General features: G+C 64.3%; 49 protein-coding genes, 1 other RNA gene and 1 pseudogene (1 of these 51 only partly in view). 40 read left to right on the forward strand and 11 right to left on the reverse strand.

Features of this window, described 5'->3' with window-relative positions:
* Positions 1-183 precede the first annotated feature (183 nt).
* Positions 184-489: an HPF/RaiA family ribosome-associated protein gene (locus tag HMPREF3036_RS08230; protein ID WP_005435907.1), complete on the reverse strand. Its 306-nt coding sequence runs from the start codon at positions 487-489 to the stop codon at positions 184-186.
* 233 nt (positions 490-722) lie between these two features.
* Between HMPREF3036_RS08230 and HMPREF3036_RS08235 the strand changes: the two genes are divergently transcribed.
* The 6 genes from HMPREF3036_RS08235 to erpA all read left to right on the forward strand — a co-directional run bounded on the left by HMPREF3036_RS08235 (position 723) and on the right by erpA (position 6,662).
* Complete coding sequence (locus tag HMPREF3036_RS08235; protein ID WP_005435908.1) at positions 723-1,391, forward strand: hypothetical protein; 669 nt, start codon at positions 723-725, stop codon at positions 1,389-1,391.
* 211 nt (positions 1,392-1,602) lie between these two features.
* Positions 1,603-3,093, forward strand: a complete 1,491-nt coding sequence (glpK, locus tag HMPREF3036_RS08240; protein ID WP_062333516.1) for a glycerol kinase GlpK — start codon at positions 1,603-1,605, stop codon at positions 3,091-3,093.
* Between the two features lie 2 nt (positions 3,094-3,095).
* Positions 3,096-4,772 carry a glycerol-3-phosphate dehydrogenase/oxidase gene (locus HMPREF3036_RS08245; RefSeq protein ID WP_062333519.1) on the forward strand — a complete coding sequence of 559 codons (1,677 nt, stop codon included), beginning with the start codon at positions 3,096-3,098 and terminating at the stop codon, positions 4,770-4,772.
* 409 nt (positions 4,773-5,181) lie between these two features.
* Complete coding sequence (gene rplM / locus HMPREF3036_RS08250; RefSeq protein WP_005435911.1) at positions 5,182-5,610, forward strand: 50S ribosomal protein L13; 429 nt, start codon at positions 5,182-5,184, stop codon at positions 5,608-5,610.
* 19 nt (positions 5,611-5,629) lie between these two features.
* Entirely contained in the window at positions 5,630-6,022 is a 393-nt protein-coding gene (rpsI, locus tag HMPREF3036_RS08255) for a 30S ribosomal protein S9 (RefSeq protein WP_005435912.1), read from the forward strand.
* Positions 6,023-6,284: 262 nt separating this feature from the next.
* Positions 6,285-6,662 (forward strand): iron-sulfur cluster insertion protein ErpA, encoded by a 378-nt coding sequence (gene erpA / locus HMPREF3036_RS08260; protein ID WP_038007333.1) that lies wholly within the window; start codon positions 6,285-6,287, stop codon positions 6,660-6,662.
* A gap of 94 nt (positions 6,663-6,756) precedes the next feature.
* Here the strand turns inward: erpA and HMPREF3036_RS08265 are convergent, their stop codons facing one another.
* Together HMPREF3036_RS08265 and HMPREF3036_RS08270 are read right to left on the reverse strand one after the other, a co-directional pair.
* Entirely contained in the window at positions 6,757-7,860 is a 1,104-nt protein-coding gene (locus HMPREF3036_RS08265) for an anhydro-N-acetylmuramic acid kinase (protein ID WP_005435914.1), read from the reverse strand.
* An 80-nt stretch (positions 7,861-7,940) separates the two neighbouring features.
* Positions 7,941-9,464: a M23 family metallopeptidase gene (locus HMPREF3036_RS08270; protein ID WP_062333522.1), complete on the reverse strand. Its 1,524-nt coding sequence runs from the start codon at positions 9,462-9,464 to the stop codon at positions 7,941-7,943.
* A gap of 224 nt (positions 9,465-9,688) precedes the next feature.
* Here HMPREF3036_RS08270 and tyrS point away from each other — a divergent pair, with 224 nt between their 5' ends.
* From tyrS to HMPREF3036_RS08340, 14 genes and pseudogenes are all read left to right on the forward strand, one after another.
* The gene (gene tyrS, locus HMPREF3036_RS08275; protein WP_005435916.1) at positions 9,689-10,948 is read left to right on the forward strand and encodes a tyrosine--tRNA ligase; all 1,260 of its coding nucleotides are present in this window, start codon (positions 9,689-9,691) and stop codon (positions 10,946-10,948) included.
* A 10-nt stretch (positions 10,949-10,958) separates the two neighbouring features.
* Positions 10,959-11,420, forward strand: coding sequence for a D-aminoacyl-tRNA deacylase (dtd, locus tag HMPREF3036_RS08280; RefSeq protein ID WP_062333525.1), 462 nt, complete (start codon positions 10,959-10,961; stop codon positions 11,418-11,420).
* 96 nt (positions 11,421-11,516) lie between these two features.
* Positions 11,517-12,119, forward strand: coding sequence for a YbhB/YbcL family Raf kinase inhibitor-like protein (locus HMPREF3036_RS08285; RefSeq protein ID WP_005435919.1), 603 nt, complete (start codon positions 11,517-11,519; stop codon positions 12,117-12,119).
* Positions 12,120-12,196: 77 nt separating this feature from the next.
* A complete protein-coding gene (glyA, locus tag HMPREF3036_RS08290) occupies positions 12,197-13,459 on the forward strand; it encodes a serine hydroxymethyltransferase (protein ID WP_062333528.1) in 1,263 nt (420 codons plus the stop codon).
* Positions 13,460-13,681: 222 nt separating this feature from the next.
* Positions 13,682-14,137: pseudogene (nrdR, locus tag HMPREF3036_RS08295) on the forward strand (transcriptional regulator NrdR); the annotation flags it as partial.
* A 149-nt stretch (positions 14,138-14,286) separates the two neighbouring features.
* A complete protein-coding gene (ribD, locus tag HMPREF3036_RS08300; protein ID WP_005435924.1) occupies positions 14,287-15,405 on the forward strand; it encodes a bifunctional diaminohydroxyphosphoribosylaminopyrimidine deaminase/5-amino-6-(5-phosphoribosylamino)uracil reductase RibD in 1,119 nt (372 codons plus the stop codon).
* A gap of 6 nt (positions 15,406-15,411) precedes the next feature.
* Positions 15,412-16,032, forward strand: coding sequence for a riboflavin synthase (locus HMPREF3036_RS08305; protein ID WP_005435935.1), 621 nt, complete (start codon positions 15,412-15,414; stop codon positions 16,030-16,032).
* Between the two features lie 245 nt (positions 16,033-16,277).
* Positions 16,278-16,781: a 6,7-dimethyl-8-ribityllumazine synthase gene (gene ribH / locus HMPREF3036_RS08310; protein WP_005435937.1), complete on the forward strand. Its 504-nt coding sequence runs from the start codon at positions 16,278-16,280 to the stop codon at positions 16,779-16,781.
* 26 nt (positions 16,782-16,807) lie between these two features.
* Positions 16,808-17,317 carry a transcription antitermination factor NusB gene (gene nusB / locus HMPREF3036_RS08315; protein WP_005435938.1) on the forward strand — a complete coding sequence of 170 codons (510 nt, stop codon included), beginning with the start codon at positions 16,808-16,810 and terminating at the stop codon, positions 17,315-17,317.
* A gap of 96 nt (positions 17,318-17,413) precedes the next feature.
* A complete protein-coding gene (gene thiL / locus HMPREF3036_RS08320) occupies positions 17,414-18,409 on the forward strand; it encodes a thiamine-phosphate kinase (RefSeq protein ID WP_005435940.1) in 996 nt (331 codons plus the stop codon).
* 75 nt (positions 18,410-18,484) lie between these two features.
* Positions 18,485-19,003, forward strand: a complete 519-nt coding sequence (locus HMPREF3036_RS08325) for a phosphatidylglycerophosphatase A family protein (RefSeq protein ID WP_005435941.1) — start codon at positions 18,485-18,487, stop codon at positions 19,001-19,003.
* A 5-nt stretch (positions 19,004-19,008) separates the two neighbouring features.
* Positions 19,009-19,548, forward strand: coding sequence for a CinA family protein (locus HMPREF3036_RS08330; RefSeq protein ID WP_005435944.1), 540 nt, complete (start codon positions 19,009-19,011; stop codon positions 19,546-19,548).
* A gap of 82 nt (positions 19,549-19,630) precedes the next feature.
* A complete protein-coding gene (locus tag HMPREF3036_RS08335) occupies positions 19,631-20,953 on the forward strand; it encodes a hemolysin family protein (RefSeq protein WP_005435948.1) in 1,323 nt (440 codons plus the stop codon).
* Positions 20,954-20,977: 24 nt separating this feature from the next.
* Positions 20,978-22,153, forward strand: coding sequence for a hypothetical protein (locus tag HMPREF3036_RS08340; protein WP_062333533.1), 1,176 nt, complete (start codon positions 20,978-20,980; stop codon positions 22,151-22,153).
* 74 nt (positions 22,154-22,227) lie between these two features.
* Here HMPREF3036_RS08340 and pyrF read toward each other — a convergent pair whose 3' ends face one another.
* Positions 22,228-23,040: an orotidine-5'-phosphate decarboxylase gene (gene pyrF, locus HMPREF3036_RS08345; protein WP_062333536.1), complete on the reverse strand. Its 813-nt coding sequence runs from the start codon at positions 23,038-23,040 to the stop codon at positions 22,228-22,230.
* A gap of 153 nt (positions 23,041-23,193) precedes the next feature.
* On the opposite strand from pyrF, the gene HMPREF3036_RS08350 reads away from it, so the two are divergent.
* A complete protein-coding gene (locus HMPREF3036_RS08350; RefSeq protein ID WP_062333539.1) occupies positions 23,194-23,784 on the forward strand; it encodes a hypothetical protein in 591 nt (196 codons plus the stop codon).
* A gap of 123 nt (positions 23,785-23,907) precedes the next feature.
* Here the strand turns inward: HMPREF3036_RS08350 and groL are convergent, their stop codons facing one another.
* A complete protein-coding gene (gene groL / locus HMPREF3036_RS08355; RefSeq protein ID WP_062333542.1) occupies positions 23,908-25,545 on the reverse strand; it encodes a chaperonin GroEL in 1,638 nt (545 codons plus the stop codon).
* 61 nt (positions 25,546-25,606) lie between these two features.
* The gene (locus tag HMPREF3036_RS08360; protein WP_005435963.1) at positions 25,607-25,894 is read right to left on the reverse strand and encodes a co-chaperone GroES; all 288 of its coding nucleotides are present in this window, start codon (positions 25,892-25,894) and stop codon (positions 25,607-25,609) included.
* A gap of 358 nt (positions 25,895-26,252) precedes the next feature.
* On the opposite strand from HMPREF3036_RS08360, the gene HMPREF3036_RS08365 reads away from it, so the two are divergent.
* The gene (locus HMPREF3036_RS08365; protein WP_051009056.1) at positions 26,253-27,689 is read left to right on the forward strand and encodes a D-alanyl-D-alanine carboxypeptidase/D-alanyl-D-alanine-endopeptidase; all 1,437 of its coding nucleotides are present in this window, start codon (positions 26,253-26,255) and stop codon (positions 27,687-27,689) included.
* A gap of 117 nt (positions 27,690-27,806) precedes the next feature.
* On the opposite strand, the gene HMPREF3036_RS08370 is transcribed toward HMPREF3036_RS08365, so the two are convergent.
* From HMPREF3036_RS08370 to HMPREF3036_RS08380, 3 genes are all read right to left on the reverse strand, one after another.
* A complete protein-coding gene (locus tag HMPREF3036_RS08370; protein WP_062333545.1) occupies positions 27,807-29,957 on the reverse strand; it encodes a protein-disulfide reductase DsbD family protein in 2,151 nt (716 codons plus the stop codon).
* Between the two features lie 24 nt (positions 29,958-29,981).
* Positions 29,982-31,265 (reverse strand): glutamate-1-semialdehyde 2,1-aminomutase, encoded by a 1,284-nt coding sequence (gene hemL / locus HMPREF3036_RS08375; protein ID WP_005435970.1) that lies wholly within the window; start codon positions 31,263-31,265, stop codon positions 29,982-29,984.
* Between the two features lie 183 nt (positions 31,266-31,448).
* Entirely contained in the window at positions 31,449-32,603 is a 1,155-nt protein-coding gene (locus HMPREF3036_RS08380) for an outer membrane beta-barrel protein (protein WP_005435971.1), read from the reverse strand.
* Positions 32,604-32,809: 206 nt separating this feature from the next.
* On the opposite strand from HMPREF3036_RS08380, the gene rnpB reads away from it, so the two are divergent.
* Positions 32,810-33,117: RNase P RNA component class A (rnpB, locus tag HMPREF3036_RS08385), an RNA gene on the forward strand.
* Positions 33,118-33,188: 71 nt separating this feature from the next.
* On the opposite strand, the gene HMPREF3036_RS08390 is transcribed toward rnpB, so the two are convergent.
* On the reverse strand, positions 33,189-35,318 hold the full coding sequence (locus HMPREF3036_RS08390; protein ID WP_062333548.1) for an acetate--CoA ligase family protein: 2,130 nt from the start codon (positions 35,316-35,318) through the stop codon (positions 33,189-33,191).
* Positions 35,319-35,644: 326 nt separating this feature from the next.
* Here HMPREF3036_RS08390 and mraZ point away from each other — a divergent pair, with 326 nt between their 5' ends.
* The 16 genes from mraZ (at position 35,645) to lpxC (ending at position 54,057) form a co-directional block, all read left to right on the forward strand.
* Entirely contained in the window at positions 35,645-36,067 is a 423-nt protein-coding gene (mraZ, locus tag HMPREF3036_RS08395) for a division/cell wall cluster transcriptional repressor MraZ (RefSeq protein WP_038007339.1), read from the forward strand.
* 61 nt (positions 36,068-36,128) lie between these two features.
* Positions 36,129-37,100, forward strand: a complete 972-nt coding sequence (gene rsmH, locus HMPREF3036_RS08400; RefSeq protein ID WP_062333551.1) for a 16S rRNA (cytosine(1402)-N(4))-methyltransferase RsmH — start codon at positions 36,129-36,131, stop codon at positions 37,098-37,100.
* The gene (locus HMPREF3036_RS08405; RefSeq protein WP_005435976.1) at positions 37,088-37,471 is read left to right on the forward strand and encodes a hypothetical protein; all 384 of its coding nucleotides are present in this window, start codon (positions 37,088-37,090) and stop codon (positions 37,469-37,471) included. Before rsmH ends, HMPREF3036_RS08405 begins: the two co-directional genes overlap by 13 nt.
* Positions 37,468-39,303, forward strand: a complete 1,836-nt coding sequence (locus HMPREF3036_RS08410) for a peptidoglycan D,D-transpeptidase FtsI family protein (protein WP_062333554.1) — start codon at positions 37,468-37,470, stop codon at positions 39,301-39,303. Before HMPREF3036_RS08405 ends, HMPREF3036_RS08410 begins: the two co-directional genes overlap by 4 nt.
* A 23-nt stretch (positions 39,304-39,326) precedes the next feature.
* Positions 39,327-40,838, forward strand: a complete 1,512-nt coding sequence (locus tag HMPREF3036_RS08415) for a UDP-N-acetylmuramoyl-L-alanyl-D-glutamate--2,6-diaminopimelate ligase (RefSeq protein ID WP_062333557.1) — start codon at positions 39,327-39,329, stop codon at positions 40,836-40,838.
* Between the two features lie 2 nt (positions 40,839-40,840).
* Positions 40,841-42,193 carry a UDP-N-acetylmuramoyl-tripeptide--D-alanyl-D-alanine ligase gene (gene murF, locus HMPREF3036_RS08420; RefSeq protein ID WP_062333560.1) on the forward strand — a complete coding sequence of 451 codons (1,353 nt, stop codon included), beginning with the start codon at positions 40,841-40,843 and terminating at the stop codon, positions 42,191-42,193.
* A 49-nt stretch (positions 42,194-42,242) separates the two neighbouring features.
* The gene (gene mraY / locus HMPREF3036_RS08425; protein ID WP_005435985.1) at positions 42,243-43,397 is read left to right on the forward strand and encodes a phospho-N-acetylmuramoyl-pentapeptide-transferase; all 1,155 of its coding nucleotides are present in this window, start codon (positions 42,243-42,245) and stop codon (positions 43,395-43,397) included.
* A 42-nt stretch (positions 43,398-43,439) separates the two neighbouring features.
* Positions 43,440-44,882, forward strand: coding sequence for a UDP-N-acetylmuramoyl-L-alanine--D-glutamate ligase (gene murD, locus HMPREF3036_RS08430; protein ID WP_005435988.1), 1,443 nt, complete (start codon positions 43,440-43,442; stop codon positions 44,880-44,882).
* Positions 44,876-46,081: a putative lipid II flippase FtsW gene (gene ftsW / locus HMPREF3036_RS08435; RefSeq protein WP_005435989.1), complete on the forward strand. Its 1,206-nt coding sequence runs from the start codon at positions 44,876-44,878 to the stop codon at positions 46,079-46,081. Before murD ends, ftsW begins: the two co-directional genes overlap by 7 nt.
* Positions 46,078-47,190 carry an undecaprenyldiphospho-muramoylpentapeptide beta-N-acetylglucosaminyltransferase gene (gene murG / locus HMPREF3036_RS08440; RefSeq protein ID WP_005435990.1) on the forward strand — a complete coding sequence of 371 codons (1,113 nt, stop codon included), beginning with the start codon at positions 46,078-46,080 and terminating at the stop codon, positions 47,188-47,190. Before ftsW ends, murG begins: the two co-directional genes overlap by 4 nt.
* Positions 47,191-47,238: 48 nt before the next feature.
* Complete coding sequence (gene murC / locus HMPREF3036_RS08445) at positions 47,239-48,639, forward strand: UDP-N-acetylmuramate--L-alanine ligase (protein ID WP_005435991.1); 1,401 nt, start codon at positions 47,239-47,241, stop codon at positions 48,637-48,639.
* Positions 48,640-48,691: 52 nt separating this feature from the next.
* Positions 48,692-49,624: a D-alanine--D-alanine ligase gene (locus HMPREF3036_RS08450; protein ID WP_005435992.1), complete on the forward strand. Its 933-nt coding sequence runs from the start codon at positions 48,692-48,694 to the stop codon at positions 49,622-49,624.
* Between the two features lie 34 nt (positions 49,625-49,658).
* Complete coding sequence (locus HMPREF3036_RS08455) at positions 49,659-50,600, forward strand: cell division protein FtsQ/DivIB (RefSeq protein ID WP_005435993.1); 942 nt, start codon at positions 49,659-49,661, stop codon at positions 50,598-50,600.
* The gene (gene ftsA, locus HMPREF3036_RS08460; protein WP_062333564.1) at positions 50,584-51,816 is read left to right on the forward strand and encodes a cell division protein FtsA; all 1,233 of its coding nucleotides are present in this window, start codon (positions 50,584-50,586) and stop codon (positions 51,814-51,816) included. Before HMPREF3036_RS08455 ends, ftsA begins: the two co-directional genes overlap by 17 nt.
* 92 nt (positions 51,817-51,908) lie before the next feature.
* The gene (gene ftsZ, locus HMPREF3036_RS08465; protein ID WP_005436000.1) at positions 51,909-53,054 is read left to right on the forward strand and encodes a cell division protein FtsZ; all 1,146 of its coding nucleotides are present in this window, start codon (positions 51,909-51,911) and stop codon (positions 53,052-53,054) included.
* Between the two features lie 82 nt (positions 53,055-53,136).
* Positions 53,137-54,057 (forward strand): UDP-3-O-acyl-N-acetylglucosamine deacetylase, encoded by a 921-nt coding sequence (gene lpxC, locus HMPREF3036_RS08470; RefSeq protein ID WP_005436004.1) that lies wholly within the window; start codon positions 53,137-53,139, stop codon positions 54,055-54,057.
* Here the strand turns inward: lpxC and HMPREF3036_RS08475 are convergent.
* Positions 54,042-55,181 (reverse strand): hypothetical protein, encoded by a 1,140-nt coding sequence (locus HMPREF3036_RS08475; RefSeq protein WP_062333567.1) that lies wholly within the window; start codon positions 55,179-55,181, stop codon positions 54,042-54,044. The genes lpxC and HMPREF3036_RS08475 overlap by 16 nt on opposite strands.
* Positions 55,182-55,439: 258 nt before the next feature.
* Here HMPREF3036_RS08475 and secA point away from each other — a divergent pair, with 258 nt between their 5' ends.
* Positions 55,440-56,424 carry the beginning of a preprotein translocase subunit SecA gene (gene secA / locus HMPREF3036_RS08480; protein ID WP_005436007.1) on the forward strand. The gene runs 1,712 nt beyond the window's last position, so only the first 985 of its 2,697 coding nucleotides appear in the window; its start codon is at positions 55,440-55,442; its stop codon lies off the right edge, out of view.

The following is a 56,424-nucleotide window of genomic DNA, read 5'->3' on the forward strand; positions in this document are numbered from 1 at the left end:
CGGTACCGGGGTTCGAATCCCCGTGGGGACGCCAATTTCAAAGCCCGTCAGGTTAGCGCCTGTCGGGCTTTTGGCTTTTATGTGCGGTGCTGTCCGCACGAACATAAAAAAAGCGCCGGCATGCTTGTCCGGCGCTTTCGGGGACCCCGTCCGACCATTCAGGTACGGACGTAGGTCATTCCATTAGTGATTGCGGCGCTTTTCGGCCTCTTCCTTAACCGAGCGGCGAACCGTGTCAAACGCTTCGTTGAGCGCTGCCATCACATCCATGTTCGTGCGGTTCACGATGAGTTCCTGACCCGATGCCATCAGGTCGATGCGAATCGTGAAGGCGCCCATGGTCTGGTGACCTTCCTGGCTGACGGTCACTTTGCAGGCACCGAGCTGGTTGTCGAAGCGACGGAGCGCTTCAACCTTTTCGGTCACCGCAGTTTCGACAGCGGGCGAACGATTGATGCCGTGGAAGACGATCTGCAGAGATTGGGGCATATAACACCTCTCTTTTTGTTGTGGCTTTTTGATGGGACAACGCTCTTGTCCGTACTCCAAGTCTATATCCAATCCTTGCGCTTTGCACAAATTCCACTGGTTATCACTTAGAATGTGGCGATACGCTGTCGGGCAAGACGCCGCAGTCGTCGCCGGACAGTTAATCACAGCCTGAACCGCTACTCCCGCAAGGAAAGGGAGGCGGCAGGCCCCTTTGAAGAGATATGAGCAAAATGGATCGCAAACCTTGGCAGAACAACGGCCCGCATAGGGCTCCCTTTGGTTCCGACCGCCGCGAGGGCGGCCGCAGCGACCGTCGCGAAGGCGGCGAGCGCGGTTTCGGCCGTCGTGAATTCGGTGATCGCCGCGAATTCGGCGGTGAACGCCGCGGTTTTGGTGAACGCCGTGAGTTCGGTGACCGTCGTGAATTCGGCGGCGATCGCGGTGAACGTCGTCCGTTCGTGGCCGGCGAGCGTCGTGAGTTCAACGGTGAGCGCCGTGGCTTCGGCGATCGTCGCAAGTCCTTCGGCGGCGGCCAGCGTCGTCGCGAAGACTTCGGCGTTCGTTCCGGTCCGCGTGCCCGCGCGCTTGAAACCCGCCGCTTCTCCGAGCGCTCCGACTTCGCCAAGAACGCCGTCGTGAAACTTGACGCCGACATCGCCGACTACTTCAAGAGCGCCGAGGACGTCAACAAGGCCCTCCGCCTGGTGATCGAGCTCGGCAGGCTTGCCAAGAAGCCCGAGGTCAAGACGGAAGCTGAAAAGGTCGAGCAGGCCGAGGCTCCCGCCGTCGCCGCCGAAGAAGCCATGTTCACGGAAGACGTCTTCGAGGACGAGGACGTGGAGGCTGTCGCCGAAGCTGAGGAAACGGCTGAAGCCAAGTCCGAGGACAAGGCCGAATAAGGCTCTCTGACGGGTGACGCAGGTCACTTGAAAGCTTCGCTCCCGCAGGGAAAGCGGAGCTTTTTTCGTCTCTGGCGGATGGTGGTGGTCCACTCCCCTGCCATCGGGAATCTCCCCTAGGCAGGCACGGCCTTTTTAGTTAAACTTTCAAGGCTCAAAATCCGAAAACCACCCCCGTGCGTGCGCCGGGGCTGCGAGACCGGCCGCTTACATGAAATACATTCTTGCTCTTGATCAGGGGACCACGAGTTCCCGCGCCATTCTGCTGAATCACCGCGCCCAGATCGTTTCCCTGGAGCAGCTTGAGTTCCCGCAGCATTATCCGCAGCCCGGCTGGGTCGAGCACGACGCCATGGACATCTGGCGCACGCAGCTCGCCTGCGCCCAGAACTGCCTGAGAAAGGCGGGCGTCTCGGCCTCCGAGGTCAGCGCCATCGGCGTGACGAACCAGCGCGAGACGACGGTCGTCTGGGACAGGACGACGGGGCTGCCGATTGCCCCTGCCATCGTCTGGCAGGACCGCCGTACGGCTCCCTACTGCACGGAGCTGCAGAGAAGGGGCTTTGAAGTGCTCGTGCGTGAAAAGACGGGCCTTCGCATCGATCCGTACTTCTCCGCCACCAAGATCCGCTGGATTCTCGACAGGGTGTCCGGAGCGCGTGCGCGCGCAGAACGCGGCGAACTCGCCTTCGGCACGATCGACACGTGGCTCATCTGGAAGCTCACGGGCGGCCGCGTCTTCGTGACCGACATCACGAACGCCTCCCGCACGATGCTCTGCAATCTCGAAACCTGCAGGTGGGATGACGAACTTCTCGACATCTTCGGCATTCCCGCCTCGATGCTTCCCGAAATCGTGCCCAGCTCATGCGTGGTCGGCGAGGCGCTGCCCGAAATGCTCGGTGCCGCGATTCCCGTGGCGGGCATTGCGGGTGACCAGCAGGCCGCGACCTTCGGTCAGACGTGCTTTGAGGCCGGCTGCGCAAAGAACACCTACGGCACGGGCGGCTTCCTTCTGATGAACGTGGGAAGCGAGCCCCGCATGAGCCAGCACCGCCTGATCGGCACGGCCGCCTGGCAGCTCTGCTGCGAACGCACGCAGTATGCGCTTGAGGGCTCCGTCTTCATTGCCGGCGCCGTCGTGCAGTGGCTCAGGGACGGCCTGCAGTTCTTCAATTCCGCCGAGGAGATCGAGTCGCTCGCCAAGAGCGTGCCCGACAACGGCGGCGTCTATCTCGTTCCCGCCTTCGTGGGGCTCGGCGCCCCGCACTGGGACAGCGAGGCCCGCGGCATGATGATCGGGCTGACGAGAGGTACGACGAAGGCGCACGTCGCGCGCGCCGCGCTTGAGGGCATCGCCTTCCAGTGTGCGGAGGTGCTTGAGGCGATGCAACTTGATGCAGGGACCGAGCTCAAGGAGCTGCGCGTTGACGGTGGCGCCTCCCGCAACAACCTTCTCATGCAGTTTCAGGCGGACATCTCCGGCGTGCCGGTCATTCGTCCCGCCATTACCGAAACGACTGCGCTCGGGGCGGCGTTCCTTGCCGGCCTTTCGACGGGCGTCTGGGAGTCGTGTGAAGAAATTTCCGCCTTGTGGCGCGTCGACAGGGTGTTCGAGCCCTCGATGACCGCCGACAGGCGAGAGTATTTGATGAACCAATGGGCCCGAGCCGTCGGCCGCGCCCGCAACTGGAATAAGTGACCATGGCTGAAGTGAAAACCACCTGCCGCGAGGAACTGCTCGCCAAACTTCGTGAAGATCCCGTCTGGGACGTCGTCGTCATCGGCGGCGGCGCCACGGGCGCCGGCATTGCGGTCGACGCCGCCTCCCGCGGCCTCAAGACCGTCGTGCTGGAGGCCCAGGACTTTTCGTCCGGCACGTCGTCCCGTTCGACGAAGCTGATTCACGGCGGCGTGCGCTACATGAAGAATCCGCGTGACTGGGGGCTCGTGCGCGAAGCTCTGAAGGAACGCCGCATCCTCATCAAGAATGCTCCGCACCTCGTGCACTCCAAGCCCTTCATCCTGCCCTGCTACAAGAAGGGCGAGCGCGAGTTCTACACGATCGGCCTCGGCATCTACTCCGCCATGACCTACGGCGGCTACAACATCGGCCACACGTCGAGCCTCTCCCGTGAGGACACCCTCATGCGCCTGCCCGGCGTCAAGCCCGAAGGCCTGATGGGGGGCGTGCAGTTCTTCGACGGCCAGTTCGACGACGCGCGTCTTGACGTTGCGCTCATTCGCACGGCCTACGAACACGGCGCCGTACCGCTCAACTACATGCCCGTCGTTGGCGTCACCCGTGAAGGCGGCATGATCCGCTCCGTGACCGCGAAGGACAAGGAAACCGGCGAAGAGTTCGTCATCCGCACGAAGATGGTCTTCAACGCCGCCGGCGCCTGGGTCGATCCGATCCGCCGCATGGTTGATCCGGATGCCTCCACGCTCGTGCGCGTCTCCCGCGGCTCGCACATCCTGCTCGACAAGTCCTTCATGCCCGGCGACACCGGCATGCTCATCCCGAAGACCCGCGACGGCCGCGTGCTCTTCGCCATTCCCTGGCACGGCATGCTCCTCGTCGGCACGACCGACGTGGAACAGAAGGAAGCCGACTTCGATCCGAAGGTGAGCGACGCCGAAATCGACTTCATGATCGAGACGGCCTCCGGCTATCTTGAAAAGCCGATCACCCGCGCCGACGTCAAGGCCTCCTTCGCCGGCCTGCGTCCGCTCTTCAATCCGCAGGCCACGGGTTCCGCCGGCTCGACCGCCAAGGTTTCTCGCGAACACGCCGTCATTCCCGAATTCGGCAACATGATCACCGTGACGGGCGGCAAGTGGACGGCCTACCGCAAGATGGCCGAGCACGCCATGCTCGTCGCCACGCTGCGTCACCTCATCCCGCCGCGTCTCTGCGTCACGAAGGATCTGCCGATCTTCTGCGATCCCAACTGGGACCATGCTGCTCTTGAGATCGAGGCCGAAGCCGGTGACGCCGCCGACGAAAAGGTCGTTCAGTTCGCCCTCTACGCCCGCGACCACGAGTTCGCCCGCACGCCCGAGGACGTGCTCTTTCGCCGTCTGCGCCTCGGCCAGATGAACGAGGCCCGCACGAACGCCCTGCTGCCCAAGATCGCCGCTGCCTTCGGCCTGCCCGTCGAGGAATGCTACTGCGCCGACGAAGCCTGCACCTGTGAAGAAGGCAAGTGCGAATGCGAGAAGGCCGAATGCGAATGCAAGGCCGAGGTCTGCGAAGCCGAAGTCTGCGAATGCAAGGCTGAGGAAAAGGCCGAGGCTGCGTCCGTTGAAGCCGAAAAGGTGATCGACGTCGAAGTCGTCGAGGAAAAGCCGGCCGAAGAGGCTGAGCAGAAGAAGTAAGACCGATGCCTGAAGGGCCCCCGGGCCCTTCGGCCGCCGGCCTTCGGTGCGGGCGACTCCATGGCGGAGGCGCCCGTGCCGTTTCTTTTGGCGTGCCGCGCCGTCTCTTGAGGACGGCGGCGGACGGAAATAAAAAAAACGGTCCTTCTTGTGGACAAGTAGGGGCGATTAGGGTAAAATCGCGATCCTGACTTTGCTTCACGGATTGCTTACCCCATCTTTTTCCACTGGCGCCGTGATTCACACGCGAAGTTCAGAACGCCATATTTCTAGGGCGAACCCAATTTCAGGTTCGCTTTTGTTTTTATTCAGCATCTGCATGTCAGCGCGGGTCCTCAGAAATGATGACGGACCGCGGCGCCATCCGTTGAGCGCTGCTGCAGCTGCCTTACTTATTAGGTGAAACGCAATGAAGACCTTCTCGGCCAAGCCGCTTGAGGTTAAGCGCGACTGGTTCGTGGTCGATGCCAGTGACAAGGTGCTCGGCCGTCTTGCCAGCGAAATCGCTCTGCGCCTTCGTGGCAAGCACAAGCCCGAATTCACGCCCCATGTCGACACGGGTGACTTTATCGTCGTGATCAACGCGGACAAGCTCAAGCTTTCCGCTGAAAAGGACACGAAGAAGACGTACTACCGCCACACGGGCTATCCCGGCGGCATCTACGAAACGACGTTCCGCGAAATGCAGGACAAGCACCCGGGCCGCGCTCTGGAAATCGCCGTCAAGGGCATGCTTCCGAAGGGCCCGCTCGGCTACGCCATGATCAAGAAGCTCAAGATCTACGCCGGCGCCGAACACCCGCACTCCGCCCAGCAACCCAAGGTTCTTGACCTCTAATTTCCGAAAGGCTTGAAAGATGATCGGTAACTACAACTACGGCACCGGCCGCCGCAAGAGCTCGGTCGCTCGTGTTTTCATCAAGCGCGGCACTGGCAAGATCGTGATCAACGGCCGTCCGCTGGAACAGTACTTCCACCGTGAAACGGGCCGCATGATCGTCATGCAGCCGCTTCAGCTCACGGAAAACACCGAAACGTTCGACATCATGGTCAACGTTTGCGGTGGTGGCGAATCCGGCCAGGCCGGCGCCATCCGTCACGGCATCACGCGCGCCCTCGTCGACTACGACGCCGGCCTCAAGAGCGTTCTCTCCAACGCCGGTCTCGTGACCCGCGACGCTCGTGAAGTCGAACGTAAGAAGGTCGGTCTGCGCAAGGCCCGCCGCGCCAAGCAGTTCTCCAAGCGCTAATCGCTTCGAGTACGGATTTGCAGAAGGCTCGTCCTTCTGCGGATCCCGGCAAAAAGAAGGTCGCCTGCATCAAGCAGCGCGGCCTTTTTTGTCGTCTGCGCGTGCCGAATCTGACGGCGAGACCCGTCACGAGCGCGCTTTTTCGTGTAGCATAGATGATCGCTTGAACAACGCCGTGAACGGCCTCCGCCCATCGTGGAAGAGAAGCCCCGGCGTCCCGTCACATTTTTGGAGGGCCGTCCTTTGGACGGCACATACCCCGATGACTGAAAAGATTGAAACGCCTCAGGAAGAAATGCCCGAGCTCATGCCCGATCCCATCAACTTCACCGACGCCGCCGTCGCGAAGGTCAAGGAGCTGATGGACGAAGAGGGCAATCCCAGCCTCAAGCTGCGCGTGTTCGTTCAGGGCGGCGGCTGCGCCGGCTTCCAGTACGGCTTTACGTTCGACGAGGTCCAGAACCCCGACGACGCCGTGATGGAAAAGGGCGGTGTGACGCTTCTCATCGATTCCATGAGCTACCAGTACCTCGTCGGCGCCAAGATCGACTTCAAGGACGACCTGAGCGGCGCTCAGTTCGTCATCGACAATCCCAATGCGGTGACGACCTGCGGCTGCGGCTCCTCCTTCGGAGTCTGATGCTGGAGGACCGAAGGCCCGACGACACAAAAACAAACGGACGACGTTCCATGCGAACGCCGTCCGTTTTTTCATAGACCTGCTTCCGTCCTGATCAGCGCGGATAGAGGGCGCCGAGAATTCGCGGTCCCGCCGCCCGCGTGACCGCAGGCAGGTTTCCGGGGAGGCTTGCGAGAAAGCGCTCCGCAAGCCAGGCGAAGGCAGCCGCCTCCACCTCCATGGGCGGCACGCCCAGAGCTTCGGTCGTGGCCGTGAGGCCGGGGAAATGCGAGGCGATGGCCTGCATGAGGGTCTTGTTGTAGACACCGCCGCCGCAGACGTAAAGCTCGGCGGCGTCAGGGGCGAACCGTGCGACGGTGTTCGTGATCGTGCGGGCGGTCAGTTCGACGAGCGTTCGTGCGACGTCTTCGGGCGGCAGGCTCTCATGGCCGCAAAGGCGGGCGTCGAGCCAGGCGGGCGAGAAGAGCTCCCTGCCCGTCGACTTCGGAATGGGAAGTGCAAAGTAGGGCTCGCTCAGAAGGTCGTCGAGAAGCGTCGTGCTGACGCGGCCTGAGGCCGCCCACCGGCCGTCCCGGTCGTAAAGGGCTCCCGTGATGCGCTGCGTCCATGTGTCGATGAGCATGTTGCCCGGACCCGTGTCGCCGCCGAGGATGGTGGGGGACTCGCTGCGAGCGGGCAGAACGGAGATGTTGGCGATGCCGCCGATGTTGAGGACGACGCGCGGGACGTCTCCCGTGAAGCATTCGGCGTGGAATGCGGGCACGAGCGGCGCTCCCTCGCCTCCTGCGGCCACGTCGCGGGAGCGCAGGTCCGCAACGACGTCGATGCCCGTGAGCTCTGCGACGAGCGCGGGATGATTGAGCTGCAGCGTGAAGCCTTTTTGAGGACGATGGCGGATCGTCTGGCCGTGCACGCCGAGTGCGGCGACGTCGGCGGGGGAGAGTCCCGTTCGGGCCAGAAGAAGGCCGGTGGCTTCTGCATAGTGGCGAGCAAGCGCGACGGAGGCTTCGCCCATGCGCTCGATTTCGTCGGGGCCGGGCAGCGTGAGCGCCGCGAGCGCAGCGCGCAGGTTGGGCGGAAAGGCGAGCGAGGAGTGCCCGAGACTCCTCATGACACGGCCGTCGAAGGCCATGGCGACGGCGTCCGTGCCGTCAAGGCTGGTGCCGGACATGAGTCCGATCGTAATGCGTTCGGTCATGGTGGTTCCCTGCGGAAATGGCGGACAAGGAAAAGCCGACGCCATGGCGCCGGCTTTCTGATGCCTGCATGGAGAAGGAATCAGTCTTCCTTCATCGAGGTGACGCGGTGCGCCACCCTGGAAGCGCCTTCGGCCTGCTCCTCGTCGCCGAGAAGATGCTTGGCGACGGCGGTTGCGTCGTCCCTGTGGGTGCGCAGGACGGTCGGAACGGGAAGCGACTCGCTTTCGGCAAGCAGGTCGAAGCGGGCCTGAATCGGACGGGCGATCGTCTTGAGCTGGGCCACCTGGAAGGCGGTCAGGTTTTCGGTGTCGGGCAGGTCGGCTGTGCGCGGATTGATCTGCACGCCGTCGAACATCAGTTCGTAGTGCAGATGCGGACCGGTGGCAAGGCCCGTGCGGCCCACGTAGCCGATCACGTCGCCGCGCTCGACCTTCTGGCCTGCGCGCAGGTTCTTGGTGATGCGGGACATGTGCGCGTAGAGCGTGGTGCGGCCGAGGCCGTGGTCGATCTTGACGTAGCGGCCGTAGCCCTTGCGCTCGTAGCCCACGAAGGTGACCACGCCGTCGGCGGCAGCGAAGATGCGGGAGCCCGAGGGGGCGCGGAAGTCGGTGCCGTTGTGCGGGCGCACGACGCCCGTGACGGGATGACGGCGAAGCGGCGCGAACTCGCTGCTCACGTCCTTGACGTCGAGCGGTACACGCATGAAGGTTTGCTGCGAGGCGCGGCCAGCGAGCGTGTAGAAGCCGCCGGCACGGCTGTCGTTCTCAAACCAGTAGGCCTCGTGGACGTCCTCGCCCGAGACCACCTGAACGGCAAGCAGCTGGCCGTTGCGGATGAAGTCGCCGCCTGCGAACTTGCGCTCGAAGACGAGGCGGAGCGAGTCGCCCTGCTTGAGGGTGCGGACGGGATTGTCGGCGCCCTCCCAGACGACCTTGAGCTGTTCGGCGATGTCGGCGGGAATGCGCAGGGACTCGACGGTGGCAACGAAGCCCGAGGAGGCGACGCCGGAGATGCTTTCCTCGAGCGTGTCGAAGGCGACGGGGTATTCGGCGGCGGCGAAGAGCTCGCCCGTGCGGGTGACCTCGATGCGGCGGCTGTCCTGAGGGTGCGGGCCCTCGAGATAGAGGTGCAGGAAGGCAAGTCGGCCGTCGGGCAGAACGCCTGCGTTGACGTACTGGCCGTCCTGCGGCATGACGAGCGGACGCAGCATGCGCTGCGAGCGGATGTAGGAGACGGCCTGAGGGTCGACGACTTCAAGGCGTGCGAGCAGGGAGGAGAGGGTCTCGCCGTTGCGTACGGTCAGGCTGCGGGGCGTAACGGAGCCGTTGCGGCGCAGGGCGTCGAGCGCCTGCGTGAGAACGGAGTCGTCAACGGAGCCCGTCACGAAGTCCGCGCGGTGCTTTTCCTGCGCGAGACTGGGCGAGACGCCGAGCATGGCGCCCGTTGTTCCGATCACGACCATCGAGGCTATCCCCGCCGTTGCGGCCCCGGTACTCAGTCTGCACGCGTGGAGAAGCGGGGACGAGGCCCAGACCTTGAGCCAGGATCGAAACGCCCTCCCGGCGGTGCGGAGCTGCCGGGCAATGAGGGAGGGAGCGGTCATGATGAGTCGGAGTTGCGAAAGGCGCGGAAAAAGGGAACAATACTTAGATTGCCATTTTAAATCAGAACCGCTGTGCGTCCCGCCTAAAAAACCTTAAAAATGGTTACAGGCGGGCATTTCATGCGTCTCCGGGGCCTTTTGCATGACTTTGTGTGCAGATGAGCCTGCGAACGGGCGCTGCAACGCGGCGGCCTCAGTTTGTTTAAGTCATTGAAGGGATACTGATGACCGTTGAATTAGAGAAGGCTCAGGAGGCCAAGAAGCTCCCTGTTACCGACGACATCCGCGAGGCGATGGCCCTCATCCGCCGCGGCACCGACACGTTCCTCATTGAGGAGGAGTTCGAACAGAAGCTCGCCCGCTCCAAGATGACCGGTGAACCGCTGCGCTGCAAGCTCGGCCTCGACCCGACGGCTCCCGACATCCACATCGGCCACACGGTCGTGCTCAACAAGCTGCGCCAGCTTCAGGACCTCGGCCACACGGTGATCTTCCTCGTGGGCGACTTCACGGCCGCCATCGGCGATCCGTCCGGCCGCAACGCCACGCGTCCGCCGCTCTCGCACGAGCAGATCGTCCAGAACGCCCAGACCTACCTCAATCAGGCCGGCCTCGTGCTCGACCTTGACCGCACCGAAGTCCGCTACAACTCCGAATGGTGCAACAAGCTCGGCTCCGTGGGCCTCATTCAGCTTGCCTCCCGCTACACGCTCGCACGCCTTCTTGAGCGCGACGACTTCGCCAAGCGCTACGCCGAGCAGGCTCCGATCGCCATGCACGAGCTCATCTACCCGCTGATGCAGGGCTACGACTCCGTGGCCCTCAAGGCCGACCTCGAGCTCGGCGGCTCCGACCAGCGCTTCAACCTGCTCGTCGGCCGCGAACTCCAGCGCCAGTACGGTCAGGAGCCCCAGTGCATCCTGACGATGCCGCTTCTCGTGGGTCTTGACGGTCAGGTCAAGATGAGCAAGAGCAAGCACAACTACATCGGCATCACCGACGCTCCGAACGACATGTTCGGCAAGGTGATGTCCATCTCCGACTCGCTGATGTGGGACTGGTACGACCTGCTGAGCCTGCGCGGCAACGCCGAGATCGCCCAGCTCAAGAAGGAGTGCTCCGAGGGCCGTAATCCGCGCGACGCCAAGGTGCTGCTCGCCAAGGAGATCGTGGGCCGCTTCCATTCGGACTGCGCCGCCAATGCCGCCGAAGATGAATTCAACGCCCGCTTCCGCGCCGGCGCCATGCCGAGCGACATTCCCGAAGTGACGGTCGAGGCTCCCGCCGGCGAGATCGGCGTCGGCCAGATGCTCAAGGCCGCCGGTCTCGTCTCCTCCACGTCCGACGCCAATCGCAACATCGATCAGGGCGGCGTGAGGATCGAAGGCGAGAAGGTCTCCGACAAGGGGCTCAAGCTCAAGGCCGGCACCGTCGTGACGGTGCAGGTCGGCAAGCGCAAGTGGGCCCGCATCACGATCGCCTGAGAAGCGGATCATGATCGTTCTGATCCAGCGAGTGGCCGAAGCCTCGGTGAGCGTTGAAGGACGCGTGACCGGGGCCGTCGGCCGCGGGCTTCTTGCGCTGGTGTGCGGGGAGCCCGGCGACACGCCCGCCGTCATCGGGAAGCTCGCACGCAAGACCGCGAGACTTCGCATCTTCGAGGACGAGGCGGGCAGGATGAACAGGAGCGTCGTCGACGTCGGCGGCGATGTGCTCTGCGTCTCGCAGTTCACGCTTGCCGCGGACACGATGTCGGGCAACCGCCCGAGCTTCTCCAGAGCTGCGCCGCCCGAAGAGGGCCTTGCCGCCTTCAATGCGTTTGTGACGGCGCTCAGGGGCGAGGGGCTGTCCTGCCCCACAGGCGAATTCGGCGCGCACATGCGCGTCTCGCTCGTCAATGACGGACCGGCGACCTTCAGCCTCCACCTTAGGGCTGATGGTGCTGGCGCCGACTAGTCCCAATGCTCTAGACTGTGGTCTTGGGCCGAAAGTGATGATATAAATAGAGGACGCCGCCCGCTCCGGGCGGCTCCGCACGTGGAGAAGCACCCGGTGAAAATCACTTCCGACAACTTCAAACAGGGCGATTTCATTCCTGAAGCCCTTGCCTGGGGCCGAATCGGAGAGGACGGCTCGACCGTCCGCTCGACGAACCTCAATCCCCAGCTCTCCTGGACGGACGCGCCCGAGGGCACGGCGTCCTTCGTGCTTGCCTGCCTTGACGACGACGTGCCGACGGATCTCGCCGAGCGCGACGCCTCGGGCGAGATTCCTGTTTCCCAGCCCCGCCGCCGCTTCGTGCATTGGGTGCAGCCCAACTGCCCCGCTGACGTGACGAGCATCGCCGAAGGGGCGCTTGCGGAGGAGAGGAAGACGACGCCGGGCTTCGGCGCCGTTTGCATCAACGACTACAGCCGCGGCGGCACGCCTGCTCCGGGCGAAACGGGCACGGGCTACGATGGCCCCTGTCCGCCGTTCTTCGACGCACGCTGGCACTACTACCGGTTCATGGTCTTCGCGCTCGACGCCCCGAGGCTCGAGCTTCCTGAAAATGCGACATGGCAGGACGTCGACGCCGCCATGAAGGGCCATGTCCTCGCGTCGGCTGAGCTTGTTGGCCGCTATACGCTCAATCCCCGTCTGGCCGCCCTTTGAGACGACCGGCATTCACAGAATCCACGTCATTAACCTCCGGCGGCATCCGCCGCCGTCTTACTAAAGGAACTGAAGTCGTGTTCAAGCGCTCCAATACCATTGAGGCCGTCGATCCCGCCGTCTGGGACGTCATCAGCCACGAGACCGCCCGTCAGGAAGACCACATTGAGCTCATCGCGAGCGAAAACTACGCTTCCCCGGCGGTCATGCAGGCCCAGGGTTCCTGCCTCACGAACAAGTACGCGGAAGGCTATCCCGGCAAGCGCTACTACGGCGGCTGCGAGCACGTCGACGTCGTTGAACAGCTCGCCATCGACCGCGCCAAGAAGCTCTTCTGCGAGCCCGCAGGCGTCGAGATGGCCGTCAACGTGCAGCCCCACTCCGGCGCTCAGGCCAACTCCGCCGTGTACTTCGGCCTTCTCGAGGTCGGCGACACGATCATGGGCCTCTCGCTTGCCGAAGGCGGCCATCTGACGCACGGCATGCACCTCAACTATTCCGGCCGCTACTTCAAGGTCGTTCCCTACGGTCTTGACGCCAACGAGGCGATCGACTACGACCGCGTTGAACAGCTCGCCAGGGAATGCAAGCCGAAGATCATCGTCGCCGGCGCCTCCGCCTACTCGCTTCGCATCGACTTCAAGCGCTTTGCCGAAATCGCCCACTCCGTCGGCGCCTACCTGATGGTCGACATGGCCCACTATGCGGGCCTCATCGCCGCCGGCGTCTACCCGACCCCGTTCGGCCACGCCGACATCGTGACGACGACCACGCACAAGACGCTCCGCGGTCCGCGCGGCGGCCTCATCTTCTGCCGTCCCGACCTTGAGAAGAAGATCAACTCCGCCGTCTTCCCGGGCATGCAGGGCGGTCCGCTCATGCACGTCATCGCCGCCAAGGCCGTGGCCCTCGGCGAAGCCCTTGACCCGTCCTTCAAGGTCTACGGCGAGCAGGTGATGAAGAACGCCGCTACCATGGCCGAAGAGCTCGTCAAGCGCGGCCTGCGCATCGTTTCCGGCCACACGGAAAGCCACGTGATGCTTGTCGACCTTCGTCCGCTCAAGATCACGGGCAAGGCCGCCGAAACGCTGCTCAACGCCGCTCACATCACGGTCAACAAGAACGCCATCCCGAATGATCCGGAAAAGCCCTTCGTGACGTCCGGCATCCGTCTCGGCTCTCCCGCCATGACGACCCGCGGCTTCGGCGAAGCCGAGGCCCGCAAGGTGGCGAACCTGATCGTCGATCTGCTCGAGGCGCCTGAAGACCAGGCCGTCTTCGAACGCGTCAAGGCCGAAGTGGCGAACCTCACCGCCGCCTTCCCGGTCTACGGCGACTAAGGCGCTCAGGCGGCCGCAGGGGAGGCTTCGGATCTCCCCGAAAACGCATGAAAACACAAGGGCTACCCTTTCGAGTGATTGGGTGGCCCTTATTTTGTGTTTGGGGACTTGAGTTTGCCTGCGGGCGGGCGCTAAACTTTCGGACACTTGTTCCTGATTTGGAAGTGTCTGCCGGCCGATGCGGTTCGGGACGGGCTTCCACCGTACGCAAGGAGTCTCCTCATGCGATGTCCCTTCTGCCAGAATCCGGATACCCAGGTGATCGATTCGCGCGCCCCTGAGGAGGGGTACGCGATCCGTCGCCGCCGCAAGTGTCCGGCCTGCGGCAAGCGCTTCACGACCTTCGAGAGGGCGCACCTGCCCATTCCCGCGGTCGTCAAGCGCAACGGCCAGCGCACCGACTACAACAGGGCGAAGCTTCAGGCCTCGATGACGCTGGCGCTGCGCAAGCGTCCCGTGACGCCCGAGCAGCTTGAGGAGGCGGTCGACTCCGTCGAGCAGGCGATGATCATGCTCGGAGACCGCGAGATCGAGTCGAGCGACGTGGGCGAGCTCGTGCTCGGCGCCCTGCAGAAGCTCGACACCATCGCCTACATCAGGTTTGCGTCGGTGTACTTCAACATCGGCGATCCGCTTGCCTTTGCATCGATGATTCAGAATGCGGCCGTGCCCGACGGAAGCACCGACGGCGCGTTCGACGTGCTGAGGAAGTTCAGGCTCGAGCACGAGGCCGAGGTCGCCGCCCGCGAGGCGAAGAAAAAGGCCGCCGCCGAGCGTCGCGCCCGCAGGGATGCGGAGAGGAAGGCAGCGGAGGCGGAGGAGGCCAAATGACGGAATGCGCTGTGGATGAAGGTCGCGTGAAGGACGACGACTTCTGGATGGGGCTTGCGCTTGAGGAGGCCGCGAAGGCCCGCAGGCTTTCTCCGCCCAATCCTGCGGTCGGCGCCGTCATCGTGAGGGACGGCCGGGTGATCGGCCGGGGCTTCACGCAGCAGACGGGCGGTCCGCACGCCGAGGTGATGGCTCTGAGGGATGCCGCCGCGCGTGGAGAAAGCGTTGAGGGCGCGACGATCTACGTGACGCTCGAGCCATGCTCGCACTGGGGGCGCACGCCGCCCTGTGCGCTTGCGATCGTCGAGCACAGGATCGGCCGCGTCGTGACGTCGGTCGCCGACCCGAACCCCCAGGTGGCGGGGCGGGGTCTGAAGATGATCCGCGATGCGGGCATCGAGGTGACCGAAGGCGTCCGAAGCAAAGAGGGATGGCTCTCCAACAGGGGCTTTCTCACCCGTATGACGACGGGCAGGCCCTGGGTGAGGATGAAGTGCGCCGCGACGCTCGACGGCCGCACGGCCTTTCCCGACGGCCGATCCCAGTGGATCACGGGCCCTGCGGCGCGCGAGGACTCTCAGTACTGGCGTGCGGTGTCGGGGGCGGTCGTGACGGGCATCGGCACGGTGCTCGCCGACAATCCGAAGATGACGGTGAGGCTCCCTGATCAGGTGAGGTTCCCGTTCCGCGTGGTCGTGGATCCGAGGCTTGAGACGCCCGTCGGGGCGGAGATTCTCAAGGGCGGCGGCACGGTCCTCGTCTGTGCGCAGGCCGGCGAAGAGGCCGAGGCGGCGCTCGTCGCCGCAGGCGCCGAGGTGCTGAGGCTTCCCGATGCGGCGCATCCGGGACGCGTGGACCTCGGTGCGCTTCTCGACGAGCTTGGACGAAGGCAGGTCAACGAGGTCCATCTCGAGGCGGGTGCGGGGCTCAACGGGAGCTTTCTCTCCGAGGGACTTGTCGACGAGATCGTGCTGTATACTGCTCCCTGCCTTTTCGGCTCGGGGATGCCCGTTGCAAGCGTTCCGCTTCCCGAGGAACCCGGTCTGGCGCACCGCTGGACGATTGAAGACTTTACTCAGATCGGTGCCGATCTGCGTGTGATTTTGAGGAGATGACTCTAAATGTTTACCGGCATTATTCAGGCCATCGGCAAGGTTCGTGAACCGGAACCTCTCGGCAACGGCGTCCGCCTGACGATCTGCGCTCCCGATCTCGGTCTTGACGAGGTTCGCATCGGCGACTCGATCGCCGTCAACGGCGCGTGCATGACCGTCGTCGAGAAGACGGACACGGAATTCAAGGTCGACGTCTCCGCCGAGAGCCTCTCGAAGACTACGGGCCTCGACACGTTCGGCGAGGTCAACCTCGAGAAGGCCATGCGTCTCGGCGACCGCGTCGACGGCCATCTCGTGAGCGGTCACGTCGACGGCGTGGGTCAGGTTGAAAGCATGGAGCAGGTCGCCGAATCGTGGCGCCTCGTCATCCGCGCCCCCCGCGTCCTCTCTCCGTATCTCGCCTACAAGGGCTCGATCACGGTCAACGGCGTCTCGCTTACGATCAACAAGGTCGAGGATACGGCGATGGACACGCTCGTGACGATCAACCTCATCCCGCACACGGTCGAGGTGACGACGCTCAAGCACCTCAAGGCCCAGAGCTACGTCAATCTTGAGATCGACACGATCGCCCGCTACATCGAGCGCATGATGTCGCTTCGTAACGACGAGGACTCCCTCTTCTGATCAGGAAGAAGGCGTTCCGCATCATGAAAAGGCGGCGTTCTTCTGGTGAAGGGCGCCGTTTTTCGACAGCGGGGCCGAAAAAACGGCGCCCGCACCCGCCCGCCCTGCGTCACGCAGGTCTTTCGCGTTAAAATAAACGTCTATCAGTCGTCGCCGGCAGGCCGGCGGCGGCCCGAGGGCCTGGCCTTCGGGATCTTTTCAAAACGAATTTAGCTCCCGCCTGCAGAGGCCCCTAGGAGACAGACATGGCTGTTGATATTGTTCCCACCAAACTCGACGGTACCGACCTTCGCATCGGCATCGTGGTCGCCCGCTTCAACGAATATGCCGGCCGCGGTGAATTCGAGTCCTGCATGGACGAACTGCGCAAGCTCGGCGTGATGGAAGAGGACGTGACGAAGGTGTCCGTGCCGGGTGCCCTCGAAATCCCGTTCGCGCTGCAGAAGCTCGCCCAGACGGGCGAATACGACGCCCTGATCGCCCTCGGCGCCGTTATCCGCGGTGAAACCTACCACTTTGAGCTCGTGAGCAACGAGTCCGGCAGCGGCATCACCCGCGTCTGTCTCGACTACGACATTCCCATCGCCAACGGCGTGCTGACGACGGAAAACGACGAGCAGTGCGAGGAACGCATCGACATGAAGGGCCGCGACTGCGCACGCTGCGCCGTTGAAATGGCCAACTTCGCCAAGGAGTTCTGCGTCGACGAGTTCGACGAGGATTTCGATGAAGTGACCTCCGAAGACTGATGCCGTCATCAAAGGAATCTTGAAGAATGACTGAACACAAGGAAGGCCACCGCAAGTCGGCGGCGCACTCCGCCCGCCATCTGGCCCGCGTCTTCGTGATGCTCGGCCTCTACCAGTGGCTCGCCGATCCGTCCCAGGACTACGCCGGCATCGAAGCCCACCTCTCGAGCCTTCTGCACGACGAGGAAGAGCAGCTCGAAGGCAGCGACATCCGTCCGACGGACTTCGAGAAGGCCGATCGCGAGCTCTTCACGAAGCTGCTCGCCGGCGTGCTTGACCGTCATGCCGAAGTGGCGGACGCCATCGCCCGTCACGCCGACCGCGAACTCTCCCGCATTTCGCTCGTCGAACGTGCGGTGCTCATGATCGGCACGTACGAACTCATGGCCTGCCCGGAAACGCCCTGGCGCGTAATCCTCAACGAATCCATCGAGCTCGTCAAGCAGTTCGGCAGCGGCTACCGCTTCACGAACGCCGTTCTCGAGCTTGTCGCGCGCGAAGTTCGTCCCGAAGAGACGGCTGCGCCGCGCGCCTGACGAATCAGTCTCTGACTGATTCCCACAAACGGGCCGTTCCCTTCGGAGGGAGCGGCTCTTTTTCTTGGAAGCGTGCTTTTTTTCGGAGGTAGAAAAATGCGACGCGGAGAATTTCAGATCATCGACCGCTTCTTCACGCATGACGCGTTCGGAGAGTGGCGAAGTCAGGGCGTGGGCGACGACTGCGCCATCATCGACATGCCGGGCAACCGCATTGCGGTGACGACGGACATGATGGCCGTGGGCACGCACTTTCTGCCCGGCGCCAGGCCCGAGGACATCGGCTACAAGGCCCTCGCCGTCAATCTGTCGGACCTTGCGGCCGCAGGCGCGTCGCCGCGAGCGTTCTTTCTCTCGATCGGACTGCCAGAGCGTGACGACGAATGGCTTGCGGGCTTTTCCCGCGGCCTGATGGCCCTTGCGGAGAGCTCGGGCTGCGCGCTTCTCGGGGGCGACACGACCCGAACGGCTGAGGTCGGCGGCACGCATGCGCCCGTGACGATCTCGATCACGGCGATGGGCTCGCTTCCCGAAGGGAAGGGACTCACGCGCGCGGGCGCGAAGCCCGGCGACGACATCTGGGTCTCGGGCACGGTGGGCGACGCATATGCGGCGCTCAAGCACCGCTGGGGCCACTGGCAGCTGATGCCCGATGCGGCCGAGGCGCTTTTCCCCAGAATGGATCGCCCGACGCCGAGGAACATGCTCGGCTCGGCGCTTCTTGATCTTGCGACGGCCTGCGCGGACGTCTCGGACGGCCTGCTGGCGGATCTGGGGCACATTCTCGAACGCAGCGGCGTCTCGGGCAGCATTCTCTGGGAGGCCGTGCCCGTCTCGAGCGCGCTCAGGGCGCTCTCCCCCGCCGCACAGCAGGAGGCGGCGCTGACCGGCGGCGACGACTACGAGCTCGTCTTCACGGCCCCTCCCTCCGCCGCGCTTCGCATCGAGCAGGCGGGACTTTTGACAAAGACCAGACTTACCCGAATTGGTAAGATTTGCGAAAAAGTCTCGGGCGATAATCTCACTGTCCGCTCGCAAAACGGCGGCATCGTGACGACGCCCACGCAGGGGTTCGACCACTTTGCCGCCTGAGGCGAAGCGCCAGGACCCTGATCTCCGACCCCCAGCGCCGCAGGCCAAGCCTGCGGCGGCAACCAGGAAGTGAACATGCTGCAGAAGTACGACGACTCCAATCCTGCTAATCAGATCGAATTGACCAGCCGTTTCGTCTGGTCCCATCCGGCACACATGATCGCCACGTTCTTTGGTGCGGGTCTTCCGTCCAAGGCGCCCGGCACCTACGGCTCGCTCGCGGGCGCGCTCTCCTTCATCGTGCTCTCTCCGGCCATGACGACCGCCGCGTGGGTGATTCTCTCGATCGCCCTCTTCATCGCGGGCGCCTGGGCAGCGGGGAAGGTTGCGGCCGATCTCGGCGTCGAGGACCACAAGGGCGTCGTCGTCGACGAGGTGGTCGGCATCTGGCTTCTCTTCGCGTTCCTGCCTGCGGGCACCCTCTGGTGGGTCGCGGGCTTTGCGGCCTTCCGCTTCTTCGACATCATGAAGCTGCCGCCGGTCGACATCATCGATGAAAAGATGAAGAACGGCGCGGGCGTCATGCTCGACGACGTGGTCGCGGCCTTCTACGCCTGGGTCGTCGTCAGCATTCTCGGCTGGCTCTTCGGCTGAGGATCATGCCTGATCTCAACGAGCGCATAGCGCTGGCAGCCGAGCGTCTCGGCGTCGTCGCCGCAGAGAGGCGGCACGTCGTCGTGACGGCCGAAAGCTGCACGGGCGGCGGCATCGCCGCCGCCATCACCGAGGTGCCCGGCAGCTCCGCATGGTTCCGCGAGGGCTTCGTGACCTATGCGGCCGAAGCCAAGACATCGCTTCTCGACGTCGATCCGAAGATGATCGAGGAGGAAGGCGTCGTGAGCGAGGACGTGGCTCAGGCCATGGCCAGAGGTGCGCTCGCACGCTGTCCCGACTCGACGCTTGCCGTCGCCGTGACGGGCGTGGCGGGACCGACGGGCGGCACGCACCTCACGCCCGTGGGCACGGTGTGCATCGGCTGGGCCGAACGCTTCAACGAGCACATCGTCACGTACGTGCGCACGATCCATGCGCACGGCAGCCGCTCGATGGTGCGCAGGGCGACCGTGCTCACGGCCCTCGAGGGCTTGATTGAGCTCATGCGTTTCGGCAATCCCGCTGTGATGCCGTGCGAATATTGACTACAATTTGAGAACTGCAGTTCTACAACGGGCGCCTCCTGAATCGATTCGCAGGGCGCCTTTTTTTGTCTTTGCTTAAATCATGTCCAGTTGGTTTGACATATTGATTCTGGTGATCCTCATCGGCATGAACGGGGCCTTTGCGCTCAGCGAGGTCGCGCTCATCACGAGCCGCAGGGCGAGGCTTCAGCACATGGACGAGGAGAGTGTTCCCGGCGCGAGACGCGCCATGGACATGAATGCGGACCCCAACCGCGCGCTCTCGACCATTCAGGTGGGCATCACGTCCATCGGACTTCTCTCGGGCATCTTCGGCGAGTCCGCGCTCGCCAAGCCCGTGGCCGAATGGCTCGTCTCGCTCGGCATGGGCGAGGAGACAGCCTCGGCCGTCGGCATCACGCTCGTCGTGGTGCTGCTCACGTACTTCTCGATCGTGATGGGCGAGCTCGTCCCCAAGCGCATCGGCCAGATGGCGCCCGAACGCCTGGCGTGCCGCGTCTCTCCCGTCCTGCACATGCTTTCGCTTGCCGCCGCGCCGTTCGTGAAGCTGCTGTCGCTCTCCACGGCCTCGATCCTCAGGCTGATGCGCGTCGACACGCGCAGCCAGAACGCCGTGACGGAGGAGGAGATTCACGCGATGATCGACGAAGGCGAGGAGTCGGGCGTGATCGAGACGGTCGAGCGCGACATGGTGCGCAACGTCTTCAGGCTCGACGACCGTCAGGTGGCCTCGCTGATGACGCCGAGGGCCGACATCGACTGGATCGACCTCGAGGACTCGCCCGAGGTCAACATCGAGAAGATCCGCTCCTCGAAGCGTTCGCGGCTTCCCGTCTGCGTCGGCAGTCTTGACGACGTGAAGGGCTTCTGCTCGACGCGCTCGCTTCTGCAGCAGATGATGGAAAAGGGCCGCGCCGACTTCAAGGACAATCTCGTGGCGCCCGTCTACGTGCCCGAGTCGCTGACCGGCATGGAGCTTCTGGAGAACTTCAGGAAGACCGACACGCCTGTTGCGCTTGTCGTCGACGAGTACGGTGAAGTCCAGGGTATCGTGACGCCAAGAGACGTGCTCGAGGCCATTGCGGGCGAATTCAAGCCCGAACAGCCGGGCGACGCCTGGGTGACGAGGCGCGAGGACGGTTCGCTCCTGCTCGACGGCATGATTCCGATCCCCGAACTCAAGGACGTGCTCGACATCAAGAGCGTGCCCGAGGAGGACTTCGGACGCTACAACACGCTCGCCGGCATGATGATGCTCCTGCTCGGACGTCTTCCGAAGGAAGGTGACGTCGCCGAGTGGGACGGCTGGCGGCTTGAGATCATCGACATGGACCGCCGCCGCATCGACAAGGTGCTCGCAGTGAAGGTCAAGACCGCGCCGAAGCAGGAAGGCCGGGGCGAATAAAAGAAGAGAGAAAGGAGAAGGAGGATGGCAGTGAAGAAGGCATGGGTTGCGTGCGGTGCGGCTGTGGTGCTCGCCGCCGTTGCGTCGGGAGGCGTGTGGTTGCAGGGCCGCGTCTTCGACAGGCAGTTCGACGAGTTCGCCCGCGAGCTGGCCGACACGAGCGTGGATATGGGCTTTCTGCTGAGCGCAGAACAGACGGGCAGGGGCTTCGCGCACCGTGATCTGGCGATCAAGCTGCGCGGGAAGGATTTTCGCCTGTGCTGGACGGGGCGCGCGGAGTTCGGTCTCGGCATGACGGCAAGGCTGGCGCTTGACAAGGAATATGGCTCAATGGCGAATCTTCCCGATTACGGCATCGAGGGGCTTGACGACGAACTCGTCTTGAAGACGGGGCTGTTCTCCTCGAAGCCCGAACTCGCCTGGCGCGTGAAGCCCTTCAGGGTGGCCGCAGGCAGTCTGCTCTGCAGCGCGGGCGGCCTTGAGCTCACGTCGGGTGACGTCGAGCACGAGGGGCGACTCGTCTGGCGCGGGCTCTCCTGCTCGGAAGGCGGGGAAAGCCTTCGCACGGGAGACGTGACATTCGACGTGTCGGTTTCGAAGGACGGCCGCAGGGCCGAGATGAAGGCGATGTTTGAGGGAGGCTCCGCGGACGTCGAGGGCATGAACCTGAAGACGGGCGCCTTCGAAATGGCGAGCACGATCGAGGAGACGAGGGCCGAAACCCAAGAGGACGATGCGCTCTACTCTCAGAGCTGGACGCTGAAGTCGGGTGAGCTGGATTATGACGGCGTGCGCGTCCTTGATGCCCTGACCTTCAGGGCGAACATGACCAACGTGCCCGAACGCCTCGTGGATGCGATGGCTCTGGGCGGCGCCGTGAGCCCTGTGATCCTCGAGATGGCGGCGGAGCAGGCTATCATGCAGGGCGGCATGACGTTCGACCTTGACGAATGCACGGTGACGCGCGGTGAGGGGACGCTGTCGGCCGCAGGGCGCGTGGCAAGGGACGGAGAGAGGATCGGAGCCTTCTTCGTGCGGTTGGATCCCGAGTTCGGAGCGGACGTCAAGGGATGGCCCGAAGCCGTAGCTGAACTGAAGGCGAACGGCAGCCTCAGGACGGTCGAAGGACGCCTTGAGGCCCATGTGGAGCTTTCGACCGATGGCGTTGCCGTCAACGGCGTGAAGCTCGACTCGCTTTGACAGGGATTTAGACAAAGGAAAGGCCTGCAGGAGTGATCTTGCAGGCCTTTGACTTTGTTCTGGGCGGGCGGCGATCAGACGGCAGCCTGAATGGAGTCGCGCGTGGCGATGGCGGTCTTGCGGGCGGCTTCCTTCCAGTCGTCTTCGCGGCTCGCGTAGATGATGGCGCGGCCGGAGTTGATCACCATGCCGGTGCCTTCGGCGGTCTTGCCGGCCTCAACGCAGGCGCGGATGTCGCCGCCCTGAGCGCCGATCCCCGGCACGAGCAGGGGAAGGTTCGGCGCGATGCGGCGCACGTTGGCGAGTTCGGCGGGATAGGTGGCGCCGACGACGAGGCCGAGTTCGCCGTTGAGGTTCCACTCGGTGGCGGCAAGGCGCGCAAGGCGTTCGTAGATCTTCTCGCCGTTCACTTCAAGCATCTGGATGTCGTCGCCGCCGGGGTTGGAGGTGCGGCAGAGGATGAAGGCGCCCTTGTTCTCGTAGGCAAGGTAGGGCTTGATCGTGTCGAAGCCCATGAACGGGGAGAGCGTCACGCAGTCGGCCTCGTAGCGCTCGAAGGCTTCGCGGGCGTAGTGCTCGGCCGTGGAGCCGATGTCGCCGCGCTTGGCGTCGAGGATCACGGGAACCTTCGGATGATTGGCGTGAATGTAGTCGATCACGGCCTTGAGTTCGGCCTCGGCGCCGCAGGAGGCGAAGTAGGCGATCTGCGGCTTGAATGCGCAGACGAGGTCGGCCGTGGCGTCGATGATGCCGCAGCAGAAGTCGTAGAGGGCCGTGCTGCGGCCCGCGAGTTCGTGCGGGAAGCGGGTGGGGTTGGGGTCAAGCCCGACGCAGAGCATGGAACCGGCGTTCTGCCAGCGTTCGCTGAGCATTTCGGTGAACTTCATGGGGTGCCTTCCGAAGGTGGTTGTCAATCGGGCGCTATCTTAACAAATTCTTTCGCACTGCGGCCGTTCCTGAGGAATTGCGCTATGCTCGACGAAGCGGCTTCCGGAGAGGAGCCACGTCAAAAACGCCGTGTCATCAGGAGGACTGTGAAGATGATCACACGCAGACAGTTCATCGGGGCCGTAGGCCTCATGACGGTCGCCGCAACTGCGCCGGCCTTCGCCTACGAGAGCCGCTGGCCGAAGAAGCCGTCGGTGCCCACCGACCTCAATGCCGAGGAGTTCTTCACGGAGCTCGCCGAGAAGGGCTCGGGCTTTGTCGTCGGCAATGAGAAGGCCGATACGGTCGTGATGATGACGTTCGACACGCAGTGCCGCTGGTGTGTCTGGGAGTACGAGCAGTTCAAGCCCTTCCTTGACCGCGTGAAGTTCGTCTGGCATCCGGTTGCAGTGCTCAATCCCTGGAGCGAGCTGCAGGGGGCCGCCATTCTGGCCGCAAAGGATCCGAAGGCCATGTTCCTCGAGCACGAGGCGCACATGAAGGATGCCGTCTTCAAGGGGCTCGACGTGCGCAAGATGGAAATTCCATTTGAAAAACGCGAGGCAGTGTGGACCAATACTAAGGTATTCCGCCGTGCCGCGGCCCGAGAGGTGCCGTTCGGCGTCATGAAGAAGCCAGACGGCAGCTATGTCGCCGTTTGCGAGCAGACGGGTGAGTCGTTTGCCAAGCTTCTCGGCAAGTAAGGCGGAGCACAATAAGGAAGAGAGGCAAGGAAAAGGCCGGCGATCGAAAGATCGTCGGCCCTTGTCTTTTTAGGCCGCCCGTTCCTGAGAACGGGCGGCGGTCGGCTGGTCAGGCGTGATGGATTACATCATGCCGGGCATGCCGACCATGCCTTCCATGCCGGCGGGCATCGGCTTGTCGTCCTGCGGAATGTCGGCGACCATGCAGTCCGTCGTGAGGATGAGGGACGCAACGGAAGCGGCGTTCTGAAGGGCGGTGCGGGTGACCTTCGTCGGGTCGAGAACGCCCATTTCAACGAGGTCGCCGTATTCGCCGGTCTGGGCGTTGTAGCCGAAGTTGCCTTCGCCCTGAGCGACGGTGTTCACCACGACGCTCGGTTCGTCGCCGGCATTGGCGACGATCTGGCGGAGCGGTTCTTCCATGGCGCGCAGAACGATGCGGATGCCGGCGTTCTGTTCGTCGTTGTCGCCCTTGATGTCGCGGATGGCCTGCTTGGCGCGGATGAGCGCCACGCCGCCGCCGGCCACGATGCCTTCCTCAACGGCGGCACGGGTGGCGTGCAGGGCGTCTTCGACGCGGGCCTTCTTTTCCTTCATTTCGACTTCGGTGGCGGCACCGACCTTGATGAGGGCCACGCCGCCGGCGAGCTTGGCAACGCGTTCCTGAAGCTTTTCACGGTCGTAGTCGCTCGTGGCGGCTTCGATCTGCGTGCGGATGTTCCTGACGCGGTTTTCGATGGCTTCGGCCTGGCCGGCGCCGTCGATGATCGTCGTGTTTTCCTTCGTGACTTCAACCTTCTTGGCCGTGCCGAGCTGTTCGAGCGTGGCCTTGTCGAGCGTGAGGCCGACGTTGGTCGAGATGACCGTGCCGCCGGTCAGGACGGCGATGTCCTCGAGCATGGCGGCGCGACGGTCGCCGAAGCCCGGGGCCTTGACGGCCACGACCTTGAGGATGCCGCGGATGGAGTTCACGACGAGGGTGGCGAGGGCTTCACCGTCGATGTCTTCAGCGATGATGACGAGCGGACGGGCGGCCTTGGCGACCTGTTCGAGCACGGGGAGAAGTTCGCGGATGTTGCTGATCTTCTTGTCGTGCAGGAGGATGAACGGGTTGTCGAGAACGGCGGCCTGCTTTTCCGGCTGGTTGATGAAGTACGGGGAGAGGTAGCCGCGGTCGAACTGCATGCCTTCGACGACTTCGAGTTCGTTCTTGAGGGACTTGCCGTCTTCAACCGTGATCACGCCTTCCTTGCCCACCTTGTCCATGGCTTCGGAGATGATGTCGCCGATTTCAGCGTCGGAGTTGGCGGAGATGGCGCCGACCTGGGCGATTTCCTTGTTGGTCGTCGTCGGCTTGCTGATCTTGCGGAGCTCTTCGATGGCGGCGGCGACGGCCTTGTCGATGCCGCGCTTGAGATCCATCGGGTTCATGCCGGCGGCAACGAACTTCATGCCTTCGTCAACGATGGCCTGGGCGAGAACCGTGGCGGTCGTCGTGCCGTCGCCGGCGTTGTCGCTCGTCTTGGAGGCGACTTCACGCACCATGCAGGCGCCCATGTTTTCGAACTTGTCCTTGAGTTCGATTTCCTTGGCGACGGACACGCCGTCTTTCGTCACCGTCGGAGCGCCGAAGGCGCGGTCGAGCACAACGTTGCGGCCCTTCGGACCGAGCGTGACCTTGACGGCGTTGGCGAGAACATTGATGCCGCGGACCATCTTGGAGCGGGCGTCATCACCGAAAAGAACCTGCTTAGCAGCCATTTCTGTAATCCTTTACTTTCTTAGAAAAAACAAATGATGCAAGGCGCTGTCGAGCCTTTGATTAGGCGAGGACGCCCATGATGTCTTCTTCGCGCATGACGAGCAGCTCTTCGCCGTCGACCTTGACGGTCTGGCCGGAGTACTTGCCAAAGAGAACGCGATCGCCGACCTTGACGTCGAGAGCGATGATGCGGCCGGCTTCGTCGCGCTTGCCCGGGCCGACGGCGATCACTTCGCCCTGGTCAGGCTTTTCACCGGCGGAGTCGGGGATGACGATGCCGAAGGAGGTGGTCGTTTCAGCAGCAAGACGCTTGATGATGACGCGGTCATGCAACGGACGGATCTGCATTTGTTGTTCTCCAAATAAAACGGTTTCCGGCGGGCGGTCGCATCGCCCCTTCTCAGGGCGGGGTTCGGCTGCCGGATGCAAAAAAACATTGCCTCGGCGGACCGCACGGGCGGCTTTGCCTTAGCATTTAAACTCTATATGGGGATGCCTCCTTGAAAAACAAGGGGGCTGTTGAAGAATTTTTACAGGTTGCCGAGTCGCTCCCGGGCGCCTTGGTGGAAATGCCTGCGGCGAGGGTGGAATGCGGTTTTCAACGAGAGGCTCCGCGGCCGTTTTTGCGGCTTTCGGAATGATGGCGGCGGGCCTTTGGTCCGTTTCGTGCAGCGGTTGGGCCGCCGAGCAGAGAAGGCTCCCGCCCATGCTCAGGAAGGCCGCCGCGGACTGCGGCGTCGACCCGAGGGCGGTGACGGTGTCGGTCGTCGCGCTCGACGGACTGAGGATGCCCGAGGGCGGCAGGATGCCCGTCGTCCGGCCCCTGCTTGCCGTCAACGCCGACAGGTCGGTGGCTCCCGCCTCGACCGCGAAGCTGGTGACGACGCTCGCGGGACTCGAACTTCTGGGCGCGGACTGGAAGTGGAGGACGGGGTTCTATGCAAAGGCGAGGCCTGATGCGGAGGGCCGCGTCAACGGCATCTGGCTCAGGGGCGGCGGCGATCCGACGCTCGTCGCCGAAAAGTTCGGGCTCCTCGTCGAGCGGATGGCGCAGATGGGCGTCAGGCGCATCGAGGGCGACCTGACGGTCGACCGCTCTTACTTCGACCTGCCCGAAGGAGATCCCTCCGCCTTCGACGGTCGGGGCTCCCGCCCCTACAACCAGCTGCCCGACGCGGCGGTGGCGGGCTATCGCAGCCTTTCCTTCGAGTTCGTTCCCGACGAGTCGTCGGGGACTGCGCGCATCATCAGCATGCCGCCGCTCTCGGGGCTTGAGGTTCCGTCGACGATCCGCCTCTCGCGCGGCGCCTGCGGCGACTGGAAGTCGACGATCGGCTACAGGCTCGAACACCTTTCCGACGGCAGGCTCGCAGCCAGGTTCGAGGGCTCGCTTCCCCTTTCCTGCGGACCGAAGACCTTCAGCGTGGTGTCCCTTTCTCAGAACGAATACCTCGAACGTCTCTTCAGGTGGTACTGGGAGCGCGACGGGCGCACCTGGACGGGACACGTCGCCGAGGGGCGCGTGCCCGAAGGCGCCCTGAAGCTCGCCGAGCGGGAGTCCGATGCGCTTCCCGTCGTGACGACGCTTGTCAACAAGTGGTCGAACAACCTGATCGCCCGTCACATCTTCCTTACGCTCGGCACGCTCAGAAACGCGCCCGACGAGGCGGACTCAGGATCCCGAACTGCAGGCGGAGCCTTTGCGCCCATGGAGCGTCCCCGCCCCGGCGTCGACACGGACGACGCACGAGCGGTGCTGGCGGGCTGGCTGGCTGAAAAGGGCGTGCCCGATGGCGCCGTCATGATCGACAACGGCTCGGGTCTCTCGCGCACCTCGCGCGTGACGGCGCGTGCAATGACGCAGATTCTTGCGGCGGGCTGGCTTTCGCCCCGCATGACCGAGTACGCGGCGTCGCTGCCCGTCTCGGGCGTCGACGGCACGATGAGAAAGCGCCTTGAGGCGACGGGCCGCACGCATCTGAAGACGGGCTACCTGCAGGACGTGCGCTCGATCGGCGGCTACGTCTATGCGAAGAACGGCAGGCGGTACGCGCTTTATGCCAGCGTGCACGGCGAGCGCAACATGGCAGGCGGTATCAGGTTCCTCGACAAGGTGGTCGAGTGGACCTACCTGCAGAAGTGAGGCCCTGCATCGCAGGCACTTCCTGAGGATTCGGGATCCTGAAACGAAGCTCGCCGCCCGGTATGGTGCCGGACGGCGAGCTTTTGCTTTTTCTGGATTTCCAGGGAAGGCCTCGTCTTATTGCTGCCCGCCCTTCACGGCGTCGAGCACGATGCCCGGCGTCAGGAGCTCGGGGAGCACCTGCACGGTTCCGTCCGGCCTGTAGAGGAGGTAGAGCGGCACGCCGGAGCGGCCGAAGCGGGAGAGGATGTCCGTGATGGCGGGATCGCGGTTCGTCCAGTCGCCCATGAGGAGCGTGACGTTTCCGTCCCTGAAGGCGGTCTGCACTTCGTCGCGGTCAAGAGCCGCGACCTTGTTGGCCTGACAGGTGACGCACCAGGCGGCGGTGAAGTCGACGAAGACGGGGCGGCCTTCGGCAAGGGAGGCCCTGACGGCCTCTTCGGACCAGGGCTGCCAGACGCCCCTGCCCTGTGCGGTGGCGGCGCGGTCGAATTCGCCCGTGGCGATGACGGCGATTGCGCCGGCCGCAAGAAAGGACGTGACGCCCATCAGGACGCGGTTGCGACCGCGGCCCCACTGCTCTCGGCCGAGCAGCCAGAGCGCGATGGCGGCGGAGCCGCAGCCCGCAAGCATCAGAAGCATGCCGTTGAGGCTGACCTGCTTGGAGAGCACCCAGCCGAGCCAGACGACGGCAAGCGCCATCGGAATTGCCATGACCTTGCGGAAGACGTCCATCCAGGCCCCCGGCCTCGGGAGCATTCTCGACCAGCCGGGGAAGATGCAGAGCAGAAGCCACGGAAGCGCCATGCCCAGACCGAGCGAGAGGAAGACGGCGATCGCCTCGACGGCGGGTTGCGTCACGGCGTAGCCCAGAGCGGCGCCCATGAAGGGGGCCGTGCAGGGGCTGGCGACGATGACGGCGAGGATGCCCGTGAAGAACGAGCTCGCGGCACCGGTTCTCGGCGCGCTGCGCGCAACGCGGGTGTCGGCGAGATGGCTTGCGGCAGTGAATTCAAAGACGCCAAGCAGGTTGATCGTGATGGCGACGAAGAGCACGAGCAGGAGCGAGACGACCCACGGACTCTGGAGCTGGAAGCCCCAACCGAGCGCCATGCCCACGCCCCTGAGGGCGAGAAGCGCACCCGCCAGCACGCCCATCGTGACGAGGACGCCGCCCGTGAAGGCGATGCCGTGCGGCAGCAGTCTTTCGCCTCTGCGGTAGCCCTCGATGAGCTGCAGGATCTTGAGCGAGAGGATCGGGAAGACGCAGGGCATCAGGTTGAGGATGAGGCCGCCGAGGAACGCGAAGACGATGGCGGTGAGGGTCGTCACCGAGGCGCCCGAGCCTGCGACGGGAAGTGCGCCGGAGAAGACGGCGGGCTTGGGCACCGCGCCCTTTTCCAGCGGGAAGGAGGTTTCGATCGCCCAGCCGCCCGCAGCGGGGCCGCCGTCGCCCAAGAAGACGCCCGAGAGCGTGGCGCGGGGCTCCTGCAGGAACTCGGGGGCGAGCGTCATGAGGATGGAGGCGCTGCCGTCCTCCTCGGTCTGGTGCTGCGGCTCGTCGGAGAGCTTCAGCACGCGCTCGTCAAGCGGGTAGAAGGAAAGGCTCTTCTCAACGTGCACTTCGGAGGCGGGTACCGTCACCTTGAGGCGGTCCTCCTCGTAGACGGCGCGCACGCCGCGGATGTCGGCCACTTCGGGCACGTTGACGATGGCGTTCGAAACGAGCTCGGCATCGGCCGAGGGCTTCGGCGCGACCTCGTAGGGCAGCGTGATTTCGGCCGTGCCCTCGCCGGGGATGCAGACGTCCTTGCAGGCGAGGTAGGAGACGTGGATGCTGATGCGCGCGGAGCGTCCCTCGGGGAAGCGGGGGATCTCGGCCTCGAACGGAAAGACGGCGGTGCCGCCGTAAGAGAAGCTCACGATTCCCTTGTCGTTGTGACGTTCGGGAAGCGGGAAGCGCGGATCCGTGAGGCGAACGTCCTTCGGCGTCGTGAAGCTGAACTGCGTCGTGAGGCCGGCGTCGCCTGGCATGCGCCAGTACGTGTGCCAGCCCGGCGCGTGCTCAAGCACCACGGCGAGAAGGTTTTCGGCCTGAGGCGTGAGGCCCTCGTTCTGGGCGACGAGCCGCACGGTGACGCTCGGCTCGGGTGCGGGCTGCGCCGCGCGGTCGAGCGTCGAGAGGAGATCCTGGGCCCCGGAGGCCCAGGTGGAGGCCGCGGCGGCGCAGAGCGCAGCTGCGGCAAGCCAGGTCTTGACGGAACCCATGATCGTCCTTTATGCAGGCGCCGCTCAGGCGGCGATTTCAGCAAACGTCTCGCGAGCGGCGGCGATGGTCGCGTCGATCACTTCGTCGGTGTGCATGATCGAGACGAAGCCTGCCTCGAAGACGGACGGGGCGAAGTAGACGCCGCGCTCGAGCATGCCGTGGAAGAAGCGGTTGAACGTCTCCGTGTCGGACTTCATCACGTCGGCGAAGCCGTGCGGGACGGACGGCAGGAAGTAGAGGCCGAACATGCCGCCGACGCTGTCGGCGCAGAACGTGATGCCGTTTTCCTGAGCGGCGGCCGTTAGGCCCTTGACGAGGCGGTCGGCGGCGCGGGAAAGCTTGTCCTGGAAGCCCGGAGCCTGAATGCCCTTGAGGGTCGCAAGACCGCAGGCGACGGCGACGGGGTTGCCGGAAAGCGTGCCGGCCTGGTAGACGGGACCGAGGGGAGCGATCTGCTGCATGATTTCGCGGCGACCGCCGAAGGCGGCAACGGGCATGCCACCGCCGATCACCTTGCCGAGCATCGTGAGGTCGGGCTCGATGCCGTAGAAGGCCTGGGCGCCGCCCTGAGCGACGCGGAAGCCCGTCATGACTTCGTCGACGATGAGGACGGCGCCGTGCTTCGTGCAGAGCTCGCGCATCGTGCGAAGGAATTCGGGGTTGCCGCGGACCATGTTCATGTTGCCGGCGACGGCTTCGACGATCACGCAGGCGATGTCGTCGCCCCACTGGGCGAAGGCGTCCTCAAGCTGCTGCGGGTTGTTGTACTCGAGCACGAGCGTGTGCTCCGTCACGGAGGCGGGAACACCGGCCGAGGACGGATTGCCGAAGGTGAGCATGCCGGAGCCCGCCTTGACGAGGAGAGAGTCGGAGTGGCCGTGGTAGCAGCCCTCGAACTTGATGATCTTGTTGCGACCCGTGTAGCCGCGGGCGAGGCGGATGGCGGACATGCCGGCCTCGGTGCCGGAGCTCACGAGGCGGACCTGGTCCATGGACGGCACGAGCTTGCGGACCTCTTCGGCGATGAGCGTCTCGCCCTGCGTGACGGCGCCGAAGGAGAGGCCCTTCGAGACGGCTTCGTCAACGGCGGCGATGACTTCGTCGTTGTTGTGGCCGAGGATCATCGGGCCCCAGGAGAGGATGTAGTCGATGAACTGCTTGCCCGTGGCGTCCCACATGTAGGGGCCCTTGGCGCGGTCGATGAAGCGCGGGGAGCCGCCCACGGAGCGGAAGGCTCGCACGGGGGAGTTCACGCCGCCCGGAATCGAGATCTGCGCACGCTGGAAGAGTTCGTCATTGAGGTCCATTTGTTCAACTCCTGAAAGCATGGAACGTGTCCGCGGCGGCCTCTCAAGGGTCGCGGCCGCCGGGACGGCAAATGAAAAAAGGGCGGCCTTCGAAGCGGGCCGCCCGAAAAAACAATGAATTTTACCGAAACAGTCTGAACGCACCGTTAACGGGTGTTGCGTCCGGGACGGATTCGTGCGGCGTCAGAACGCCACGCCCAGGGAGAGCGTGAAGTCGGTCGCCATGGGCTTGAGCACGTAGTCGTCGCCGCGGGCCTCGACGGTGCCCTTGTAGCGGGCGAACGAGGTGAACATTTCGGCGTTGACGAAGACGTTCTTCGTGACCGCGTAGGTGGCGCCGAGCGACGTGACGGGGTGGAAGGAGTCGTCCTTGCCGGCGGGGCCCTTCATCTTGGAGTAGCCCAGACCGCCGCCCGCGTAGAGGCGGAGGCTGTCGAGGGCGTCGATGTTGTACTGAAGCTGGACGGCCCAGGTCTGGAAGCGGTAGGACTTGCTCGTGTCCGTGCCCGCCGTCTTGATGTCATGCTCGGAGCGGCGGTACGAAACGTCGGTCGCCCAGTGGCGGCCCGAGTAGTGGCGCATGCCGACGTGCCAGGAGCTGTCGTTCTTGACGTTGCTCGGAGAGAACTCCTCGCCGTTGTCCATGTACTCCCAGCCCCAGCCGCCGTAGAGGTAGTTGCGGTCTGCGCTCCAGGCGCTGGTGGCGGGCAGCGGAAGGTCGCGGCGCTTGGCGTCGTCGATCGTGATCGTGGAGTAGAAGAAGAACACGTTCGTGACGGGGATGTACGTGCCGTAGAAGGAGATGTCGTCCGTGCCGATCTTCGCGACGGGCAGCGGCATCGGGAACGGAACCCACATGTAGTCGCCGCGGGCGGAGACGGCGGCGAGGTAGCCTGCGCCGACGTGCAGGCCCGTGCCCGCGACAGGCCAGCGGGCGACCCACTGGTAGCCCGCGACCGGTTCGGGACGGTAGTTAGAGTCGACGAAGGTCACGAGGAAGAAGGAGCGCTCGTTGCCGCGGTTGTCGATGACCTGACGGCCGAGACCCATGCCGAAGGGATAGCCGTTCTCTTCATGACGCTTGTCCCAGTCCCAGGTCGGGTGGTTCGTGTAGGTCGGAACGACCCAGAGGCTGTTGCCTTCCTTCATGATGGCCTTGGCACCGCGGACGGTGTCCTGCCAGAAGGAGCCGAAGTCGCCGGGGCGTTCGGCGGAGGAGGACACGTAGCCGGCCGGCGTCGTGTCGATCACGGCTTCAAGGAAGCCGGCATGAGCCTGGCCGGCGGCGCAGGCCGCAGCCGCCGTCGCGGCGGCAAGCGTCTTCATTTTGATGTTCATGGCTTTGCGGCCGCCCGCATCAGGCGGGGCGGCCTTCTTGTAAGTTGTCTGAATCGGGAGCGGAGATGCCGCGTCCAGGCGACGGGGTCCGCAGAACCCGTCATTGTCGCACAAGGCATCGAGGCGGGCGTCAAAAAAAGCGGGAAAACTCGTCGAGCGAGTTGAAAAAATGCGCCAAAGCGGGTAGAGTGCGTCCCCTGACTGCGAAACTTTTCCAGACGATCGTCGGCGGAGCAATCCGCGGGAGGAAAGTCCGGACTCCGCAGGGCACCGTAGCAGCTAACGGCTGTCCGCCGCGAGGCGAGGATCAGAGCAACAGAGACGAGCCGGCGTTGGGGTCGGTTGAAACGGGCAATCTCTACGGGGAGCAACATCAAATAGGCAGCCTATGGTTCGGCCCGGACCGGTTGCGGGTAGATGGCTTGAGGCGTCGCGCGAGCGCCGTCCTAGACGAATGATCGTCACTGCGCCCTCGGGCGCGGAACATAATCCGGCTTATCGGGAGAGTTTCCGGTCATCAGACAACAGAAGAGGGGTTCGGCACAAGCCGAACCCCTCTTCGTTTATTTGCAATCGTCAGATCGATCAGGCGAGAGCCGATTCGGCCTCGCAGCGGCGCACCTTGATGCGGCCGTCGACGGCGATCGGCTCACCAGTCTTTTCCGAGATCATGAGCGGATTGATGTCAAGTTCGTCGATGAAGGGAAGGTCGGTCACGAGCTGGGAGAGACGCAGGAGCGTCTCCTCAACCTTGGCGATGTCGGCGGGCGTCGTGCCGCGGGCGCCCTGAAGAAGCTTGTAGGCCTTGACCGAGCGGACCATGTCGCGAGCGTCGGTGTCCGTGACGGGTGCGATGCGGAAGGCGACGTCCTTCATGACCTCGACGAAGACGCCGCCGAGGCCGAACATCAGCATCGGGCCGTACTGTGGGTCGGTGGCGATGCCACAGACCATTTCGCGGGAGCTCTTGACCATTTCCTGAATGATGACGCCTTCAAGCCCGTCGAGCAGGCCGCGCTCGTCGAGCTTGGCGACGAGGTCGCGGTATTCGGCGCGAAGCGCCTCGGCTGAGCCTATGTTGACGCGCACGCCGCCCACGTCCGTCTTGTGGGACGTGGTCTTGGAGGTCATCTTCATGACGACGGGGTAGCCGATGCGGTCGGCGACGGCGACCGCTGCGTCCTCGTCTGCGGCAAAGCCGGCCCTGCACACGCGCACGCCGTAGGCGTCGAGAACGTCGATGCTCTCGCGCGTCGTAAGCTGGTCGCGGCCGTCGGCAAGCGCCGTGCGGATGATGTTGCGGGCGCGTTCGCCGTCAACCTTGAAGTCGGGAAGCACGCCCTCGGGGCGCTCGATCCAGAGGCGCTGTTCGTTGAGGCGCGCAAGGCCCTCGACCGCCTCCTCGACGTACATGAAGAAGGGCACGTTGACGTCGGCGGCGGAGAATGCCGTGAAGAACTCGCTCTTCGTCATGAAGACGCCGACGACGGGCTTTTCGGGATGTGCGGCCTTGATCTCCATGATCGCGCGGGCGACGTCGGTGTCCTTGAGGCCGAGGAACGGCAGGTAGATCGTGATGACCATGTCGACGTTCGGATCGGCGAGCACCGTTTCGAGCGTCTGGCGATAGTGCTCGATCGGAGCGGAGGCGATCATGTCGACGGGATTCCTGACGGAGGCGGCGGCAGGCAGGAAGCTCCGGAGCTTCGCTTTCGTTTCGTCCGTGAGCTCGGCCATCTTCATGCCCTTTTCGCAGATGGCGTCGGTGCCCATGATGCCGGGGCCGCCGGAGTTCGTGACGATGGCGACCCTGTCGCCCTTCGGAATCGGGCAGTTGGCGAAGACCTTGGCGGTTGCGAAGAGATTCTTGAGGGAGAACTCGCGGATGACGCCCGACTGGCGCAGGAGCGCGTCGGCGGCGAGGTCGGCGCCTGCAAGACTGCCCGTGTGGGAGGATGCGGCGGAGGCGCCTGCGGCCGAGCGGCCCGCCTTGAGTGCGAGCACGGGCTTCTTCTTGGAGAGGCGCGAGGCGATGCGGCGGAAGTTTGCGGGATTCTGGATGGACTCCATGTAGAGAAGGATCTGCCTGACGTCTTCGTCCCCCTCCCAGTATTCAAGCGCGGTCTCGGCGTTCACGTCGGCCTGGTTGCCGATCGAAATGAACTGCGCGAAGCCGAGGTTGAGGTCGCGGAGAATGTTGAGGATGCCCCCACCGAGCGCACCGGATTGGGAGACGAAGCCGATGTTGCCGCGCTCGGGCAGCGCTTCGGCAAAGCAGGCGTCCATGCGCACGGCGGGATGCGTGTTGACGACGCCGAGACAGTTCGGCCCCACGCAGCGCATGCCGTAGCGGCGGACGCGTTCGAGAAGCTCGGCCTCGAGCCGGGCGCCTTCAGTCCCCGTTTCCTTGAAGCCTGCGGAGATCACGCACAGGCCCTTGATGCCCTTTTCGTGGCACTGGTCGATCGTCTGAAGCACGAAGCGTGCGTTCACGATGATGACGGCAAGGTCCACTTCGCCGGGAATGTCGAGCACCGTCGCATAGGCGGGCAGGCCTTCGATGACGCCGCCCTTCGGGTTGACAGGATAGACGGGGCCGGCGTAGCCGTATTCACGCAGGCGCTTCATGATGTCCGAGCCGATGGTGTGCTGCTTGGTGGAGGCGCCGACGACCGCGATCGAGCGGGGCTTCATGATCTTGTCGAGGATGTTCATAAGTCGTGTCAGATCGAAGGGTGGGTTCGAGGGGGCCTCTCTCGGTGAAAACGCGTGAGGATGAGGCTGTACGGCGCTTTCGGAGAGGCAATCCGTCAAGCCTATCACATGACGGACGGCTTGCTGTGCGGGCTAAGGCGAATTATCTAGTCCGGAGTCCCACGCGGGAGCGGATGCGGGGCCTCGAAAAAAGATGTTGCCTGCCTTGACCGTCGGACGCCTTGACGCTAAAGTGAGACTGCAGAAGTGGGAAAAAGTGGGGGAGATCCGCTGCGGGCCGCAGGCTCGTGCGGCGAACGAAACGGCTGGTTGCGGGAGGACCGAGGGTGTTTCAAGGCACTTCGCTCTTGTCATTGGATCAGAAGGGACGCCTGTCGATGCCTGCAAGGCATCGGGAGGCTCTTGCCGTTTCGTGCGCGGGAAAAGTCACGGTGACGAGGCATCCCGACGGCTGTCTGGTGTTGTATCCGGCGCCCGTCTGGGAGGAAAAGCGCAGGGCGCTGGCGAAGCTGCCGTATTCGGCGCGCGCCTTCGTGCGCTATGTTCTCGGCAGCGCCGTCGATCTGGAGCCGGACCGTGCAGGCAGGATTCTGATTCCCTCCGAACTCAGGCAGATGTGCGGCCTCGACAGGGAGGTTGCGCTGATCGGCATGGGCGAGCACTTCGAGTTGTGGGACAGAAGCACGCTTGAGGCGCGTGAACGCGAGGCGCTCGCGGCCGAGCTTGATGCGGCGGACTTCTCGTTCTGATTGTGAAGAATTTTCGGGGCGGAGCGGTTGGTTCCGCCTCCATCGTTTGTGAGTTGCGGGCGTGAGCGAGGCATTCATTCATCTGTCGGTTTTGGGCGAGGAGGCGCCGGAGGCGCTTGTGGGAGACCCTGACGGACTGTACGTCGACGGAACATTCGGGCGCGGAGGTCATTCGCGTCGCATTCTTGAAAAGCTGTCCCCGAAGGGACGGCTCATTGCGTTCGATCGCGATCCCCAGGCGGTCGAGGTTGCCAGAAGCTGGACGGATCCGAGGTTCACGATCATTCACGAGCCCTTCTCGACGATGACGGAGTCTCTTGCCGCGATCGGCGTTCATCAGGCCGACGGCATCTTTCTCGACATCGGCGTCTCGTCCCCCCAGATCGACGACGCTGCGCGCGGCTTCTCCTTCCGCTTTGACGGTCCGCTCGACATGCGCATGGACACCACGCGCGGCATGACGGCGGCTGAGTGGCTGGCGCAGGCCGAGGAGCGCGACATCCGCCACGTGATCAGCCTTTACGGCGAGGAGCGCTTTGCGGGACCGATTGCGCGTGCGATCGTCGCACGCAGGAAGACGAAGCCCCTGGAGACGACCCGCGAGCTTGCGGATCTGGTTGCAGGCGTCGTGCCTCGCAACCGCAAGGACATGGGCCAGCATCCCGCCACGCGCACCTTTCAGGCCGTGCGCATCGAGGTGAACCATGAGCTCGACGAGCTCAAGCAGGCGCTTGACGCCGCCGGAGGGCTTCTGAAGCCCGAGGGGCGTCTTGCCGTCATCACCTTCCACTCGCTCGAGGACCGCATCGTCAAGCACTTCTTCGACAGGGCGGCCCACCCCGAGCGCGGGCTCGATCCGAGGCTTCCTCTCACGAACGACATGCTGCCCAAGCCGCTCTTCGACAACATTGAGCGCATCAAGCCGTCCGAGGCCGAGTGCGAGGCGAATCCGCGCGCGCGTTCGGCGATTCTCCGCGTCGGCGTGCGAACCGTGTCGCCCTGGCGTCCGGAGGACGGGGCATGCGCCAGGTAAGCAAGATGGACCTGGTCGTCGTGGCCGTGCTGGGTCTCGTCCTCTTTGCGCTTGCCATCACGCTCGTCAACGTCCAGTACAGGGCGCGCACGCTCTTCGTGGAGCATGAGCGCGCCGTCGACGTGGGCCGCAGGCTCGCCGACGACGAGGCCCACCTTCTTCTCAAGGTCCGCAAGGCGTCGCTTCCCGGAAGCATCGCTGACGGCGCGGGTGCGCTCGGACTCGAGGTGGCCAGAGGCGAGAATACGGTGAACCTGGTGGTGGACGAACATCACAGGGTCACGTTTGCGCCCGACACGGCCGCAGCTCAGGCTGCGGCGGCCGATGGCAAGGCGGGGGCCTCCGAGGGCTCCAGAGGAGGCCGTCCATGAAGCTGTCGCTTCTCGAATGGATCGAGCGTTCCGTGCTCGCCGTCTGGGAGAAGATCGCGGACTTCCTCGCAAAGGACCGTGAGGCCAGAAAGGCTGCGCCCGAGCATGCCGCCGACCCCCTCATCATCATTCCCATTCCGAAGAACCGCACCTACCTTGCGTTTTTCGGAATCCTGATGCTTTTCTTCATTCTTGCGGGCAGAACCTTTTATCTGCAGGTCTTCAACAATGACTTCCTGCAGAACGAGGGCGAAAAGCGCTTTGCGCGCACGATCACGATCCAGGGGCCCCGAGGCGAGATCCTCGACCGCAACGGCATCGTGCTCGCGTCGAGCCAGCCCTGCCGTAGCGTCTGGGCGGACCCTGCGCTCGTGCCCCGCAGCACGAAGGAGGAGAAGCAGCAGCTGCGCGAGCTTGCGAAGCTGCTCGGCATCAAGTACTCGGAGCTGCTCAAGAAGCTTGACCACAGCTCGTCGCCCAACTTCGTCTATCTGGCCCGCAACCGCGATCTCGGCCTGGCCGAGGCCGTCGGTGCACTCAGGATCCCCGGCATCGGTATGTCGCCCGAAATGCGCCGCCGCTATCCCGACGGTCCCGCCATGGCTCACATCGTGGGATACACGGGTGCGGACGATCACGGACAGGAAGGCGTCGAACTTGCCCGCGACCATGTGCTGGCAGGGCGCGCGGGCTCGAGGCGCGTGATCCGCGACCCTCACGGCCGCATCGTCGACGACGTCTGGGCCAAGGAAAGCGAGGCGGGCACCGACGTGACCCTTGCGATCGACTCCAGAGTCCAGTTCATCGCCTACGAGGCGCTCAGGGCCGCCATCGAGCGACATCAGGCTAAGGCGGGCGCCGTCGTGGTGGCGGACGTCAACACGGGCGAGATCATCGCGCTGGCCAACGAGCCCACGTACGATCCGAACGATCGTTCCACGGTGCTTTTCGAGCGCGTGCGCAACCGCGTGCTCACCGACCAGTTCGAGCCCGGCTCTACGATGAAGCCGTTTGCCATTGCTAAGGCGCTCGACATGGGGCTTGTGGATCCGCTCACGACCATCCAGACGTCGCCCGGCAAGCTCACGATCGGCGACCGCACGATCGGCGATACGCACGACTACGGCCTTCTGACGGTGGCCGAGGTCGTGGCCAAGTCCTCCAACATCGGCACGGCGAAGATCGCCCTCGAAATCTCGCCACAGACGCTCTATGAGACGTATTCGGAGCTCGGCTTCGGCAATGCGCCCAAGATCGGCTTTCCCGGCGCGACCTCGGGCAGACTGCGTCCAGGCAAGACCTGGCGCCCCGTCGAGCAGGCGACGATTTCCTACGGACACGGCGTGACCGTCTCCCTCATGCAGCTTGTCAAGGCGTACACGGCGCTTGCGAGAAACGGCGACGTCATCGACCTCACGCTCTTCAAGCGAATGCCTGGCGAGACTGCCGCAGGCACGCAGGTCTTCAAGCCTGAAACCGCACGCCGCATGAGGGCCATGATGATGGCGACCGTCAAGCGCGGCGGCACGGCCTCCAACGTCAATGTGGCGGGCTACTCGGTCGCGGGCAAGACGGGCACGGCCAACAAGGTGAAGAACGGACAGTACACGAGGGACGTGGTGGCGAGCTTCGTGGGCATCGTGCCCGCGACCCAGCCCCGCTTCATCGTCGCCGTGATGGTCGACGAGCCCAAGAAAGGCCGCTTCGGCGGTCTGGTGGCCGCCCCCGTCTTCAACGAGGTGGCCACGGGTGCGCTGCGCACCCTGATGGTTTCGCCCGACGACAAGACGGCGCCTGCGGGCGGCGGGCTTCTCGCGAAGGTTAGACACTGACAACGCAATGGATTGAACACAAGATGAACAAGTCGATGAACGAAGTGACGGCCTGGCTCAAGGCCCTTGTGCATGACGGCGCCCATCTGCGGCTCGACAGCCGCAGCGTGAAGCCGGGCGACGTCTTCGTCGCCGTTCCCGGCCTCAAGGCCGATGGCCGCGCATTCATCCGCGTGGCGGCCGCGCGAGGCGCGGCGGGCGTGCTGATGGAGACGCGCAACGATGCGCCCGACGCCGAGCGCTTCCCGATCGCCAGCCTTTCCGTCGACGACCTCTCGAAGCACCTAGGAGAGGTGGCGGCCGCCTTCTACGGCGATCCGTCTTCGAGGATGACGGGCGTCGCCGTGACGGGCACGAACGGCAAGACGACGACCACGCACTGGATCGCCGCGCTTCTGACGAACTTCGGCACGCCCTGCGCCGTCATGGGCACGGTGGGCTGCAGGTTCGCGGGCGAGTCCTTCGACATGCCCGCGCTCACGACGCCCGACGCCGTGAGCCTTCAGGGCGTCTACGCCGACCTTGAAAAGGCTGGCGCGAAGGCCTTTGCCGTCGAGGCAAGTTCGATCGGGCTTGAGCAGGGCCGCATGACGGGATCCCATTTCGACACGGCCGTCTTCACAAATCTGACGCGCGATCATCTTGACTACCACGTTACCATGGACGCCTATGCCGAAGCCAAGGCCATTCTTTTCGCCTGGCCCGGCCTCAGGACCGCGGTCGTCAATGTCGACGACCCTTATGCGGGACTCATGGCCGAGACGGCGAGGAAGAACGGCGCGGCCGTCTGGGCGACGACCCTGACGGGCGTCGTGCCTTTTGCGGCCGACCATGTCGTCGAGGCCTCGGACATCGAGGCCACCGAGGCGGGCACGCGTTTCCTGATGAAGGTGGACGGAGCTGCGACGTCTGTGCACCTTGCGCAGGTGGGCGGCTTCAACGTCTCGAACTTCATTCAGGCGGCCACCGTGCTGCTTGCAAAGGGCTGCGAAGCAGACAGGCTCGCGGCCTGGGCCGAGTCGCTTGCGTCGCCTCCGGGCCGCATGCAGCTCATGCGCGCCGAGGGCGCGCCTCTTGCGGTGGTCGACTACAGCCATACGCCCGATGCGCTTGAAAAGGCGCTTGAGAGCCTGAGGCCTGTGGCACAGGCCCGCGGCGGTCGCCTCTGGGCGGTCTTTGGCTGCGGCGGCGACCGTGACGCAGGCAAGCGTCCCGTCATGGGCGGCATCGCCGTCAGGCTCGCCGACGAGGTCGTCGTCACGAGCGACAATCCGCGCACGGAGGATCCCGACGCGATCATCGCCGACATTTCGGCGGGCGCACCCGGCGCCCGAGTCGTGACGGACAGGGCCGAGGCGATTCATCACGCCGTTGCCGAGGCCGACGGAGCCGACGTTGTGCTCATCGCCGGCAAGGGCCATGAGGATTATCAGGAAATCAACGGCGTTAAGCACCACTTCAGCGATTCCGAAGTCGTGCGCGAGGCCTTCAACGAACGACGCGTGCAGATGCTGCGCGCGGTTGAGGGAGTCTGATCATGGAATGCCTGCAGCAGCTTCTTGAAGCGCTCGAGCCGGTTGTCGTTGCGGCGGCCGGAGACTTTTCGCAGTCCTACGAGGGCTTTTCGACGGACACCCGCACGGTGAAGGCGGGAAATGTCTTCGTTGCGCTTTCGGGCGAGCGTTTTGACGGGCACGACTTTGTTGTCGGAGCGGCCGAGGCGGGCGCCGTGTGCGCCATCGTCGAACGCAAGGTGGACGCCGCCATCACCCAGATCGTCGTCACGGACTCGGGGCTGGCCTTCGGGCTTGCGGCCAAGGCCTGGCGCGGACGCTTTGCGCTCCCGCTCGCTGTCGTCGCCGGCAGCAACGGCAAGACCACGACGACCCAGATGCTTGCATCGATCCTCCTCGCGCGATGGGGCGCCGAGCGCATGTGCGCGACCGAAGGCAACTTCAACAACGAGGTCGGCGTGCCCAAGATGCTTCTGAAGCTTGCCTTCGAGCACCGCGGTGCGGTGATCGAGTGCGGCATGAACCACAGGGGCGAAATGGCGAGGCTCGCCGACTGGACGCGTCCGACCGTGGCGCTGCTTACCAACGCGCAGCGCGAGCATCAGGAGTTCCTCAGGGGCGTCGAGGAGACGGCCCGTGAAAACGGACTCGTGATCGCCGCCCTCCCCGAGAGCGGCACGGCGGTCTATCCCGCCGACGACGCATGCGCGGACATCTGGGCCGACCTCGCGCTCGCGCGCGGCGTCGACGAGCTGACCTATTCGACTGATCCCGACGTCGAGGCCGACGTCATGGGCCGAGTCGAGAACGGAGAGCTCGTGATCTCGACGGACGAAGGCGACGTGGTGCGCACGAAGCTTCGCATTGCGGGAAGCCACAACGTGCACAACGCCACGGGCGCTACGGCTGCGGCCTTTGCTATGGGCATCGGCCCCGAGGCCGTTGCGGCGGGGCTCGGCGCCTTCGAGCCTGTTCCCGGACGCGGCACGCGTTTCGTCGGAAAGCACCTTGTTGTGATCGACGAGGCATACAATGCCAATCCCGACAGCGTGCGCGCCGCCATGAACGTCCTTGCGGGCGAGGCGGGCCCGAGGACCTTCATCCTGGGCGACATGGGCGAGATCGGCGACAGCGCCGAAGAAGCCCACCGCGAGGCCGGCGAGTACGCCAGATCGCTCGGCATCGACGCCCTCTACGCCTGCGGTCCGCTTTCCCGTCATGCGGCGGAGGCCTTCGGCGAAGGCGGCCGCTGGTTCGAGACCAGAGACGCCCTCATCGAGGCACTCAAGGGTCTCAGGGGGACGGCGACCGTCAAGGCGAGCCACTTCATGGGCTTTGCGGCCGTCGTGCGCGCCCTGCAGGACAACGAAGAATAAACCCAGCAATCCAAGAACAAAGAGAGCCTGAGCCTTCAGGCTTTGCAACATGCTTCTAGAACTTTTCCGCTCTCTGGCCGACGGTTTCCCGGCCCTCAACGTCTTCAACTACCTGACGCTGCGCGCGGTGCTTGCCGCGCTCACCTCCATGGGGATCGGGTTTGCGCTCGGTCCCTGGATGATCGCCCGCCTTAAGAACCTGCATTTCGGACAGGCCGTGCGCACCGACGGGCCCAAGACCCATCTCGTCAAGGACGGCACGCCGACGATGGGCGGCGCGCTCATTCTCTTCGCCATCACGGTTTCGACTCTGCTCTGGGCCGATCTCTCCAACCGCTTCATCTGGGTCGTGCTCTTCGTGACGCTCGGCTACGGCTCCATCGGCTGGATCGACGACTACCGCAAGGTCGTGCACCACAATCCCAAGGGCATGAGCGCGAGGGAGAAGTTCTCGTGGCAGTCCGTGATCGGCCTTGCCGCAGCCTTCTACCTTGTATTTGCGCTTTCCGTTCCTGCGGGCGGAACGCTCACCGAGACGATTGCGGGCTGGGTCGAGGCTGGCTTCCCGCTCGACATCTCGAGCAACCTTCACCTTCTCATCCCGTGCTTCAAGGACATCGCCCTTCCGCTCGGCCTGGTGGGCTTCATGGTCTTCACGTATGTGGTGATCGTCGGCAGCTCCAACGCCGTGAACCTCACCGACGGCCTCGACGGTCTTGCCATCCTTCCGAGCGTCATGGTGGGCGGTGCGCTGGGCATCTTCGCCTACGTCGTGGGACGTCCCGACTATGCGGGCTATCTGATCTTTCCCTACATTCCGGGGGCGGGCGAACTCGTCGTGATCGCAGGGGGCCTGCTCGGCGCAGGTCTCGCGTTCCTCTGGTACAACGCCCATCCCGCCCAGGTCTTCATGGGCGACGTGGGCGCGCTGGCGCTCGGCGGCTGCCTCGGCACCATGGCCGTCATCACCCGTCAGGAACTCGTGCTCGCCGTCATGGGCGGCATCTTCGTCGTGGAGACGCTCTCCGTCATGATTCAGACGGTCTACTTCCGCCTCTCCCACGGCAAGCGCATCTTCCTGATGGCTCCCGTCCATCATCACTTCGAGCTCAAGGGCTGGAAGGAGACCCAGGTCGTCACGCGCTTCTGGATCATCACGATGATCCTCGTGCTCATCGGCCTTTCGACGCTCAAGATCCGCTGACGGGCAGGGCGTTCCGCGGGGTTTGAAAAGGACAGTTTGATCATGAAGCAGGAAGTTGACAAGAAGACCGCCCTCATCGTTGGGCTCGGCGCCTCTGGGCTCGCCTGTGCGCATCATCTCGGTCGCCGCGGATGGAAAATCCGCGCGGCCGACACGCGCGAGGCGCCCGCCGGTGCGCAAAGGCTCGGGGCCGAGATGCCCGATGCAGAAATCCGCACGGGCGGCCTGCCCGAATCGCTCCTCGACGGCGTTTCGCTCGTCGTGATGTCCCCCGGGCTTTCCACCCGCTTCGGTGCGGCTGCACCGCTTGTCGCGAGCGCCAGGGCCCGCGACATTGAGGTCGTGGGCGAGATCGAACTCTTCGCCAGAGCGCTCGCAGACCTTGAGGCCCGCACGGGTTACCGCCCCGTCGTAATCGGCGTGACCGGCACGAACGGCAAGACGACCACGACGACGCTGGTCACGAAGATGGCCGCCGAGGGCGGCCGTCGTGCGACGGCTGCGGGCAACATCGGCCCCAACGCCGTGACCGAGCTCGACAAGGCGCTCGATGCAGGCGTTCTGCCCGAGGTCTGGGTGCTTGAGCTCTCGAGCTTTCAGCTCGACACGACGTCGAGCCTCAAGTGCGTATCCGCAGCTGTTCTGAACGTCACCGAGGACCACCTTGATTGGCACGGCGACATGAAGGCCTACGCCGAGGCGAAGGGGCGCATCTTCAAGCAGGACACCGTTCGCGTCGTCAATCGCGAGGACGCCGAGACGCTCCGTCTTGCACAGGGAGGTCCCGTGCGCACGTTCGGCGGCGGTGAGCCCGTCAAGGCGGGCGAATACGGCCTCGCCAGAGGGGCTGACGGCCTGCTGTGGCTTTCCAGGCTTGATGAGGGCGCGTCTGAGCCCACGCTCTTCTGCCCTGAAAAGTCGCTTCTCATTGCCGGCCGCCACAACGCGATGAACGCACTTGCCGCGCTCGCCCTCATCGAGGCTGCAGGCCTGCCCGTCGGACCTGCGCTCGCCGCGCTTGCCGCGTACGGGGGCGAGCCGCATCGAGTCGAGCGCGTGCTCGATTGTGACGGCGTTACCTTCATCGACGACTCGAAGGGCACCAACGTGGGCGCTGTGGCCGCTGCCGTTAAGGGCTTCGCAGCTCAGGGCCGCCGCATCCTCATCATTCTCGGCGGAGACGGCAAGGGGCAGGATTTCTCGCCTCTGGTCGAAGCCCTGAAAGGCACGGCTGGCGCCGTCGCCCTCATCGGGCGCGACGCGCCCCTGATCGAGGAGGCGCTTTCCGCTACGGGCATTCCCATGGCGCGTCAGACGACGCTTGAGGAAGCCGTGTACTGGCTCTGGGCAAGGCATGCGCAGGGAGACGTGCTTCTTCTCTCGCCCGCCTGCGCCTCCTGGGACATGTTCAGGGACTATGCCGAGCGAAGCGCCCGATTCATTGCCTGTGCCCGCGCGATTGCGGCCGAGGAGCAGGCGTGCTGAGCTTCGGACGGAAAAAGAAGAAGGAGGACTGGCAGACGCAGGGGCGCGCCGTCGCGACGCTCAAGGAGCGTGCGAACGCGAGCCTTGAGGTGATCATCTGCGTGGCCGCACTGCTCGGCATCGGCACCGTCATGGTGTACTCCGCCACGTCCGTCTTCGCCGACAACTCCCGTTACGGCGTCGACGCGCTCTACTTCGTCATGAAGCATCTGCAGAGCATCGTCGTCGGTGTCTGCGCGGGCTGGATCGTCACGAAGATTCCGATGAGCTTCTGGCAGCGCTACGCGCTCTGGGTGTTCTTCGGGGCGCTCATCCTGCTGGTGTGCGTGCTGCTGCCGGGCGTCGGCAAAACCGTCAACGGCGCGAAGCGCTGGATCAGTCTGGGCGTGATGAACCTACAGGTCTCGGAAATCATGAAGGTCGCGGCTCTGATCATGGCTGCATGGTTCGCCGTGATGAGGCAGGAATACATGCATTCCTTCCAGAAGGGCTTCATCCCGATGGCGTTCGCCATGGTGGCCATTGCGGCCCTCATCATTCAGCAGCCCGACCTCGGGGCCATGGTGGTCATCGTCGCCGAAATCATGGGCGTGCTGTTTTTAGGCGGCCTCTCCTTTAAAATCTTCACTTTTGTGATCTCGGTCGTCGTGGGCTTCGTCTTCTGGATGATCATCGACACGCCGTGGCGCTTGGGCAGAATCTTTGCATACTGGGATCCTTGGGCTCCCGAGCACGTGCTCGACAAGGCTTACCAGCTGTCGCACTCCCTGATCGCATTCGGACGCGGAGAACTCTTCGGCGTGGGCCTCGGCGGCTCGGTCGAGAAGCTCTACTACCTTCCCGAGGCGCACACCGACTTCATCATGGCGGTGATCGCCGAGGAGACGGGCTTCGTGGGCGTCTGCCTCGTTCTCTTCATTTACTATTGGCTTATTAGGCATGCGTTCGAGATCGGACGCGTGTCGATCAAATTGGAAAGATTCTTTCAGGGTCTTCTTGCGCAGGGCATCGGCGTATGGTTCGGCGTGCAGGTCTTCATTAACGTGGGCGTGGCCTCGGGGCTACTGCCGACCAAGGGTCTGACGCTTCCCTTCGTGAGCTTCGGGGGCAGCGCCTTGCTCTCGGGCCTCATCGCCATCGGCCTGCTGCTGCGCGTTGACAAGGAAAACAGAATGCTGATGCGCGGAGGTCAGGTGTGAGCACGGATTCGAAACATTTGGTGATTCTTGCGGCCGGTACGGGCGGTCACGTGATGCCCGGCCTTGCCGTGGCGAAGGTCATGGCAAGCAGGGGATGGAAGATCTCCTGGGTCGGCACGGTCGCAGGCATGGAGCGCGGGCTCGTGGAGCGCCACGGCATTCCGTTCCACGCACTCGACTTTCAGGGCGTGCGCGGCCGCGGTCCGCTCGGCGCGATCAAGGGCGGCTTCAAGCTGATCGGCGCATTCTTCGCGTCGATGAAGCTTCTCAATGAGCTAAAGCCCGACGCCGTCTTCTCGACGGGCGGCTATGTCGCCGTGCCGTTCGGCTTTGCCGCTCACCGCAGGAAGCTTCCGCTCGTGATGATGAACTGCGATGCGGACCTGCTGATGTCCACCAATACGCTGCTTCCCTTCTGCGACGCGCTCGCCTGCGGCTTTGCCGGCGGCGCGAGGACGTTTGCGAAGGAAAAGGGCCGCACGACGGGCAACCCCGTTCGTGAGGAGATTGTCGCCGTCTCACCCCCGCAGGACCGCATGGCGAACCGCACGGGGCCGCTGCGCGTCTTCATCTTCGGCGGCAGCCTCGGCGCCCAGGTCTTCAACGACAACATGCCCGCCGTCTTTGCGGCCATTCCGCAGGAGCAGCGTCCGATCATCGTTCATCAGACGGGCAAGGACCGCGATGCGCCCGTGCGCGAGGCCTATGAAAAGCTCGGCGTCAAGGCCGAGGTCGTTCCCTTCATCAACGACATGGCGGCCCGATACGAGGACTGCGACGTGGTGATCTGCCGCGCGGGCGCGACGAGCGTCTCCGAGCTTTGCGCGGCGGGCGTGGCGAGCATTCTCGTTCCGTTCGTCGCCAAGACGACGGCGCATCAGACGGGCAACGCGAAGTACATGGTCGAGCGTCATGCCGCGATCATGGTGCCGCAGCCCGAGTTTACGGTCGAGCGCATGGCCGAACTCATCTCGGGGCTCACCCGCGACCATCTGCTTGAGCTTGCGAAGAACGCCCGTGCGACGGCGCGTCCGCAGGCCGCCGAGGCCGTGGCGAACCTCATCGTCGAAACCGTCGCCCGCAGGACGGGAGCGCAGGACGCCAAGTAAAGGATTGACGGGCGGGATCCCTTTCCCGCCCTCTGAGGAGATTCAAGCGTGAAGTTTTTGGTCAACCATCTGCATTTCGTCGGCATCGGCGGTGCGGGCATGAGCGGCATCGCAGAGGTGATGCTCAATCTCGGCTACGTCGTGAGCGGCTCGGACCTCTCGAAGAGCGCCGTCACCGAGCGCCTGCAGTCGCTCGGTGCGCGCGTCTTCTGTGGCCACGACAAAAAGCACATCCGCGGCGCGGACGCCGTGGTGATTTCGTCGGCGGTGCATGAGGACAACCCGGAGGTCGTCGCCGCCCGCGAGCTCGGCATTCCCGTCGTGCCGCGCGCCGTGATGCTCGCCGAACTGATGCGTCTTCGCCGCGGAATCGCAATTGCGGGCGCCCACGGAAAGACTACGACCACGTCGCTCACTGCGTCGCTGCTCGCCGCAGGCGATCTTGATCCGACCTTCGTGATCGGCGGCCGTCTCAACAGCGCGGGTGCGAACGCCAGGCTCGGCACGGGCGAATTCCTCGTCGCCGAGGCGGATGAGTCGGACGCGTCATTCCTCAACCTCACACCCGTGATTTCCGCCGTCACCAACATCGACGAAGATCACATGGACACGTACGGCCACAGCTTCGAGAACCTGAAGTCCGCCTTCGTCGACTTCCTCGAGAGGCTCCCGTTTTACGGCGTAGCCGTGCTCTGCGCCGATGACGAGCATGTGCTCGAGATTCGTCCGCGCGTGACCAAGCCCGTGATTCTCTACGGTCTGTCGGCCGACGCTCAGGTGCGCGCGATCGACGTGCGCGCCGTCGGCACGCAGATGGCCTTCACGATCCTGAGGCCCGATCATCCGCCGCTTCCCGTCGTACTCAACCTGCCAGGCATCCACAACGTGAGGAATGCTCTGGCCGCCGTGGCGATCGCCACCGTGGTGGGCGTCTCCGACGAGGCCATTGTTCGTGGCCTCTCGGAATTCCGCGGCGTGGGCCGCCGCTTCACGCAATACGGCGATATTCCCGTGCGTGCCGCCGACGGAAGTGTGACGGGCCACTACAAGCTCATCGACGACTACGGTCATCATCCCCATGAAATGGCGGCGACGCTTGCCGCCGTGCGCGGCGTCTGGCCCGAAAAGCGCGTCATCGTCGCTTTCCAGCCGCATCGCTACACGCGCACCCGCGACTGCTTCGAGCAGTTCGTCGACGTGCTCGAGGACATCGACGGGCTCGTGCTCGCCGAGGTCTACCCTGCGGGCGAAGCTCTGATCGAAGGTGCGGACAGCGAGCATCTTGCCGCAGCCATTGCCGCCAAGGGCTTCCACCGACCCGTCGTCGTGCCCGTCGAGGGCGTGGCCGATGCGATCGCGGGCATGGTGCGCGACGGCGACGTCGTCATCACCATGGGCGCAGGCTCCATCGGTAGGGTCGCGCCTGCGATCGCCGACGGCGCGAAGTGACGCGGGAACTTTGAATTGAATCGAATGAATTGAACGGAAAGGATTAGTGAAGATGGAAAACTTAGGTCGTGTCGTGCTGCTGATGGGCGGCGTTTCCTCCGAGCGCGAGGTCTCTCTGATGTCCGGCGAAGGCGTCCACAAGGCGCTCGTGTCGAAGGGCGTTGACGTCCTCAAGTTCGACCCGAAGACGGACAGCCTTGAGACGCTTGAAAAGGGTGGCTTCGACCGCGCGTTCATCGCGCTGCACGGCCGTCTCGGCGAGGACGGCACCATTCAGGGCGTGCTCAACTATCTCGGCATCCCGTATACGGGGCCGGGCGTTACGGCGAGCGCCATGGCCATCGACAAGGATCTGACGAAGCGCGTGTGGCGCAGTGCGGGTATTCCCGTGCCCGAGGGCGTCATGATTGATCCGAAGGCGGACGACGCCGTGCTTGAAGAGGCCATTGCGTGTCTCGGCGCGACGGGTCTCGTGGTCAAGCCCGCTCACGACGGTTCCTCGATCGGCGTCACCAAGCTCGCCGAGCCGACCGTCGCCGCCCTCAGGAAGGCGCTTGAGGACGCTGCGGGCGTCCGCGGCGACGAGGTGCTTGTCGAGGAGTACATCCACGGCAGGGAGTTCACGGTCGCCGTGCTTGACGGTCGTGCGCTTCCCGTGATTGAGATCCGCGCTCCTGAAGGCGACTACGACTTCAACAACAAGTACTTCGGCGACGCAGTGCACTACGACTGCCCCGCGAAGCTCGAAGACGAAGCGGCCGCGACGCTCGGCTCGCTCTGCGAACGTGCGTTTGCCGCCGTAGGCGCACGCGGCTGGTCCCGCATCGACGCGCTGCAGCGCGCCGACGGCTCCTTCGCGCTGCTCGAGATCAATACGTCGCCCGGCATGACGCCTCATTCGCTCGTGCCGATGGCGGCCCGTGCGGTCGGCATGGATTATGCCGACCTGTGCCTCAAGGTTCTGTCGCTCGCCCGCTGCGACTGAGCGCGGGAGCGGATGACAGACGGAGTTTCGCAGGATGAAGGCTGAGAGTCCCGAAAACCCCGCGGAGGCCGTCACGCCTGAAGAGGCGATCGAGCGGCGTGCTCTGGCGCGTGCGCAGGAGGAGGCCCGCGAGGCCCGCCGCGCAAGCCTGCGCTTCTGGACGAAGACGGTCTGCGGTCTGGCTGCGGCGGCCGTCGTTGTGCTTGGCGCAGGCCGTGCGGCCGATGCGGTGATGCATCTGCCCGTCTTCGACTTCTCGACTCTGGAGGTCGAGGGGGATGTTGCGCGCGTGCCCGTCGAGCGCGTGAAGCAGGCGGTGGAGCCCGTCATTCGGGGCAACTTCTTCACCGAGGATCTCGACGAGGTCCGCAGGGCGGCCGAGACGGTGCCTTGGGTGAAGCGTGCCGTGGTGAGGAGAGTCTGGCCCGACGGCCTTCGCATTGCCGTCGAAACCTACAGCGCCTTCGCGGTCTATGAGGACGGTCGTCTTGTCGATCCAGACGGCGTGCTCTTTTCCGCCAATCCCGACGAGCGCGACAACCCGTCCGATCCGCTGCCCAACTTCTACGGTCCTGCAGGACAGACCGCTCAGATCGCCCGATACTACAGGGAGTTCTCCCGCGCGTTGAGCTCCATCGGCGCGACGGTGACGGACGTCGCCTGCAGCGATCGCGGCGGCTGGAGCCTCGTGATGGCTTCGGGCGACATTCCCGCAACGCGCGTGGAACTCGGCAGGGAGGACGCAGGCACGAACATCGTGGCGAAGGTTGCCGATCTGGCGGCGGCCTACCCGAGGGTCGTCGAGCTGATGGACGGACCGCCCGCCTCCATCGACCTGCGCTATGACAGGGCGTTTGCGGCCACGCTTCCCGACCGCGAAGCCATTCGAAAACTGCGGGAAGCCGAACAGAGAACGGATACGGATGTCCCGGACGAAGAGCCTGGGAGCGCACAGCACGATGAACAACCCGAATGATTATCTTGTCGGTCTCGACATCGGCTCCCACAAGGTGCTGTGCGTCGTTGCGCTCCCGTCGCCCAAGGGCGAGGGGCTCTACCGCATCTGTGGCTACAGCTTCAGGGATTCGCACGGCGTTCGAAACGGCATCGTGACGGATCTCAATGCCGCCGTCGACGACATCAAGGCGGCGGTGCGCGAGGCGCGCTCCGCAGGCAATCTTCCCGAGCTTTCGAATGCCTGGGTCGCCATCGGCGGCTCCTCGCTCACGAGCGAGAACTGCCTGGGCACGGCCGTCGTGCGAGGCAATGAGGTGAAGCCCGCGGACGTCGAGGCGGCGGAAAACAATGCGCGCGAGCACAGCTTGCGTCAGGGCAAGCAGCTCATCAAGATGATCCCGCAGGGCTATTCGTGCGGCGATACGTTTTCGCAGACGCCGGTCGGTCTGGTGGGCGACAAGGTGACGGCCTACTATCATGCCGTTTACGGCTCCGTGAAGAACGCCGAGAACATGAAGCGCAGCCTGCTGCGTTCCGGCATCGAACTTGCGGGATATGAGCCTCATCCGATCGCCGCCGCGCTTGCGGTGAGTACGGAAAGCGACCGCTACAACGGCACGCTCGTCCTCGACATGGGGGCAGAGACGACGTCGATGACGCTGGTGTACGAGCACAGGACGCTTCTGACGGCCGTCCGTCCCTTCGGGTCGGAATTCTTCACGCGCGACCTGAGCACGATCTTCGGCGTGTCGCTCGACCAGGCCGAAGAGCTCAAGATCCGCTTCGGAAGCTGCAGCATGGACGGCGTGCTGCCGGGCGAAAGCGTCCGCCCCTCGCTGGAGGACGTGCGCGGCACGCCGCTCTGCTCGCGAAGCCTGATCGTGCAGACCCTGTACGAGCGCGCGAAGGAGTTCTTCCGCATCTATCGCGACGTCATCGAGAAGGCGGGCCATCTCGACAAGGTCCATGCCGTGATCATCACGGGCGGAGGCGCGAACCTTCGCGCCATCGACGAAGTTGCGCGAGACGTGTTTGGAGTTTCCGTGCGCATTGGTGCGCCGCTCTGCTTTGATGAGAAGAATGCTCTTTCCATGAGGCCGAACGCCAGCGTTGCCGCAGGCCTGTTGATGGCGGCCGACAAGACGAGGGCCGCAGGCGACAGCCGAAGCTACAGAACGCCGTCTCTCCTGAACCTTTCGGGAAGGATAAGAACCGTGTTTTTCGGGGACTACTGAGCCCGCCTGCCGAAGCTGTTCGAGGCGGCTCCGGCAAGCAGAAAAGCCAAAAGTCCGCCATAATTAAAAAATTCGACATTTTGGGGTAGAAAATGCCTTTTGAGATCCTGCAGGAACTTGATCCTCTGAACACCGTCATCAAGGTGATCGGCGTGGGCGGCGGCGGTGGCAATGCCGTCGAGCACATGATCACGCATGGTGCGAAGGGCATCGAATTTATCGCCGCGAACACGGACCATCAGGCCCTGTCTCGTTCGCGTGCGCACGTGAACATCCAGCTCGGCTCCACGGGCCTCGGCGCTGGCGCCAGGCCTGAAGTCGGCGCGGCCGCAGCTCAGGAAAAGCGCGAGCAGGTGGCCGAGGCCATCCGCGGCGCGCATCTGCTCTTCATCACCGCCGGCATGGGCGGCGGCACGGGCACGGGCGCTGCTCCCGTCATCGCCGAGATCGCCAAGGAAATGGGCATCCTCACGGTTGCCGTCGTCACGAAGCCCTTCAGCTTCGAAGGCGGCCGTCGCATGCGTTGCGCGGAAAAGGGCATCGAGAACCTCAAGGACAAGGTCGACTCGATGATCGTGATTCTCAACGAGAAGCTCGAGAGCGAATGCCCCCCGAACGCCACGATGAAGGAATGCTTTGAAATGAGCAACGAAGTGCTCTACAAGGCATGCGTGGGCATTGCGGAAATCATCCACACGCCTGGCACCATCAACGTCGACTTCGAGGACCTGAAGACGGTCATGAGCGAACGCGGCACGGCCATCATTGGCCTGGCGTCCGCCTCCGGTCCGGACCGCGCCCGCGTGGCTGCGGAAAAGGCTATCGCCTGTCCGCTTCTCGAAGGTGCGAACCTCCAGGGCGCCCGCGGCCTGCTCGCCTACTTCACGGGCAACGAGTCGGTCACGCTTGCCGAAATCAAGGAGGCCATGGCGGTGCTCAACACCTTCGTCCACAAGAGCGCCATCGTGATCTTCGGCTCCGCCATCTCCGAGGAGATGGGCGACGAGATCCGCGTGACCCTCGTGGCGACCGGCCTCGACCGTCCGCTCGATGCGAACGAACCCGGCTCGGGCGTTCAGGCTCCCGCAGTCTTCAACGCCTCGTCCGAAGCCCCCGCTGGCCTTCAGACCCCGGTCTTCGGCCAGACGCTGGAGGCCCCTGCGCCCGAACCCGCCGCTCAGCAGGGGGATGCCGCGGTTGACGTGTCCAAGTTCGTCATTCCGACCTATCTGAAGTAAGCCGCTCCGTCGGGCACGGCCCGTTCGGGGACCCAGAAGGAAGCCGGCGCGTCAAGCGCCGGTTTTCGTACGGAGATCACTCATGTTCAAGCAGCGCACGCTCAGGCAGTCCGTCGAGACCGTCGGGATCGGGCTTCACAGCGGCCGCAAGGTGCACCTCGTGCTTCGCCCCGCGGAACCCGACACGGGCATTCTCTACAGGCGCGTGGACATTCGTCCCGCCGTCGAGATTCCCGCTCATCCCCTCAACGTGAACGACACGCGCATGGCCACGACGGTCAACGTCGGCAAGGCCGCCGTGGCGACCATCGAGCATCTGATGAGCGCCTTCAACGGCCTCGGCATCGACAACGTGATCGTCGAGGTTGACTCCGCCGAGATTCCGATCATGGACGGCTCGGGTGCAAGCTTCGTCTTCCTGCTTCATCAGGCGGGCATCGTTGAGCAGGACGCGCCCAAGCGCTTCGTGCGGGTGCTCAAGCCCGTCGAGGTTCGCGAAGGCGACAAGCTCGCAAGGCTTGAGCCGCACGAGGGCTTTCGTCTCACGTTCACCATCGCCTTCGGTCATCCGGCGATCGACCGCACGGAGCAGAAGGCGGACGTCGACTTCTCGCGCGTCACGTACGAGCAGGCGGTCTCCCGTGCCCGCACATTCGGTTTCGTGCAGGATGTGGAGATGCTTCGCCGCATGGGGCTCGCCCAGGGCGGCTCGCTCGAGAACGCCATCGTGATGGACGAGTTTCGCATTCTCAATCCGGGCGGACTGCGCGAGAACGACGAGTTCGTCAAGCACAAGATCCTGGACGCAATGGGCGACCTCTACGTGCTTGGTCATCCGCTTCTTGCGCATTACGTTGCGCACAAGTCGGGTCACGGCCTCAACAACCAGCTCCTGCGCGCTCTTCTTGCAGACGAGACGGCCTGGGAGTGGGCGACGTTCGACAGGGCCGAGGACTGCCCCGTCGACTTCTGGATGCAGAAGACCGATCAGGTAAGGCCGTAAAGTCCCTCTGCAATCGCACGCGCGTCCTGCGGACGCTCCGACAGCGCCTTGGCGGCTTCCAGAAGCTGCGCAAGGCGCTTCGTGTTTTCAGGCGTCGGATTCTCTAGCATGGAAAGGCGTTCGGCCTCCCTGCGGATGTCGGCGTGAAGGGCCTCGGGGTAGTGGGCCTCATCGGGTGCGAGGGTCGGAATGTGGCTCATCAGGGCCTTGCGCATGCGCGGGGACGGCGTTTCGCGCGCGAGAGACGCAATGGCGGCCGCCGCGGCGGCGGAAACGCGCGGTGCGGCGGGCGGCGCCTGAGGGGCTTCCTCGTCTTCGGGTGCGACGAGAGCGGCCTCGGCGGCCTGCGCGTCCGAGGGCAGAAGCTCAAGCGCGCGGTTGATGGCGTCGAGTCTGGCGTCGATTCGCTCGAGCCTGTGCACGGCGACAAGCCTGCGGTCCTTCTGTTCGGCCAGAAGCTCAAGCTTTCGCTCGCGCTCGGCCTCAAGTCTCGGATAGTCTCTGGCCTCCTCCTCGGTGGGGATGATCGCGGCGTTGATGCCGTGCGTCAGGTCCGCTACGAGCGTCGTGAGGCGCATGCGCTCGGTGCTCAGGTCGATCGATTCCCTGCCGAGACGCTCCTCGAGAAGACGCCGGCGGTTTTCCTCGCCGGGCTTGATCACGTTGCGAAGTCTTTCCATCGTGGCCTTGAGGGCGGGATCCTCGATGTCGTCAAGAATGCCCGAGATGGCGGCGGCACCCACTGCGGACGGCGCGCGCTCGATCCGCGGAATAGGAACGCCCGCCTGGGGTGCGGGGCGCTTCGGAATGATGCGGGCGTCGACGGCGGTGACGGGAAGACCCGCCGCTACTGCGGCGGCGGCCAGTCTGGGGGTGAGCTGTCTGATTCTGTTTTGTTGGACGGCGCTTTCAGCCAGAAGCACGAGCGTGTGCCCCTCGACGCGGCAGTAGGCGGGATCTGTGAAGTCGATGCTCATCCTGAAGGGGCGAAGCACGTGGGCTGCGACTGCGCCTGCGCGCTTTGAAAGCGCGTAGGAGGCCATCAGCGGCTGCAGCTCGTCGCGGGCGAGGCAGCTGTCGATCGTCTGTCGTCCGATTCTTCGGCGGATGAAGTCTTGTGTCACATTGCGACCTTGTTGTAAGAGAAGGAAAACGCCTACAGAATAGCCCGTAGGTACAAATCAGGTGGCGGAATTCTGTGCGATAATCCAACAGCTATGCAGGTCGGGGCCTGCGGAGGGGCGCTACGCACGCCTTTCCAACAGGGAGGAGGCTCCGGCGCAACCGAAAACAGGGTAGCACGGAACAGCGCCGGCGTGAGCGGCGCGGCCATGCCGCATATGGTTCCGTCCGTGCCCTCAGATCCATTCTGGTTACACACAATGTTTGACGAACTTCTGACAAAAATCTTCGGTAGTCGCAACGACCGCCTGATCAAGCAATATCGCCGCAAGTGCGATGCCATCAACAAGCTCGAGCCCGCCATGCAGGCGCTCTCGGACGAAGAGTTGAAGGCCAAGACGCAGGAATTCCGCGACCGCATCGCCAAGGGCGCGACGACCGACGAGCTCCTCCCCGAAGCTTTTGCCGTGGTTCGTGAAGCCTCCGTGCGCGTGCTCGGCATGCGCCACTTCGACGTGCAGCTCATCGGCGCAATGGTTCTCAACGACGGCAAGATCGCTGAAATGCGCACGGGCGAAGGCAAGACACTCACCGCCACGCTCGCCGTGTACCTCAACGCCCTTCCCGGCAAGGGCTGCCACGTCGTGACCGTCAACGATTACCTTGCCTCCCGCGACGCGGACTGGATGGGCCGCCTCTACAACTGGCTCGGTCTTTCGGTCGGCAAGATCCTCTCGAATCAGAACAACGAGGAAAAGCGCGCCGCCTATGCCTCCGACATCACGTACGGCACGAACAACGAATTCGGCTTCGACTACCTGCGTGACAACATGGAGTACGACGTCGCCGCTCGCCGCCAGCGTCCGCTCTACTATGCGATCGTCGACGAAGTGGACTCGATTCTCATTGACGAGGCCCGCACGCCGCTCATCATCTCCGGCCCCGCCGACGACAACACGGAACTCTATCGTGCCGTCAACGACATTCCGCCGCTCCTTACCCGCCAGGCTGAGGAAAAGGGCGAGGGCGACTATTGGGTCGATGAGAAGGCCCATCAGGTCTACCTCTCCGAGGCCGGTCACGAGCATCTCGAGCAGATTCTCTCCGAGCGCGGTCTCGTGCAGCAGGGCGAGTCGCTCTATGCGCCGAAGAACATCATCCTGATGCACCACCTCAACGCCGCCCTGCGTGCGCACACGCTCTTCCACCGCGACCAGCACTACGTCGTGCAGAACGGCGAGATCG

It is taken from the genome of Sutterella sp. KLE1602, assembly GCF_001578585.1.
Taxonomy (GTDB): Bacteria; Pseudomonadota; Gammaproteobacteria; order Burkholderiales; family Burkholderiaceae_F; genus Sutterella; species Sutterella wadsworthensis_A.

Excerpts from the sequence above, each read along its gene's own strand:
- HMPREF3036_RS08230 (WP_005435907.1), bottom strand. The coding sequence starts at position 489 with ATGCCCCAATCTCTGCAGATCGTCTTCCACGGCATCAATCGTTCGCCC.
- HMPREF3036_RS08235 (WP_005435908.1), top strand. The coding sequence starts at position 723 with ATGGATCGCAAACCTTGGCAGAACAACGGCCCGCATAGGGCTCCCTTT.
- glpK (WP_062333516.1), top strand. The coding sequence starts at position 1,603 with ATGAAATACATTCTTGCTCTTGATCAGGGGACCACGAGTTCCCGCGCC.
- HMPREF3036_RS08245 (WP_062333519.1), top strand. The coding sequence starts at position 3,096 with ATGGCTGAAGTGAAAACCACCTGCCGCGAGGAACTGCTCGCCAAACTT.
- rplM (WP_005435911.1), top strand. The coding sequence starts at position 5,182 with ATGAAGACCTTCTCGGCCAAGCCGCTTGAGGTTAAGCGCGACTGGTTC.
- rpsI (WP_005435912.1), top strand. The coding sequence starts at position 5,630 with ATGATCGGTAACTACAACTACGGCACCGGCCGCCGCAAGAGCTCGGTC.
- erpA (WP_038007333.1), top strand. The coding sequence starts at position 6,285 with ATGACTGAAAAGATTGAAACGCCTCAGGAAGAAATGCCCGAGCTCATG.
- HMPREF3036_RS08265 (WP_005435914.1), bottom strand. The coding sequence starts at position 7,860 with ATGACCGAACGCATTACGATCGGACTCATGTCCGGCACCAGCCTTGAC.
- HMPREF3036_RS08270 (WP_062333522.1), bottom strand. The coding sequence starts at position 9,464 with ATGACCGCTCCCTCCCTCATTGCCCGGCAGCTCCGCACCGCCGGGAGG.
- tyrS (WP_005435916.1), top strand. The coding sequence starts at position 9,689 with ATGACCGTTGAATTAGAGAAGGCTCAGGAGGCCAAGAAGCTCCCTGTT.
- dtd (WP_062333525.1), top strand. The coding sequence starts at position 10,959 with ATGATCGTTCTGATCCAGCGAGTGGCCGAAGCCTCGGTGAGCGTTGAA.
- ribD (WP_005435924.1), top strand. The coding sequence starts at position 14,287 with ATGACGGAATGCGCTGTGGATGAAGGTCGCGTGAAGGACGACGACTTC.
- HMPREF3036_RS08305 (WP_005435935.1), top strand. The coding sequence starts at position 15,412 with ATGTTTACCGGCATTATTCAGGCCATCGGCAAGGTTCGTGAACCGGAA.
- ribH (WP_005435937.1), top strand. The coding sequence starts at position 16,278 with ATGGCTGTTGATATTGTTCCCACCAAACTCGACGGTACCGACCTTCGC.
- nusB (WP_005435938.1), top strand. The coding sequence starts at position 16,808 with ATGACTGAACACAAGGAAGGCCACCGCAAGTCGGCGGCGCACTCCGCC.
- thiL (WP_005435940.1), top strand. The coding sequence starts at position 17,414 with ATGCGACGCGGAGAATTTCAGATCATCGACCGCTTCTTCACGCATGAC.
- HMPREF3036_RS08325 (WP_005435941.1), top strand. The coding sequence starts at position 18,485 with ATGCTGCAGAAGTACGACGACTCCAATCCTGCTAATCAGATCGAATTG.
- HMPREF3036_RS08330 (WP_005435944.1), top strand. The coding sequence starts at position 19,009 with ATGCCTGATCTCAACGAGCGCATAGCGCTGGCAGCCGAGCGTCTCGGC.
- HMPREF3036_RS08335 (WP_005435948.1), top strand. The coding sequence starts at position 19,631 with ATGTCCAGTTGGTTTGACATATTGATTCTGGTGATCCTCATCGGCATG.
- HMPREF3036_RS08340 (WP_062333533.1), top strand. The coding sequence starts at position 20,978 with ATGGCAGTGAAGAAGGCATGGGTTGCGTGCGGTGCGGCTGTGGTGCTC.
- pyrF (WP_062333536.1), bottom strand. The coding sequence starts at position 23,040 with ATGAAGTTCACCGAAATGCTCAGCGAACGCTGGCAGAACGCCGGTTCC.
- HMPREF3036_RS08350 (WP_062333539.1), top strand. The coding sequence starts at position 23,194 with ATGATCACACGCAGACAGTTCATCGGGGCCGTAGGCCTCATGACGGTC.
- groL (WP_062333542.1), bottom strand. The coding sequence starts at position 25,545 with ATGGCTGCTAAGCAGGTTCTTTTCGGTGATGACGCCCGCTCCAAGATG.
- HMPREF3036_RS08360 (WP_005435963.1), bottom strand. The coding sequence starts at position 25,894 with ATGCAGATCCGTCCGTTGCATGACCGCGTCATCATCAAGCGTCTTGCT.
- HMPREF3036_RS08365 (WP_051009056.1), top strand. The coding sequence starts at position 26,253 with ATGCTCAGGAAGGCCGCCGCGGACTGCGGCGTCGACCCGAGGGCGGTG.
- HMPREF3036_RS08370 (WP_062333545.1), bottom strand. The coding sequence starts at position 29,957 with ATGGGTTCCGTCAAGACCTGGCTTGCCGCAGCTGCGCTCTGCGCCGCC.
- hemL (WP_005435970.1), bottom strand. The coding sequence starts at position 31,265 with ATGGACCTCAATGACGAACTCTTCCAGCGTGCGCAGATCTCGATTCCG.
- HMPREF3036_RS08380 (WP_005435971.1), bottom strand. The coding sequence starts at position 32,603 with ATGAACATCAAAATGAAGACGCTTGCCGCCGCGACGGCGGCTGCGGCC.
- HMPREF3036_RS08390 (WP_062333548.1), bottom strand. The coding sequence starts at position 35,318 with ATGAACATCCTCGACAAGATCATGAAGCCCCGCTCGATCGCGGTCGTC.
- HMPREF3036_RS08405 (WP_005435976.1), top strand. The coding sequence starts at position 37,088 with ATGCGCCAGGTAAGCAAGATGGACCTGGTCGTCGTGGCCGTGCTGGGT.
- HMPREF3036_RS08410 (WP_062333554.1), top strand. The coding sequence starts at position 37,468 with ATGAAGCTGTCGCTTCTCGAATGGATCGAGCGTTCCGTGCTCGCCGTC.
- HMPREF3036_RS08415 (WP_062333557.1), top strand. The coding sequence starts at position 39,327 with ATGAACAAGTCGATGAACGAAGTGACGGCCTGGCTCAAGGCCCTTGTG.
- murF (WP_062333560.1), top strand. The coding sequence starts at position 40,841 with ATGGAATGCCTGCAGCAGCTTCTTGAAGCGCTCGAGCCGGTTGTCGTT.
- mraY (WP_005435985.1), top strand. The coding sequence starts at position 42,243 with ATGCTTCTAGAACTTTTCCGCTCTCTGGCCGACGGTTTCCCGGCCCTC.
- murD (WP_005435988.1), top strand. The coding sequence starts at position 43,440 with ATGAAGCAGGAAGTTGACAAGAAGACCGCCCTCATCGTTGGGCTCGGC.
- HMPREF3036_RS08450 (WP_005435992.1), top strand. The coding sequence starts at position 48,692 with ATGGAAAACTTAGGTCGTGTCGTGCTGCTGATGGGCGGCGTTTCCTCC.
- HMPREF3036_RS08455 (WP_005435993.1), top strand. The coding sequence starts at position 49,659 with ATGAAGGCTGAGAGTCCCGAAAACCCCGCGGAGGCCGTCACGCCTGAA.
- ftsA (WP_062333564.1), top strand. The coding sequence starts at position 50,584 with ATGAACAACCCGAATGATTATCTTGTCGGTCTCGACATCGGCTCCCAC.
- ftsZ (WP_005436000.1), top strand. The coding sequence starts at position 51,909 with ATGCCTTTTGAGATCCTGCAGGAACTTGATCCTCTGAACACCGTCATC.
- lpxC (WP_005436004.1), top strand. The coding sequence starts at position 53,137 with ATGTTCAAGCAGCGCACGCTCAGGCAGTCCGTCGAGACCGTCGGGATC.